The 57,671-nt window shown below is 33.0% G+C and carries 55 protein-coding genes and 1 riboswitch (1 of these 56 running past the window's edge); of the genes, 38 read left to right on the forward strand and 17 right to left on the reverse strand.

What is annotated here, in order from left to right; translation table 11 throughout:
• The first annotated feature begins 161 nt into the window (after window positions 1-161).
• A complete protein-coding gene (locus AC1EUY_RS05905) occupies window positions 162-635 on the forward strand; it encodes a regulatory protein RecX (protein ID WP_480194586.1) in 474 nt (157 codons plus the stop codon).
• Here AC1EUY_RS05905 and AC1EUY_RS05910 read toward each other — a convergent pair.
• The 4 genes from AC1EUY_RS05910 to AC1EUY_RS05925 all read right to left on the reverse strand — a co-directional run bounded on the left by AC1EUY_RS05910 (window position 624) and on the right by AC1EUY_RS05925 (window position 6,061).
• Window positions 624-1,124 (reverse strand): DUF6646 family protein, encoded by a 501-nt coding sequence (locus AC1EUY_RS05910; RefSeq protein ID WP_480194587.1) that lies wholly within the window; start codon window positions 1,122-1,124, stop codon window positions 624-626. The two genes, AC1EUY_RS05905 and AC1EUY_RS05910, sit on opposite strands and share 12 nt — an antisense overlap.
• Window positions 1,125-1,174: 50 nt before the next feature.
• Window positions 1,175-2,032, reverse strand: coding sequence for a cupin-like domain-containing protein (locus AC1EUY_RS05915; protein ID WP_480194588.1), 858 nt, complete (start codon window positions 2,030-2,032; stop codon window positions 1,175-1,177).
• A 73-nt stretch (window positions 2,033-2,105) separates the two neighbouring features.
• A complete protein-coding gene (locus AC1EUY_RS05920) occupies window positions 2,106-5,498 on the reverse strand; it encodes a T9SS type A sorting domain-containing protein (protein ID WP_480194589.1) in 3,393 nt (1,130 codons plus the stop codon).
• A gap of 44 nt (window positions 5,499-5,542) precedes the next feature.
• Window positions 5,543-6,061, reverse strand: a complete 519-nt coding sequence (locus tag AC1EUY_RS05925; RefSeq protein WP_480194590.1) for a hypothetical protein — start codon at window positions 6,059-6,061, stop codon at window positions 5,543-5,545.
• A 95-nt stretch (window positions 6,062-6,156) separates the two neighbouring features.
• Between AC1EUY_RS05925 and AC1EUY_RS05930 the strand changes: the two genes are divergently transcribed.
• Entirely contained in the window at window positions 6,157-7,092 is a 936-nt protein-coding gene (locus tag AC1EUY_RS05930) for an NAD-dependent epimerase/dehydratase family protein (protein ID WP_480194591.1), read from the forward strand.
• 52 nt (window positions 7,093-7,144) lie between these two features.
• Window positions 7,145-7,741 carry a thioredoxin family protein gene (locus tag AC1EUY_RS05935; protein WP_480194592.1) on the forward strand — a complete coding sequence of 199 codons (597 nt, stop codon included), beginning with the start codon at window positions 7,145-7,147 and terminating at the stop codon, window positions 7,739-7,741.
• Here the strand turns inward: AC1EUY_RS05935 and truB are convergent.
• Genes truB through mce form a run of 5 tightly spaced genes read right to left on the reverse strand, consistent with a single transcriptional unit; the run spans window position 7,718 to window position 10,841 of the window.
• On the reverse strand, window positions 7,718-8,419 hold the full coding sequence (truB, locus tag AC1EUY_RS05940) for a tRNA pseudouridine(55) synthase TruB (protein WP_480194593.1): 702 nt from the start codon (window positions 8,417-8,419) through the stop codon (window positions 7,718-7,720). The two genes, AC1EUY_RS05935 and truB, sit on opposite strands and share 24 nt — an antisense overlap.
• A 22-nt stretch (window positions 8,420-8,441) precedes the next feature.
• Window positions 8,442-9,236, reverse strand: a complete 795-nt coding sequence (locus tag AC1EUY_RS05945) for an undecaprenyl-diphosphate phosphatase (protein WP_480194594.1) — start codon at window positions 9,234-9,236, stop codon at window positions 8,442-8,444.
• Window positions 9,236-9,496 (reverse strand): DUF3098 domain-containing protein, encoded by a 261-nt coding sequence (locus tag AC1EUY_RS05950; RefSeq protein WP_480194595.1) that lies wholly within the window; start codon window positions 9,494-9,496, stop codon window positions 9,236-9,238. The genes AC1EUY_RS05945 and AC1EUY_RS05950 overlap by 1 nt, the downstream gene beginning before the upstream one ends.
• 1 nt (window position 9,497) lies before the next feature.
• The gene (locus AC1EUY_RS05955; protein WP_480194596.1) at window positions 9,498-10,376 is read right to left on the reverse strand and encodes a cell division protein FtsX; all 879 of its coding nucleotides are present in this window, start codon (window positions 10,374-10,376) and stop codon (window positions 9,498-9,500) included.
• A gap of 39 nt (window positions 10,377-10,415) precedes the next feature.
• Window positions 10,416-10,841, reverse strand: coding sequence for a methylmalonyl-CoA epimerase (gene mce, locus AC1EUY_RS05960; RefSeq protein ID WP_480194597.1), 426 nt, complete (start codon window positions 10,839-10,841; stop codon window positions 10,416-10,418).
• Window positions 10,842-10,940: 99 nt separating this feature from the next.
• On the opposite strand from mce, the gene rbfA reads away from it, so the two are divergent.
• The 3 genes from rbfA to AC1EUY_RS05975 all read left to right on the forward strand — a co-directional run bounded on the left by rbfA (window position 10,941) and on the right by AC1EUY_RS05975 (window position 15,006).
• On the forward strand, window positions 10,941-11,333 hold the full coding sequence (gene rbfA / locus AC1EUY_RS05965) for a 30S ribosome-binding factor RbfA (protein WP_480194598.1): 393 nt from the start codon (window positions 10,941-10,943) through the stop codon (window positions 11,331-11,333).
• On the forward strand, window positions 11,334-12,533 hold the full coding sequence (locus tag AC1EUY_RS05970) for an ABC transporter permease (protein ID WP_480194599.1): 1,200 nt from the start codon (window positions 11,334-11,336) through the stop codon (window positions 12,531-12,533).
• A 94-nt stretch (window positions 12,534-12,627) separates the two neighbouring features.
• A complete protein-coding gene (locus tag AC1EUY_RS05975) occupies window positions 12,628-15,006 on the forward strand; it encodes a GAF domain-containing protein (protein WP_480194600.1) in 2,379 nt (792 codons plus the stop codon).
• Between the two features lie 266 nt (window positions 15,007-15,272).
• Here the strand turns inward: AC1EUY_RS05975 and AC1EUY_RS05980 are convergent, their stop codons facing one another.
• Window positions 15,273-16,472: a Pycsar system effector family protein gene (locus tag AC1EUY_RS05980; protein WP_480194601.1), complete on the reverse strand. Its 1,200-nt coding sequence runs from the start codon at window positions 16,470-16,472 to the stop codon at window positions 15,273-15,275.
• A 105-nt stretch (window positions 16,473-16,577) separates the two neighbouring features.
• Between AC1EUY_RS05980 and AC1EUY_RS05985 the strand changes: the two genes are divergently transcribed.
• The 20 genes from AC1EUY_RS05985 to AC1EUY_RS06080 all read left to right on the forward strand — a co-directional run bounded on the left by AC1EUY_RS05985 (window position 16,578) and on the right by AC1EUY_RS06080 (window position 35,098).
• Window positions 16,578-17,189 (forward strand): hypothetical protein, encoded by a 612-nt coding sequence (locus AC1EUY_RS05985; protein ID WP_480194602.1) that lies wholly within the window; start codon window positions 16,578-16,580, stop codon window positions 17,187-17,189.
• Between the two features lie 62 nt (window positions 17,190-17,251).
• The gene (locus AC1EUY_RS05990) at window positions 17,252-17,740 is read left to right on the forward strand and encodes a (2Fe-2S)-binding protein (protein ID WP_480194603.1); all 489 of its coding nucleotides are present in this window, start codon (window positions 17,252-17,254) and stop codon (window positions 17,738-17,740) included.
• Window positions 17,741-17,743: 3 nt separating this feature from the next.
• The gene (locus AC1EUY_RS05995; RefSeq protein WP_480194604.1) at window positions 17,744-19,915 is read left to right on the forward strand and encodes a xanthine dehydrogenase family protein molybdopterin-binding subunit; all 2,172 of its coding nucleotides are present in this window, start codon (window positions 17,744-17,746) and stop codon (window positions 19,913-19,915) included.
• Between the two features lie 69 nt (window positions 19,916-19,984).
• Window positions 19,985-20,992, forward strand: coding sequence for an XdhC family protein (locus AC1EUY_RS06000; RefSeq protein ID WP_480194605.1), 1,008 nt, complete (start codon window positions 19,985-19,987; stop codon window positions 20,990-20,992).
• Window positions 20,993-21,079: 87 nt separating this feature from the next.
• Entirely contained in the window at window positions 21,080-21,652 is a 573-nt protein-coding gene (locus AC1EUY_RS06005) for a nucleotidyltransferase family protein (RefSeq protein ID WP_480194606.1), read from the forward strand.
• Window positions 21,652-22,593, forward strand: a complete 942-nt coding sequence (locus AC1EUY_RS06010; RefSeq protein ID WP_480194607.1) for an aldo/keto reductase — start codon at window positions 21,652-21,654, stop codon at window positions 22,591-22,593. The genes AC1EUY_RS06005 and AC1EUY_RS06010 overlap by 1 nt, the downstream gene beginning before the upstream one ends.
• A 559-nt stretch (window positions 22,594-23,152) precedes the next feature.
• Window positions 23,153-23,614: a peptide-methionine (R)-S-oxide reductase MsrB gene (gene msrB / locus AC1EUY_RS06015; protein WP_480194608.1), complete on the forward strand. Its 462-nt coding sequence runs from the start codon at window positions 23,153-23,155 to the stop codon at window positions 23,612-23,614.
• Complete coding sequence (gene msrA / locus AC1EUY_RS06020; RefSeq protein WP_480194609.1) at window positions 23,604-24,158, forward strand: peptide-methionine (S)-S-oxide reductase MsrA; 555 nt, start codon at window positions 23,604-23,606, stop codon at window positions 24,156-24,158. The genes msrB and msrA overlap by 11 nt, the downstream gene beginning before the upstream one ends.
• A gap of 83 nt (window positions 24,159-24,241) precedes the next feature.
• A complete protein-coding gene (locus AC1EUY_RS06025; protein WP_480194610.1) occupies window positions 24,242-24,721 on the forward strand; it encodes a peroxiredoxin family protein in 480 nt (159 codons plus the stop codon).
• Window positions 24,721-24,858 carry a hypothetical protein gene (locus AC1EUY_RS06030; protein ID WP_480194611.1) on the forward strand — a complete coding sequence of 46 codons (138 nt, stop codon included), beginning with the start codon at window positions 24,721-24,723 and terminating at the stop codon, window positions 24,856-24,858. Before AC1EUY_RS06025 ends, AC1EUY_RS06030 begins: the two co-directional genes overlap by 1 nt.
• Before the next feature lie 25 nt (window positions 24,859-24,883).
• Complete coding sequence (locus AC1EUY_RS06035; protein WP_480194612.1) at window positions 24,884-25,126, forward strand: peptide methionine sulfoxide reductase; 243 nt, start codon at window positions 24,884-24,886, stop codon at window positions 25,124-25,126.
• Between the two features lie 10 nt (window positions 25,127-25,136).
• Window positions 25,137-25,532 (forward strand): hypothetical protein, encoded by a 396-nt coding sequence (locus AC1EUY_RS06040; protein ID WP_480194613.1) that lies wholly within the window; start codon window positions 25,137-25,139, stop codon window positions 25,530-25,532.
• 4 nt (window positions 25,533-25,536) lie between these two features.
• Window positions 25,537-26,055: a peptide-methionine (S)-S-oxide reductase gene (locus AC1EUY_RS06045; protein ID WP_480194614.1), complete on the forward strand. Its 519-nt coding sequence runs from the start codon at window positions 25,537-25,539 to the stop codon at window positions 26,053-26,055.
• Window positions 26,042-26,296 carry a hypothetical protein gene (locus AC1EUY_RS06050; protein ID WP_480194615.1) on the forward strand — a complete coding sequence of 85 codons (255 nt, stop codon included), beginning with the start codon at window positions 26,042-26,044 and terminating at the stop codon, window positions 26,294-26,296. The genes AC1EUY_RS06045 and AC1EUY_RS06050 overlap by 14 nt, the downstream gene beginning before the upstream one ends.
• 80 nt (window positions 26,297-26,376) lie before the next feature.
• Window positions 26,377-30,054, forward strand: a complete 3,678-nt coding sequence (locus tag AC1EUY_RS06055; protein WP_480194616.1) for a metallophosphoesterase — start codon at window positions 26,377-26,379, stop codon at window positions 30,052-30,054.
• A 19-nt stretch (window positions 30,055-30,073) separates the two neighbouring features.
• Window positions 30,074-30,670: a DUF2652 domain-containing protein gene (locus AC1EUY_RS06060; RefSeq protein WP_480194617.1), complete on the forward strand. Its 597-nt coding sequence runs from the start codon at window positions 30,074-30,076 to the stop codon at window positions 30,668-30,670.
• A 662-nt stretch (window positions 30,671-31,332) separates the two neighbouring features.
• Window positions 31,333-32,337 (forward strand): fatty acid desaturase family protein, encoded by a 1,005-nt coding sequence (locus AC1EUY_RS06065; protein WP_480194618.1) that lies wholly within the window; start codon window positions 31,333-31,335, stop codon window positions 32,335-32,337.
• A gap of 120 nt (window positions 32,338-32,457) precedes the next feature.
• A complete protein-coding gene (locus AC1EUY_RS06070; RefSeq protein WP_480194619.1) occupies window positions 32,458-32,700 on the forward strand; it encodes a cold-shock protein in 243 nt (80 codons plus the stop codon).
• Between the two features lie 287 nt (window positions 32,701-32,987).
• The gene (locus AC1EUY_RS06075; RefSeq protein ID WP_480194620.1) at window positions 32,988-34,235 is read left to right on the forward strand and encodes a cation:proton antiporter; all 1,248 of its coding nucleotides are present in this window, start codon (window positions 32,988-32,990) and stop codon (window positions 34,233-34,235) included.
• On the forward strand, window positions 34,235-35,098 hold the full coding sequence (locus tag AC1EUY_RS06080; RefSeq protein ID WP_480194621.1) for an acyl-CoA thioesterase: 864 nt from the start codon (window positions 34,235-34,237) through the stop codon (window positions 35,096-35,098). Before AC1EUY_RS06075 ends, AC1EUY_RS06080 begins: the two co-directional genes overlap by 1 nt.
• A 100-nt stretch (window positions 35,099-35,198) precedes the next feature.
• On the opposite strand, the gene AC1EUY_RS06085 is transcribed toward AC1EUY_RS06080, so the two are convergent.
• Both AC1EUY_RS06085 and dusB read right to left on the reverse strand, forming a co-directional pair.
• On the reverse strand, window positions 35,199-36,071 hold the full coding sequence (locus AC1EUY_RS06085; protein WP_480194622.1) for a hypothetical protein: 873 nt from the start codon (window positions 36,069-36,071) through the stop codon (window positions 35,199-35,201).
• A gap of 1 nt (window position 36,072) precedes the next feature.
• Window positions 36,073-37,065 carry a tRNA dihydrouridine synthase DusB gene (gene dusB / locus AC1EUY_RS06090; protein ID WP_480194623.1) on the reverse strand — a complete coding sequence of 331 codons (993 nt, stop codon included), beginning with the start codon at window positions 37,063-37,065 and terminating at the stop codon, window positions 36,073-36,075.
• A gap of 76 nt (window positions 37,066-37,141) precedes the next feature.
• On the opposite strand from dusB, the gene AC1EUY_RS06095 reads away from it, so the two are divergent.
• The gene (locus AC1EUY_RS06095) at window positions 37,142-38,059 is read left to right on the forward strand and encodes a cation diffusion facilitator family transporter (RefSeq protein WP_480194624.1); all 918 of its coding nucleotides are present in this window, start codon (window positions 37,142-37,144) and stop codon (window positions 38,057-38,059) included.
• A gap of 222 nt (window positions 38,060-38,281) precedes the next feature.
• Here the strand turns inward: AC1EUY_RS06095 and AC1EUY_RS06100 are convergent, their stop codons facing one another.
• From AC1EUY_RS06100 to AC1EUY_RS06115, 4 genes are all read right to left on the reverse strand, one after another.
• Complete coding sequence (locus tag AC1EUY_RS06100) at window positions 38,282-39,022, reverse strand: methyltransferase family protein (protein WP_480194625.1); 741 nt, start codon at window positions 39,020-39,022, stop codon at window positions 38,282-38,284.
• A 100-nt stretch (window positions 39,023-39,122) separates the two neighbouring features.
• A complete protein-coding gene (locus AC1EUY_RS06105; RefSeq protein ID WP_480194626.1) occupies window positions 39,123-39,992 on the reverse strand; it encodes a helix-turn-helix domain-containing protein in 870 nt (289 codons plus the stop codon).
• Between the two features lie 192 nt (window positions 39,993-40,184).
• A complete protein-coding gene (locus AC1EUY_RS06110) occupies window positions 40,185-40,427 on the reverse strand; it encodes a DUF4345 domain-containing protein (protein WP_480194627.1) in 243 nt (80 codons plus the stop codon).
• Window positions 40,428-40,591: 164 nt separating this feature from the next.
• Window positions 40,592-41,818, reverse strand: coding sequence for a M28 family peptidase (locus AC1EUY_RS06115; RefSeq protein ID WP_480194628.1), 1,227 nt, complete (start codon window positions 41,816-41,818; stop codon window positions 40,592-40,594).
• Window positions 41,819-41,855: 37 nt separating this feature from the next.
• On the opposite strand from AC1EUY_RS06115, the gene AC1EUY_RS06120 reads away from it, so the two are divergent.
• On the forward strand, window positions 41,856-42,962 hold the full coding sequence (locus AC1EUY_RS06120) for a TolB family protein (RefSeq protein WP_480194629.1): 1,107 nt from the start codon (window positions 41,856-41,858) through the stop codon (window positions 42,960-42,962).
• 79 nt (window positions 42,963-43,041) lie between these two features.
• Window positions 43,042-44,595, forward strand: a complete 1,554-nt coding sequence (locus tag AC1EUY_RS06125) for a M20/M25/M40 family metallo-hydrolase (protein WP_480194630.1) — start codon at window positions 43,042-43,044, stop codon at window positions 44,593-44,595.
• A 54-nt stretch (window positions 44,596-44,649) separates the two neighbouring features.
• On the opposite strand, the gene metK is transcribed toward AC1EUY_RS06125, so the two are convergent.
• On the reverse strand, window positions 44,650-45,906 hold the full coding sequence (gene metK, locus AC1EUY_RS06130) for a methionine adenosyltransferase (protein WP_480194631.1): 1,257 nt from the start codon (window positions 45,904-45,906) through the stop codon (window positions 44,650-44,652).
• A gap of 244 nt (window positions 45,907-46,150) precedes the next feature.
• Window positions 46,151-46,260, forward strand: a riboswitch (SAM riboswitch).
• A gap of 122 nt (window positions 46,261-46,382) precedes the next feature.
• Here metK and AC1EUY_RS06135 point away from each other — a divergent pair.
• The 9 genes from AC1EUY_RS06135 to AC1EUY_RS06175 all read left to right on the forward strand — a co-directional run.
• Window positions 46,383-47,675 (forward strand): O-acetylhomoserine aminocarboxypropyltransferase/cysteine synthase family protein, encoded by a 1,293-nt coding sequence (locus AC1EUY_RS06135; RefSeq protein WP_480194632.1) that lies wholly within the window; start codon window positions 46,383-46,385, stop codon window positions 47,673-47,675.
• Between the two features lie 11 nt (window positions 47,676-47,686).
• Entirely contained in the window at window positions 47,687-51,085 is a 3,399-nt protein-coding gene (gene thrA / locus AC1EUY_RS06140) for a bifunctional aspartate kinase/homoserine dehydrogenase I (RefSeq protein WP_480194633.1), read from the forward strand.
• 2 nt (window positions 51,086-51,087) lie between these two features.
• Window positions 51,088-52,257 (forward strand): O-succinylhomoserine sulfhydrylase, encoded by a 1,170-nt coding sequence (locus AC1EUY_RS06145; RefSeq protein ID WP_480194634.1) that lies wholly within the window; start codon window positions 51,088-51,090, stop codon window positions 52,255-52,257.
• A 15-nt stretch (window positions 52,258-52,272) separates the two neighbouring features.
• Window positions 52,273-52,683 (forward strand): RrF2 family transcriptional regulator, encoded by a 411-nt coding sequence (locus tag AC1EUY_RS06150; protein WP_480194635.1) that lies wholly within the window; start codon window positions 52,273-52,275, stop codon window positions 52,681-52,683.
• A 95-nt stretch (window positions 52,684-52,778) separates the two neighbouring features.
• Window positions 52,779-53,036, forward strand: a complete 258-nt coding sequence (locus AC1EUY_RS06155) for a DUF2061 domain-containing protein (RefSeq protein WP_480194636.1) — start codon at window positions 52,779-52,781, stop codon at window positions 53,034-53,036.
• Window positions 53,033-53,641, forward strand: a complete 609-nt coding sequence (locus tag AC1EUY_RS06160; RefSeq protein WP_480194637.1) for a phosphoadenosine phosphosulfate reductase domain-containing protein — start codon at window positions 53,033-53,035, stop codon at window positions 53,639-53,641. The genes AC1EUY_RS06155 and AC1EUY_RS06160 overlap by 4 nt, the downstream gene beginning before the upstream one ends.
• A gap of 13 nt (window positions 53,642-53,654) precedes the next feature.
• A complete protein-coding gene (cysD, locus tag AC1EUY_RS06165) occupies window positions 53,655-54,557 on the forward strand; it encodes a sulfate adenylyltransferase subunit CysD (RefSeq protein WP_480194638.1) in 903 nt (300 codons plus the stop codon).
• 23 nt (window positions 54,558-54,580) lie between these two features.
• On the forward strand, window positions 54,581-55,828 hold the full coding sequence (locus tag AC1EUY_RS06170; protein WP_480194639.1) for a sulfate adenylyltransferase subunit 1: 1,248 nt from the start codon (window positions 54,581-54,583) through the stop codon (window positions 55,826-55,828).
• Window positions 55,829-55,904: 76 nt separating this feature from the next.
• Window positions 55,905-57,671 carry the 5' portion of a HEPN domain-containing protein gene (locus AC1EUY_RS06175; protein WP_480194640.1) on the forward strand. 321 nt of this gene lie beyond the right edge of the window, so 1,767 of the gene's 2,088 nt are visible here — the first part of the coding sequence; it begins with the start codon at window positions 55,905-55,907; the stop codon falls past the right edge of the window.

Here is a 57,671-nt window from a genome sequence, read left to right on the forward strand (position 1 = left end):
ATAGGATTTCGGTTTTTGACCCTGAGGTCAAAATGAAACCGGCGAAATACCCCTGTGGCTTGCCCTGGGGATAGTTGGTTTCAAGAAATTCTTTATTTAACGATTTTACTAGGTGAATTTTTGTTAAAAACATAGTTTTACATGGTAAAATTGATGATGAATTGAAAAAACATACTTCCTATACTGTAGAAGAAGCAAAAAGAAAACTTGAGCGCTATTGTATCTATCAAGAGCGATGTCATCAAGAAATTGAAAAAAAGTTATATGATTTGAAAATGACTCAGATAGCTAAAGAGACTATTATGCTACATTTAATTGAACATGATTTTTTAAATGAAGAGCGTTTCTCTAAAAGTTTTGCTAGGGGAAAGTTTACCATTAAAAAATGGGGTAAGCAACGTATTGTGAGCGAATTGAAAATTCGAAATATATCAGATTATACTATAAAATCTGCTCTAAAAGAAATTTCTGATGAAGATTATTTTATTACTTTCGAGAAGCTAGCTACTAAAAGATTCTCAGCGATTAAAGAGAAAGATAAATACAAAAAGCGCAAAAAACTTGCAGATTATTTATTGTATCGCGGTTGGGAAAGTGATCTTGTATATAAAAAAATATTAGAATTAATACCCTAAATTAAAGGAAGCACCCACATTGAAATAGGCGCGATTGTGAATTTTCTCTGCGGGCGTTAAATCACCAGTGTCATATTTTGCAATAGGAAATCCAAATTCTGAATACAAACCAAAACCTTCACTAAAAAAGTAACGAATACCTGCATGGCCTCCAAAGTTTTTTAATCCTAAAGATAGACCAGGATAAAAATCAAAATTTTCATCAATATTTAACACACTACTCAAATTAGCATTAAAACGAGCACGAAGATCTATGCGATCGCCAAAATCTGCATCTAATTCTTCTTTTACGCTTAAAGCATAGCTGGTAGAAATACCAATAGAGAAATTTTCTCCTAGACCATAGTCATAAGAAAAATTAATACCAGTGGCGTTATCTTGTAAATTAGCACCTACTTGAAATTTACTGTCTGCTTTGCCAATAAAAGCTTGAGCATTTGTAATAATTGAAAAACCAATTAAAAAAATAAAAATGATAAACTTTTTCATTAGAAAATAATTTGGCGGCAAATATAAGACTTATTAATAATTCAAACTGTTTAAATTTTATTAGTTCTTAATATGGCTTGCTCGTTTTTCCAATCGATCCATTTTTGACCTTTTATACGACGCATTAAGGTGTCGAAACTACGCATTATAAAAACATTATAGATTGCTTTAGATAGATTCTTAGGATTTCTTGCAATTGCTCGTAAACTCATTGAAAATCCAGGAGTAAGATAGCGCATATAATGCCAGTAACCTTCAGGCATGTATAAGGTATAACCATGCTCTAAATTTGCGACATAACCTTTTGCATTCTTTAGGGCTGGCCATTTATTAAAATCAGGATTTGCAAAATCTATATCTTCTCTGGTTATTAATGAATGAGGTACTTTGTATAAATGCTTATTTTGCTGTTGATCAAATAAAATACATTGTTTTTTTCCATGAAAATGGAAATGAAAAATATTGGCAAGATCGATATCATAATGCATAAAGGTATAAGAATCTGTTCCGCCAAAAAACAGCATGGGTAGTCCTTTCATTAGACGTAAACCAAAATCTGGATATGAATAATCATTTTGAAGTTGTGGTACTTCTTTTAAAATATTCCATAGAAAAATCCTAAATTTTGTGGGTTCTTTTTTGAGTAACTCTATATACGCACTCATTTTCATTTTGGCATGAGGTTCATTAAAACCATCTTTATAATCTACAGGTCTATCATCATATAATGGAACAGTTTTATTGCCTGCAATTTCAGCCATATAATCTAGATTCCATTTAGTATATGCTGGCCAGTTTTTGATAAAAGATTTGATCACCAAAGGTTTTTGAGGTTTAAAATAATTTTTTAGAAAATCTTCTTTGGTAATAGTTTCAACCGTGTCTATTTGGGTTAAATTCAATGACATGCAAATACAATTAATAAGCTAACAAATATAATTATTTTTTAAATGAACTTATTTCGTGCAGCGTCTAGAAAGATTATTGAATTATAACCTTTTTAGTTAGAACTTTGTTCTCAGCATTAATTCTCACAAAATAAAATCCTTTAGAAGTTGTAGATAAATCTAATTTATAACTATTAGAAGTAATATTTTTTATTTGTTTAATAAGTTTGCCTGTTATATCAAAAACTTGCAATTGCATTGCTGAACCAAAATAATTGGTTCGAGAAATAGTAAAAATTCCTTCTGAAGGATTTGGATAAATAGTAAAACTTGTTGGTTCTAGTTCTTCTACTGAAAGTACAGCAGAAGCATCAATTTCAAAGTCATCAATAACAACACCCTCTCCATTAAGTGATGCATCAGAAGCAAAAACAAAACGAAACATTACACTAGGCTGATTTGTTAACTCAGTTAGATCATAGCTATATTCTTTTAAAACGGTATCCTTACCCGTCCATTGTTTACCAATAGTGAGCGGTCTATTAGCATTTTGAAAACTACTATTATACCAATTAGGATCATTTGCTGTACCTAACACTTCCCATGTTTGTCCATTATTTGCAGAGTACTGCATATACAACACATCCCATTCATTTTCTATATCAAAAGCCATTTTAAATTTTAAAACAGGATCTTCTAAATTTGCTAAATTATAACAAGGTGAAATTAAATATGATGTAGTTCTATCAGTATAATTACCATCAATATTGGTTACGTAGCCAGATTGTACAATCTCATTAAAATCTGTAGTTGTAGGTTGCCCAATTTCCCAAAGATCATTAGAAGTTGCCCAAATGTCATTATTTACATCACCAAATGTATTAACATACTGAGTTTCGCCTACTCTATTTACTGTGACCGTTATTTGGTTTGTATTGTTAAAATTATTTTCATCATCAATTAATTGAACCGCAGCATTTATGATGTGATTCCCTTCAGATAAAGATGTAAATGATGTTAATTCTATCTCTTTGGTTTCATTAGAATTTATAGTGCCTGTCCAATTAATTGTTTGATTAGCTTCATTATCAATACTATAAGTTAGTATAAGATTGGTAATTGTATTTTGACCATTATTCGTTACCAATACCGATGGTTGAATATTGCCACAACTAAAATTACTTTTAGAATCTATTTTTATAAGATCTAAATCTTTTTGAGGAAAACTTGCAGTTGGAATTGATGATTGCCATACACTTCTTCCAAAAGTAGCTGCTGTAATGATATTGTCATACGGATTAATCTCAATATCTGAGATCGCTACATTAGGTAAGTTTGTTGAAAATACTTCCCAAGCATTTGTGTCGTCATTACGATGATATACACCTAATGCAGTACCCACATAAATTGAATTATTTGTTGAAAAAGGATGGTGTCTAACTACAAATTTTGATTCATTTGGTAATCCCGAAGTAATATTAGAAAATGTTAAACCACCATCGGTAGATTTGAAAACACCGCCACCAGTGTGGCCACTACTTGGTCCAAGAATATTATTTACACCAGTAGTTGTTATCCAAATAATAGTACTATTACTGTTATGTACTTCTATGGCGCTTATATTAACTCCAGACAAGCCTGTTAGGGCTTGAGATCTTGATGTAAATGTTTTGCCTCTATCATTACTAATGTAAAGATTCATTCCGCGAGAAGCGTATATATTATCATTATTATTTGGGTCTATTTCTAGTGTTTCTAAATCACCTCCAAAATTAAAATCAGATATTTGTTTCCAAGTGTTTTCAGTTAATTGATAAATTTGGTCATACCCAGCATATAAGTCGCTCGATTTAGTAGCTACAAGTGGTGTCACCCAATTACCAAGAGTAGGGCCAGAAGTAATAAAACTACTGTTAATACCTCCGTTACTTGTCATGGTAAGATTTTCACCAAACTGTGAAAAACCATAGAATATGTTTTCATTATTTGGGTCTGAAGCTGTGTCCATGCCATCACCGCCATGGTAGTTATTCCACGTATCATTTATTAATGAAAATCCACCATTATCTTGTAAACCACCAGCTAATTTATCAGAGGTTTGTTTAGCAACGGCGATACGATAAAACTGACTTATACCCATAGTTTCAGTGAGGTCAGTAAATGAGTTTCCTAAATTATCTGATATGTAAATCCCACCATCGGTACCTGCATACAATTTATCATTATAAAAACGTAGAAAATGAATATCTGCATGTGTATATTTACTATTTAAATTTCTCCAATCATTTATTTTTGTAAAATTTTGACCTCCATCTGTTGACTTCCAGATATTTAAAACGCCTACAAATAGGGTATTTTCATCAGTTGGAGAAATAGAAAGTGCTAAGTCAAACCAAGCTTGATTGCTTTCAAAAATATTTGTAGTCTCAGCGGTTTTTGTAAAGCTAGATCCGCTATTATTAGATATGTACATGCCTTCGAAAGCCCAATTCTGGCTCGAAGATTTTCCAGCTACTACATATACTTTATTTTCGTTTGCTGGAGTGACTTCAACTCGTAGCGTTCCTAGTGAACTCACACTGGGTAAACCACTAGATATGGTTTGAAAACTACTACCACCATTTATTGAACGATAAAAACGATTACTCGAAACCGCGTAAATTGTATTAGGATTGTTGGGTTTGAGTTTAAAATCTTTAATATGACCCGATAGTTTCTGACTCCAAGAACTACCCGCATTAGTAGATACAAAAAGACCATTACTAGTGGCTACCCAAATTTTATTTGAATTGGTAGGATCAATTACAATTTCATTACTTGATGAAGGATTTCCTAAAATAGCACCTGTACTTTGCCATGTTTGTCCGCCATCTATTGATTTTAAAACTCCAATTGCATAAGAGTCTCCTCCGTCATCGTCACCAGTAGATATATAGATAGTATTTGTGTTATTTTTATCTATTGCAATACCAGAAACTCCAATTTGTGGTAAATCATCTGTAAGAGGTATCCAATTCATGCCAGCATTTGTTGATTTCCAAAGTCCACCAGCTGGGGCACCAGCATATACAATATTTTCATTTGTGGGATCTACAGCAATAGTATTGATTCTACCTTGACCATTTTTACTTGTTTGTTTAAAAGGACCAATAGGTATCCAGTTACTTATTATTTTTGATGATTTTGCAAGTTTATTTTTTTGTTGCCAAGCGTTCCATAAATGTTTAGCAGGAGCAATAGCACCATCTTTTTGTAGATAATGACTCCAACGATATTCCCAACGTTTAAAAGGTTTTAAACCGCTACCTTTTTTACTTGTGTTCTTGTTAGAAAAATATACCTCACCTTTTTTTACCAAAGATTGAAATGTCGAAATTTTAGATGCTTTTTTAGCAGAAGAATTATGCTCCTTAGTCAAGAGCGGTAGCTCTTGAGCGCTAGCAATGAAAATAGTTAAAAATGTAAGTATTAATAATATACTTTTCATGGTCAGTATTAAACGCAAAAATAAACAAACTATTTCATGGAGAGTTAGTTGTTAAATTCTTTTAATTCTTTTTCAAGAAGCTCTTTTTGAATTATATTATTGAGTTTTCCATTTAATGCCGAAAACGCTAAAATAGTATTTGATATTTCATCTTTTAATAATTCGTTTTTTACATTAGTGGTAGAATTTAACTCACTTAAGTTTAATGTATTGTTATATAAGACGTTCAATCTAATTTTAACATCGGGTGATTTGAATTTCTCAACACGTATTGAATCTTTTAGTTGTTGTGCCGCTTCAGCTAAATTTTGTGCATTACTTAAAGCCTTTTGAGGTGTAATATTATAATATTCACTCATTAATGATTCGAGTTCTTTGTACTCTTGCCAATTATCAACAAGTTTTCTGACTTCAGGTGATAAAACTTCTGCGATACTATTGGTAATTTTATTTGAGTTGCCAATTTGCTGTTCAATATTTTGTTCATCATTATTTTGTTCCTTTTGAGGATTTGAACAATTTAAGAGTATGATACAACCTAAAAAAAGATAACTATAACGCATAATAATTAATTAAAACAAAAGTACTATTTATTGTAAACTTATAACTATACTCAACTTTAGTTTTAATTATATTTGTGTGACTAATTAACTTACTAATGTGTAAAAAAATATTGGTGATAGGTGCTTGTGGCCAGATAGGCTCTGAACTTACCATGAAACTTCGAGAAATTTATGGTAATGAGAATGTCATTGCTTCAGATATTATAACTGGCAAAGCAGACATTATGTGGTCTGGTACTTTCGAAATTTTAGATGCCACCGACAAAAAAGAAGTTAGAGATACTATTGAACAGTATAAGATAGAAGAGGTGTATTTAATGGCAGCAATGCTCTCTGGAACTGCAGAAAAATATCCTGATAAAGCTTGGAAACTCAATATGGATTCACTTTTTCATGTTCTAGATCTTGCGAAAGAAGGACTGATTAAAAAAATATTTTGGCCAAGCTCAATTGCAGTTTTTGGACCGACAACCCCTCGAGGAAATACACCACAACATACTGTCACAGAGCCCACAACAGTGTATGGTATTAGTAAGTTTGCTGGAGAGAATTGGTGTAATTATTATAAGCAAAAGTTTGGAGTAGATGTACGAAGTATTCGGTACCCAGGAATTATTAGTTATAAAACATTGCCTGGTGGTGGAACTACAGATTATGCTGTAGAAATTTTTCATAAAGCGCTTTCAGAAGGAAACTATACCTGCTTTTTAAATAGTACATCTCGCTTACCAATGATGTATATGGATGATGCTATAAAAGCGACGATAGATGTAATGCAAGCTGATAAGCAAAATTCCTATAAAGCTTATAATATCGCTGCTGTTAATTTTACTCCAGAAGAAATTGCTAGAGAAATAAAAAAACACTTACCTGATTTTGAAATAAGTTATAAACCAGACTTTAGGCAGGCTATTGCTGATAGTTGGCCACATTCTATAGATGATTCTGATGCAAAAAAAGATTGGAATTGGCAACATACATTCGATTTAGAATTAATGACTAGAGATATGCTCGAAAACTTAAAAAAGTAAACTGTAAGTTTTCCTCTTTTTGCTGTCTAATTTTTAGTAAATACTAGTAAATATGAATGCTATAATTAATGAAAGTTTAGAAAACGCAATGACCTATCAAGAATATAGAGATTTAGTTGCAAAACTACTCAATGATGGTAAAGCAACAGGCAATATTCAAACAGAAGCGTACTTAAATTACAGTAAGTTAGGTAATGCCAGAATGCGCCGCTTAGATAAAACATTTAAGCTTTCAGAGTCAGCACTTAAAAGCATTGAAGCATTTGATAAAAAGCAGACGTGGATTGTTATTACAGAAGGATGGTGTGGTGATGCAGGCCATGCATTACCTGTAATTAATAAAATAGCTGAAGCTTCAAAAAATATAGATGTAAAGATCGTATTGAGAGATGATAATGATGCGTTAATGAATCAGTTCTTAACAAACGGAAGTAAGTCGATACCTAAATTAATTGCTTTAGATAGAGACACTAATGAAGTAATAAATACGTGGGGACCTAGACCTTCTACAGCTACTAAAATGGTAAACCAATATAAAGAAGCTAATGGCGCTTTAGATGCCGAATTTAAAGAAGAACTACAAGTTTGGTATAATAAAAATAAAGGCGAAAATATAGTAGAAGACCTATTGCAAATTATGGCGAGTTAGTTCTTCTAAAAAATCATTAATTGTACTGGCTTTTGTTACTTTAAATTCACCAATTTTTGTTCTTCTAAGTTTAGATAGATAGGCACCAGAATTTAGTGCGACTCCAAAATCATAAGCTAATGAACGAATGTAAGTACCTTTGCTACATACAACTCTAAAAGTTATTTTTGGTAGGTTTATAGTTGTAATTTCGAATTCACTAATCGTTACTTTTCTTGACTTGATCTCTGCTTCTTTACCTTGTCTCGCAAGTTCATAAAGACGTTTACCATCCTTTTTTATAGCTGAAAATATAGGTGGCTTTTGATCTATTTCACCAATAAATTCTTTTGCCGTTAGATGTATTAATTTTTCAGTAATATGATCAATAGAAAATTGTTCATTAATTTCGGTTTCAAGGTCATATGATGGTGTTGTGGCCCCTAAAGTGAATTCACCGGTGTATTCTTTTATCTGTGCTTGATATTGTTCTATTTTTTTTGTGAATTTACCAGTGCAAAGAATCAATAAGCCAGTAGCCAAAGGGTCTAACGTTCCAGCATGACCAACCTTAATTTTCTTTAAATTAAATTGCTTTCGAATCGCCCAACGTAATTTGTTAACTACTTGAAATGAGGTCCATTCTAGCGGTTTGTCAATTAAGATAAGTTGTCCGTTTTTAAAATCTTCGGCAGTCACCTGTGGCGTGTAATTTCAATATCTAATTTGTAAATGAATATATAATGGCAATCAATCCAATGATAGCACAATACATCGCAAAATACGAGAGTTTACTTTTCCTTACTAAAGCAATCATCCAATTACAAGCAAAAAGACCTGCCACGAATGCGGCAATAAAACCTACACCCATAACACCAATTTGAGAAGAATCAAAATTAATATCTCCACCAAGTAAGTCTTTTGCAACTTTTCCGAAAATTAAAGGGACAACCATTAGAAAAGAAAAGCGGGCTGCTTTTGTTCTGTCAATACCTAATAATACAGAGGTAGAGATGGTTGCACCAGAACGTGAAATGCCTGGTAACATGGCTATTGCTTGTGATATACCTACTATAAAAGCATTAGTATAAGATACGTTCTTATTAGTATTCTTTGCCTTATCTGCCAACAGTAGCAGCAAAGCTGTTACTAAAAGCATAAAACCAACAAGCATAATTCTACCTCCAAAAAAAGCTTCTAATTGTTGTTCAAACAATAGACCAATTAGCACGGCAGGAATCATAGAAATAATAATTTTTAAAGAAAATTGTGATTCTTCGTTCCATGTAAATTGAAATAATCCACGTAAGATTTCAATAACTTCTTTTCTAAATACAACTAAAGTGCTTAGAGCTGTAGCAAAATGTAAAACTACTGTGAATGTAAGACTTTCTTCTGGCAGTGAGTCGTCACCAAACAAGGCTTTTGCTAATTCTAGATGACCACTAGATGATACAGGTAAAAATTCAGTTAATCCTTGAATCAATCCTAAGATTAGTGCTTCTAAATAACTCATTAATGCTCTTCTTTCTTCGGATTGGCTAAAATAGCGTAGATTTCAACAATAAAGCCTATAATAACAAGCGTGGGCGCTAAGCGAATACGTCTAAAATTGTAAATTTTCTCATTAAAAATAGTTGGGTCTTCACTCCCGCCACCGGCCATTAGTATAAAACCTACGGCAATAATTAAAATACCTATGAGCATAATGATATAATTACGCTTTCCGAAAAGGAATTCACCTTTTGATTTTTGTTGTTTTTTTTCTTTCGCCATTTTAATAATACAATTCGTCAGTCTTTAAGTTTAAAAAGCGTTGTGTAGCAAAAAAAGCACTAATCCAGGTTATAAAAAGTCCTGCTAAAAACACAATACCAAATATAATTCCTAGATTTTGCAGATCATTTAACAAGTGTAACTCTGGAAAATAATTATTTATATAATATACAGCCACAGCTAAGCCAGCAAGTGCTACTAATGCGCCCAAAACTCCTAGTTTTATACTGTTCAAAATAAAAGGTTTTCTAATAAACCGTTTCGTTGCACCTACCATTTGCATGGTCTTAATAGTGAAGCGTTTTGCATAGATAGATAACCGTATAGAATTATTAATGAGTAGCATAGCTATAAGGGCAAACAGCGTACTAAAAAAAAGCACCCAAATACTTATCGTTTTTACATTTTCGGTAAGTAAATTTATAAGTGGCTTATCGTAAGAAACTTCAGCGACAGCATCATTACTTGTTAATTCTTTTTCGATTTCTTCCATTTTTTCTGGAGTTACATGTTCGGCTTTAATAAAAAGATCTAACGAATTTTTTAATGGATTATAACCAAGAAACTCCATAAAATCCTCACCATTTTCTTTTTTAGCAATCTCAGCTGCTTGTTCTTTAGAGACATACGTTAGCGTTTTGGTGTATTCTTTTTGCTTAAGTGTTTTTTCAAAACCTTCACGCTCTCCTTTGCTAACATCATCGTTTAAAAAAACCGTAATAGATGCCTGCTCTTTAAAATAGTCAGAAACTTTTTTAGTATTTAAAACCAAAAGACCTAATATGCCTATTAGAAATAATACAAAAGCAATGCTCATAATTGCTGAAAAATATGAAGATCGTAATCTGCTTTTTTGATATTTTTCGAATGATTTACTCATATAATTTTTAGCTGATACCTTGGCGCAATATACAAACTTTTACTGCTTTTGTTTTTCTTCTTTTACAAGAATATCTTGGCATAATTCAATTAATACCCCGTTGGTGCTTTTAGGATGTAAAAAAACAACTAATTTATTATCGGCTCCCTTTTTCGGAGTTTTATTCAAGACGATAAAACCTTCAGATTTTAGACGTTTAACTTCTTTTTCTATATTATCAACAGCAAAGGCAATATGGTGAATACCTTCTCCTTTTTTTTCAATGAATTTTGCAATGGGGCTGTTTGGTTTCGTAGCTTCTAGTAATTCTATTTTATTAGGTCCAGATTTAAAAAAAGATGTTCGTACTCCTTCGCTTGCGACTTCTTCTATTTTATAATGTTTCTTGCCAAATAACTTACCAAACAACTCATTAGATTTATTTAAATCTTTAACAGCGATCCCTATATGTTCAATTTTTTTCATTTATCTTGGAGTACAATTACTTTTTCCGCTTTAAGCGGATGCATTATTATTCTCCAAAAATATATAATTTATTAATGGATTTACACGTATTTTTACGGCATGGAAACGAATAGACAAAAAAAGATAGCAGGGGTTTTACAAAAAGATCTCGTAGATGTTCTACAAAGCGCTGCTCGTGACGGAATGAAAGGTGTGTTGATTTCGGTAACTAAAGTTCATGTAACTTCAGATTTATCTCAGGCAAAAATATACTTAAGTGTTTTTCCGAATGATAAGCGTGATACATTATTGCAAGGAATAAAATCAAATGCCAATCTTATTCGTCATGAATTGGCTCAGCGAACACGCAATCAGTTAAGAAGAGTACCAGAATTAATGTTTTTCATTGACGATTCGTTAGATTATATAGAAAATATTGATAATTCCCTTAAGGGAAAGGATAGTGATCCGATAAGAAATCCCGAGATTTTAGATAAACGTAAGAAGATCTAATTGAATTTTCCCTTTTACATAGCTAAACGATATTTATTTGCGAGAACTAGTAATAATGCGATAAATATTATTACAGATATTGCTACCATTGGTGTAATTGTTGGTACCATGGCTTTGTTTATTGTATTATCAGTTTTTTCAGGATTAAAGAATTTTAGTTTAGAATTTATTCGTGTTTCTGACCCTGATTTAAAAATATCTTCTGTAAAAGGAAAATCTTTTTTCTTTAATGATACTATTAACGATATTCTTAAAGATGAGAAGATAGCTTCGTACACAAAAGTAATTGAAGAAAAATCTTTTTTTAGCTATCGTGAAAAACAAAAAATAGCGTATATAAAAGGGGTTGAAGCAAATTACCTCACTGTCAATAATATAGATACTGCTGTTTATTTTGGTGAATGGTTAGATACTGAACTTATTAATGCAGCTGTAATTGGTAATGGTATGTCGTCATCATTATCATTAGGAACCTACGATTTAGTTGAACCTTTAAGAGCTTATACATTTAAACCTGGTAAAGGATATATAACAAATCCTAAGAATGCATTAAATCAGGTGAACTTACAACCAATAGGTGTTTTTAGATTGAATGATGAGATAGATGATAAGTATGTGTTTGCAAATTTAAGATATGTGCAAAGCCTATTGAATTACAAGCCGAATCAGATTTCGGCTATAGAATTACGTCTCACAGCAAATGCAAATAAAAAAGAAGTAATAAATAAACTTACATCCAAATTAGGAGCTGCTTACAAAGTGCAAACGAGGGAGCAGTTAAATGCGGTATTTCATAGAATGATTAATACCGAAAACTTGGTGTCTTATTTAGTGTTTACATTAATTCTAATCATTGCTTTGTTTAATGTGATTGGTGCGATAGTAATGATGATTTTAGATAAACGAGAAAATATTAAAACCTTATTCAACTTAGGTGCTAGTATTCAAGAAATTCGTAAAGTCTTTGTCTTGCAAGGATTTCTTCTTTCTATATTTGGTTTAGTGGTAGGTTTGATTTTAGGTATTAGTATCGTTTTAGCACAGAAATATTTTTCTTTATGGATGATTACTCCCAATCTTGCGTATCCTGTAGCATTTAAATTAACGAATGTTATTGTTGTAATACTTACGATTACTTTATTAGGGTTTTTGGCAGCTAAAATTGCAAGTGCTCGTATTTCAAGTAAACTTATTCAATAATAATCTAAGATACGTCACAAAATCAGTCAGGAAAGATCTGATAGTACGACATATATGTAATAATCACTAACTTTGTTAGTTAAATTGGGTAGAAATGAAGATAATAGCATCAGGTATAACGAAAGATTTAGAGCTTCCATTACAATTATACATAAGTTTTCGACAAGTATTTGAATATTATAATAAATATGCTGAAGATGAGCAACATCCATATTATGATTCTTCTAAACAGATAAGAGCCTATTTATCGCAATTTCCTGAACTTATAGAAGGTTTTAAAGATCATTCTTTATTGAAAAAATATGAAAATGAAGTAGATCTAATGCTAGAAGGGTTGTTTCCTGAAATCTTAACATTAAATGAAATTAAAGCGGCCAGTGTGCCATTTTCTTTTACTTCATTTAAATTTACCAAGCGATTTGAAACTATTCTTGAAAATGCGGGTGAAGATTATGATTTTAAGATTAGAAATTACGAAGAAGATCAAATGTACATCATAGCTTGTACCATGATTTTGAACTTTTTTTACCATAAACCAATTGACCTAAAGAGACCTTTCTTTTTTGATATTCCTGATAAAAAAGCAGGTGTAATGAAGCACTATAGAGTTGCTTTTAATGGTGATTTTATGAATATTACTAAAACCGATAACGCACCAGAAATTACAGAAGATGATATCAAACTCTTACTCGATAATTATGATAATATAGAGGTTTGGAAAGAGAAATTTCCTCCAAATAGTTATATTTTTAAAGGTTTTGGTTTGATGAATTTATTTGACGTTACACCAGATGAAACACTATCATCAATCAAAGAAACTTTACTAAGAACAGATAATAATATAGTAGGCGATTTACAGCAAAACTTAAGAGAGTTTTATAATATCAAAGATTTGATGCTGGGCTATTCTATTTTTGATGCTATTAATAATGAGATTTGTGAAACTAAAACAAAAAAATCTGAAAGTTTAATTTTGCATGAAGGAGTAAAGATTTCTTGTAGTCAAAATTATTTCTGTGAAGGCATTATGAAAATAGTTTTCAAAAATCATGAAATTATGACAATTTCTAATGTCGAGCATTATGGAAAATTGAATGACGAAAATCCTTTTTATAAAACGTTAAAATCGCAAGGAATTGGTAGTATTATTTTAGTGCCAATTAAAGCAACGTCTAATGACGATCTTGCTTTATTAGAAATTGCTTCGCCTAGACCTTATGAGTTGAATTCTGTGAATCAACAAAAGTTACGAGATATTATTCCTGTTTTTAAAACTGCGGTTGAAAGAGCATCTGAAGAACGTCAAAATGTATTAGAAGCTACTATACAAGAACATTACACTTCAATACATCCAACTGTTAAGTGGCGTTTTTATGATGCTGCCGAAAAGTATCAAGATGATTTATATACAGGTGTTGAGTCCCCGCAAATTGATGATATTGTATTTCATGATGTCTGTCCATTATACGGGCAAAGCGATATTAAAGGCTCTTCAATTGCTAGAAATTTGGCAATTCAAGAAGATTTAACAACTCAGTTAACGATGGCTGTTAATATATTAGATACTGCCAAGCAAAAAACTGAATTACCAATCTATGATGAATTAAGTTTCAGAATTAGTGAATATTTAGAACACACTAAGACAGGGTTAAAAGCTGGTGATGAAGTAAGTATATTAGATTTCTTAAAAAGAGAAATTTATCCTGTATTTAGTCATCTTAAATTAGATAACGACTTAGCTTCACATGTGCAAAAATATTTAGATAGGTTAGATCCTGATTTACATGTTATATATGAAAAGCGAAAAGCGTATGAAAAGAGTGTAATGTATCTTAATAATAAGCTTTCTAATTATATAGATAAAAAACAAGAGGAAGCACAAAATATGTTTCCACATTATTTTGAACGTTATAAAACGGATGGTGTCGAGTATAATATGTATATCGGCCAGTCTTTGGTTAAGAACAAAAAATACGATCCTATTTACTTATATAACTTGCGTCTATGGCAGTTGCAAAATATGTATGAAATGGAACAGGTAGCTCATTTAGCAAGGAACGAAATGGAGCATGACCTACAAGTTGCTTCACTAATTTTAGTACATAGTAATCCATTAGCTATTAAATTTAGAATGGATGAAAAACAATTTGATGTAGATGGTGCCTATAACATTCGTTATGAAATCATTAAAAAACGAATTGATAAAACACATATTAAAGGTACAGATGAAAGATTGACTGTTCCTGGAAAGATCGCTATTGTATATTCGCAAGGAAAAGATGCTAGAGAATATACGAAATACATAAAATATCTTCAAGCAAAAGGTTATTTTGGTAAACTCGAATATTTAGAATTAGAAGATTTACAAGGAGTTTCTGGATTGCGAGCTTTACGTGTAGAAGTATTGTATAAGAAAGATTTTTGTGAAAAGTCTTCGATAACCATAGATGAGTTAATGGAAGAGCTTAAATAATTATAACTGTAATAAAGTTTAAAGATAAAATCCCAAAATTTAATCGAAAAGAATTCCCCGCATGCTTGCATCGGGGTACCCGTTGAAATTATCATTCCCGTGAAAACGGGAATCTAAATAATAGGATTTCGGTTTTTGACCCTCAGGTCAAAATGAAACCAGTGAAATACCCCTGTGGCTTGCCCTAGGGATAGTTGGTTTCAAGAAATTCTTTATTTTTGGGATTTTATATTATACCTAATCCAATTCAAAAGGAGGTTAACTGTTTAGACTGGTTGACTCTGTATATAAAAGGCTATAGCAAAAGAGATTACACTAATCACAATGCCAATCATAAATACAGTATAGGTATTTCGTAAGAGATTGTATTTTCTATTTAAGACCAGCCCTAAAAAGTAAAGATCTTTAGTCAGTGAACTATATAGGTAATCGCGATCTTTCATCATTTCTTCCATAGCCCATTCAAAATCGTTCAGCTTCATTTGATGAAAATTACCAAAGAATAGTAAGTTCACTTTTTTATTATTTACATCTTCTTTAGTAAACTCACCTTTAGTAACATTTGGACGTGTGGCTAAGATTGACATTACCATAGAAATTACAGTAAATAAGGTAAAAATAACCGTAGGTATAATTAAGTATTGATTTGAAGGGTTGTCTAGCTTAGAAATTAAATTCGATAACACAAGTGAAATAATAATAGCATTTACTGATAATAAAATATTCGCTTTTGTATCGGCTATGTCGCTTAAAGTAATATGATTTCTCAATGCCACACGAAACATAGTTTCTATACCTCGTTCAGGCAGATCCATCTTTTTCTTTTTCAAACTTAACTCTGCTTTCTTTTGTTTTAATTTAGCGGTGTTTTCTTTTATTTTATTTTGACTTTGTAAAAGCTTAGCTAAATTTTTTCCTTTACGTTTTTCCCATTTCTTTGCTGCCTCGGCCGAATAAAATGTATGACTTGTTAAGAAAGAGATGTTTTGTTGTACCCATTCAGATTTTGATATTTTTCTATCCAGTGTTAGCTCCCATTCTTTTCTTAGGAGCGATGCATACTCGTCATAATTTTTACTCGATACATGAGCACAATCGGCATCTCTTATGAGATTTTCTAACTTCGTTTTTGGCTCATATTCCATTTTAGTAGCTAATATTATCGATGAAATAGCCTGTATCGTTTTTTTAGGAATATTTTGAGATTTAAGAAAATCACTAGCTATTTGAACGCTTTCTTCTTCATGTCCTTCGATGGTTTTTGTAAATCCTATATCATGAAACCATGCAGCTAAAAGTAGTTGCTGTTTTTCAGCATCGGTTAATTCACTCTCTTCAATTAACTCATTCGTTTTATCTACAACGCGTTGCGTATGCGCTAGGTTATGATAAACAAAGTTCTCGTCTAAATTGTCATTCAAATATGAAATAACAAATTTTTGTGCACTTGCCAGTAAGGTTTCCATATAGCTTTATTTAATTCGATAAAGATAGAAATTAAGAATTATTTAAATTTTGATTGTCTTAACTTAAAAATGTAACTTTATACTCAAACGGTTATAAAATGATAAATGAAGAAATTAATCTTTCTATTACTAGGCTTTAGTTGTGCCATTACTCTCGGACTTACGCTTGAAGATGAATTATTTTTTGAAAGCGATTACAAAGCATTAGATACTGATAAGATGCTCTCTAAAAATAATACCACTTTTAATACAATAATGGAAGTTTTAACGCATCAACGTTGCATGAATTGTCACCCAAATGATAACATACCTAAGCAAGGCGAAGATCGTCATCCACATTATTTTGGGATGAAAAGAGGTAAAGATGATCATGGTTTTGAAGCTACAAAATGTAATACATGCCATCAACCTGAGAATAACAGCTATTCTGGTGTGCCTGGTGCACCGCATTGGGGATTAGCTCCAGCAACAATGGGTTGGCAAGGATTATCAAAACAAGAAATAGCGCAATCTTTGTTAGATAGAACCAAAAATGGCAATAGAAATTATGAAGATCTAATTAAGCATATGACTGAGGATGCACTCGTATTATGGGCTTGGGAGCCAGGAGTAGATGCCGAAGGTACTACTAGAGAGGTACCTCCAGTATCAAAAGAAGAATTTGCTGAAGCTGTAAAACAATGGTTTAATGACGGAGCAGTAATTCCAGAAAATTAATGAATTAAATGTCACCTTAAGCGTAGTCGAAAGGTCTTGATATCAATAATAAAATAATATATATGAAAATATCCTTTCACATAAATAATGAGCCTCAAACCATAAATATTGAGGATCAGAATACGCCATTGCTTTGGGTAGTTCGTGATATTCTAAATCTTAAAGGAACCAAATTTGGCTGTGGTAAGGCTGCCTGCGGTGCCTGTACGTTACATGTAGATGGTCAAGCTGTACGTTCTTGCTCGTTTCCGGTTCATTTAGCAGAAGGGAAAAAAGTGACAACTATAGAGGGTTTGGGTACTCCAGAAAATCCGCATCCTGTGCAACAGGCATGGATGGAGGAAATTGTACCACAATGCGGCTACTGTCAACCTGGGTTTATGATGGCGACAGCTGCATTATTAGAAGAGATTCCCAATCCAACAGATAAAGATATTGATAAAAATATCATCAATGTATGTCGTTGTGCGACCTATTACAGAATGCGTAAAGCCATTCACAGAGCTGCAGAATTGAACAGTGAATCAGCAATTAATTCTGTAAACTCTTAAGTTATGAGTGAAGAGAAAAAAACAAAAAAGAAAATATCACGTCGCAAATTTTTGGTACGTGGTGGTTTGGGAACACTTGGGGTTATAGCGGTTGGTACCTACATATTTAGAGGGAGTATTCGTAGAGGTATGGCAGGATTTGCAAATACAGCAGAGCCTCCTTACATGGGAAATACAAAAACGCCAATAATATGGTTTGATATCAATAAAGATAATACGGTTACCTTGTATAGTCCTAAAGTTGAAATGGGACAAGGAACTTTTACAGGATTAGCACAAATGGCAGCTGATGAACTAGAAGTTTCTATGAAGCAAATAAACGTGTTAAACGCATCAACTATTTCTGGTAATATAGATGGTTTTGCTACGGGCGGTAGTACCTCTATTTCAAGTTTATGGAATCCTTTACGTGAATTAGCTGCGACCATGCGTGCAATGCTAAAAAATAAGGCCGCTGAAAAGTTAGGCGTGGCTGTAGCCGATTTGAGTGTTCAGGACGGAGTGATTTCTGGAGGCGGTAAAACTATGATGTATGCTGAAGTTGTTGAAGGAGTTACAGAATGGGATGTGCCTGATACTCCTGAATTGAAAGATATTAAATCGTATAAATTTGTTGGGAAACCAGTACCTAGAGTTGATTTAAAAGCCAAAGTTTTTGGAGACCCTATTTTTGGTATGGATGTTTCGATGCCAGATATGTTGTATGGTTCAGTTTTACGACCTACACATATTGGGGCGAAATTTGTGGACGCTGACGTTTCTGAAGCCTCAACAATGCTAGGTGTTATAAAGGTAGTTAAAGAAAAGGACTTTGTGGGCGTAGTAGCTAAAACCTTTCAACAGGCTGAGAATGCTAAAAATGCTATAAAAGCGAACTGGAACAACGAAAAAAATTGGAATACAGCAGAGATAGAATCCATGATAAAAGTAGGTGAAGGGAAACCTATCGAGATTCAAAATGAAGGAAGCGCTAAGAAAATATTAGAAGATGCTACTGTGATTACGGCTGAATATAAAAGTCCTATTGGCGCACATGCGCAAATCGAACCTAATGGAGCAGTAGCCTTTGTTGAAGGTGATAAGGTAACGATAAGTATGTCAACCCAAGTTGTGAAAATTACCAGAGATGAGATAGCAGAACGGGTGGGGATTTCAAAAGACAAAGTGAATTTGATTCCTACCTTTTTAGGTGGTGGTTTTGGCAGACGTTTGCACACACCAAACGGAATACAAGCTGCAGTGCTATCAAAAGCAGTTGGGAAACCCGTGAAATGTTTTTTAACCAGAAAGGAAGAATTTCAACATGATACCTTTCGCCCACCTACACACCATGTTTTAAAAGCTTTATTAAAAGAGGACGGAATGATTGAGGCGTTGGAGCATAATGTGTCAAGTGGTGATGTAGCTTTCGGTTCACCTATGGTTCCTGGCTTTGCACCTTTTGTAATGGGAGCTGATTTAGGTGCTTGGCGTGGCGGTATGATTAACTACTCAGCAATCCCCAATTATAGAGCTGTGTCTTGGCGTGTAAAATTACCTTTTGCAACTAGTTGGTGGCGAAGTTTAGGGTTGCTAGCCAATACTTTTGCTATTGAAAGTTTTATGGATGAATTGGCGGTGAAATCAAAAAAAGATCCGGTACAATTCAGATTAGATCAAATTGGCGAAGATGAACGCGGAAGAAGATTAAAAGACGTGATTAAAGCTGCTGCTGAAAAAGCGGAATATTTAGATAAAGTACAAAATGGTAGAGCTATGGGGTTTGCCTGTTCAGTTGATGCGAATACACCCTGTGCACAAGTGGCTGAAGTTTCTATAGAGAATAATGAAATACAAGTGCATAAAGTAACCTGCGCAATGGATCCAGGTATTGTAGTAAATCCCGATCAAGTACGTGCGCAATGTGAAGGAGCCATTATTATGGGAATGAGTGCTTCTATGTATGAACAAATGGAGGTGAAAGATGGGCAATTAAGACCTATAATTTACGGCCCATATAAAATGGCATTAATGAAACATGCACCGAAAGAGATTGATGTAATTTTATTACAAGGAATTGATGTTCCGGGAGCTGTAGGCGAACCACCATTAGGACCTATTGGAGCGGCAGTAGCGAATGCAGTATTTAGATTAACAGGAAAAAGGCTGCGTAATATGCCCTTACAACTATCATAAGTTTACGTTAATACGATACACTTAGGTAAAGTTTTCTATGATTTTACCTAATTTTATTTTTTAGAAGGTATGACATACGAGTTTAAAGAAATAATAGATCAAGCATTAATTAATCAGCAAAAAGGATTAAAATCTGTATTGGCTACTGTAGTGCATTTAGAAGGATCTTCGTATAGAAAACCGGGTGTACGAATGTTGATTGATGAACAAGGAGGTATGACGGGAGCTGTGAGTGGTGGTTGCGTGGAAAAAGAAGTATTTAAAAGAGCAAAATCGGTTTTTCAAGATAGAAAACCAAAGGTAATGGCGTATGATGGTCGTTATCGCTTAGGTTGTGAAGGTACCTTATATATTTTGATAGAACCTATCCTTATTTCAGAAGATTTTCTAAAAGTGTTTCGTAAGCAGTTAGAAGTTAGAAAGTCATTTAAAATTCAATCCTATTTTGAGAAAGAAGATGAAATTTTTGGTGATTTTGGGTCAATAGTTGAATTTGAAGATGGTAATTCATTTTCAATTAGCAATCAGATTGATCAGAATTTTCAGGTGTTTTCGCAGGAGTTACAACCCTTATTTCGATTGTTGATTATAGGTGGCGAACACGACGCTGTTAAATTGTGTAAAATGGCTTCTTTACTGGGCTGGCAGGTAGATGTGATTACATCTATGAATGATTCGAAACAAATAGGCGACTTTCCAGGTGCACATTCGGTAACTGGGCAATCGCCAGAAACCATCGTTTTTGATGGTCTTACAGAAAAGATGGCTATTGTAATTATGAATCATAGTTATGTGCAAGATTTACGGTATATGGTAAAATTAAATGAACATAAAGTTAAGTATATAGGTATTTTGGGTGCTGCAAAACGAAGAGAACGACTGTTTAATGAGTTATTTGATTTTATTCCAGATGTATCTGAAGAGTTTTTAGAAAGGATTTACACTCCTGCCGGACTCAATATTGGTGCAGAAACTCCAGAAGAAATAGCATTGTCAATTTTAGCAGAGATTCAAATGGTAATCAAAGAGAAACAACCTTTTTCGTTACGAAAAATTACGGGTAAAATTAATGTCTAACTTTAACGTCACTGTGAATGAAATGAAGCAATCTTTCTCTCAGATTAACAGATTACTTCGCTTTGCTCGTAATGGCATTTATATATAATGTCAAAAACCGTCATCCTCATTCTCGCAGCTGGAACCTCCTCTCGTATGGGAAAAGCAAAGCAATTACTCCCTTATAAAAATAGTACATTGTTGGGTTGGGCTATTGAGCAAGCCCAAGCATCAAAAATAGATGAGGTTGTTTGTGTATTGGGTGCAAATGCTGAAACGATACATGAGTCAATAAAAAAATATACTATAAAAACAATTTATAATCCCAATTACCAAGAAGGTTTGGGATCAAGTATTGCATCAGGAATAAAAGAATTACAAAACAAGATAGCAGTATTAATTATGTTAGCTGATCAACCGAATATCACTACAAAATATTTAAATAAATTTTTAGAAAAGCATACGATGCATCCTTCTAAGATAATTGCTTCAATTTATGGAGATGCTGTGGGTGTACCAGCGCTATTTCCGAAAAAATATTATGTAGAATTATTAAAATTAAAAGAAGATAAAGGAGCTAAAGAATTCTTAAATCTAGAAATTTCTAATGTTATTAAAGTACAAGGAGTAGATCTAATTGATATAGACTCTCTAGAAGATTATGAAAAAATTAAGCAATAATGTATGTAGCTTTAGGAACAGCAGCATTAGGCAGACCACTCTATATAAATATCAGGCAAGTACAGTATGAATTTGATATGGAAAGTTTTAAGAAAAACGCTAAATCTGTCTTGAATGAAGCATATAAATTAGGAATTCGCCATTTTGATACGGCGCCAGGTTATGGGTTGGCAGAAGAATTATTAATTGATTGGTTACAAACTAAAAATGACAACTCAATAACGGTCTCTACTAAATGGGGATATACGTATGTTGCTAATTTTAATCCAAAGGCAAAAATTCATGAAATTAAAGAACATAGTTTATCAAAACTGAATGAACAATGGCAAATTTCAAAAAGGTTATTACCTTATGTATCAATTTATCAAATACATTCTGCAACCTTAGAAACTGGTGTATTGCAAAATAAAGCTGTTTTAGAACAATTAGCTTTTTTAAAGGATGCGTATGCCATAAAAATAGGGATAACAACTACAGGTGCTAATCAGGTGGAGGTGATTAAAAAAGCATTAGATGTTGAGGTAGATGGCAATCAACTATTTGATAGTTTTCAGTGCACCTATAATATATTAGATCAAAGTGTAAGTGAGGTTTTAAAAGAGTTAAAAAATCAACAAAAAGTGCTTTTGGTAAAAGAGGCTTTGGCAAATGGTAGGTTGTTTCCTAATTCAAAATTTAAACAATATCAGCCATTATATAAAGAATTGAACTTTTTAGCAAGTAAGCATAATGTAGGTGTTGATGCTATCGTGTTGCACTATTGTTATACAAAATTGAATGCTAATTGGGTGCTGAGCGGAGCGGCAAATAGTGATCATTTACGCCAAAATCTTAAAGCAAATAAAGTTGAATTGAACCAACAAGAATTGGCTAGTCTAGACACTTTTAAGATTGATTCGACAGTATATTGGAAAGAGCGTAAACAATTACAATGGAATTAATTGAGGGCGAATTTTCTTTAGTGGTGATAGTGGTTATGCGTCTCACTTTAAAGAAGTAAGTGAGAAGTATGGTATTTTTATTTTGTTATGCTAGAGTGCGGTCAATACAACAAGATGTGACCAGATGTACATATGTTTCTCGATGAAACAGCCCAAGCTGTGATTGATGTGCAAACAAAAGCAATTATGCTAATACATTGGGGAAGATTTAAACTAGTATTGCATTCTTGAACAGACTCTATTGAACATGTGAGTAAAAAAGCTCTAGAATTAGATATACCTTTAGTGATACCTAAAATTTGGGAGCTTATTCTTAATAGATAGTTTGTCAAATAATAACAAATGGTGGTTGAATTAGATTGGTTTTGCAGTTAGATTTGTAAGTTTTTAAATTCAATTTCGACTAAATTCACGTTCAAAAGCATATTTATTAACTAGAAAAGAAACCAACTTGCTTAAACTAAATGTGTAATTAATCAATTATATTTAGTTTAACAACAAAAGTTCTTTCTAACCTATAAAAATCATTATTAATTATTAGAAAGAGAGGAACAAATGTATGCTAACTTGGAAAGAAGTAATCAACTTTTCCTTAAAGGGAAATCCAACTCCAAACAGACGAGTTGAAAAAACAGAAAAAGAGTGGAAAGCTCAATTAACTCCCGAGCAATTTAGAATTACAAGACAGAAAGGTACAGAACGACCATATAGTGGAGTTTTATGTAGCATTTATGATGCAGGCAAGTACAACTGTGTATGTTGTGATACACCTTTGTTTGATTCTACTATTAAATTTAGTTCGGGTTCAGGTTGGCCAAGCTTTACGCAACCCATTAAAGAAAATGCCATTAAGTATGAAAGAGATACTTCACATGGTATGGTAAGAGTAGAGGTTATGTGTAATACATGTGATGCGCATTTAGGGCATGTATTTCCAGATGGGCCAGAGCCAAGTGGATTACGTTATTGTATTAATTCAGAATCAATGAAACTAGAAAAGGAGGTTCAAAATGAAAAATAATAAATTAGAATTAGCTACTGTTGGAGGTGGGTGCTTTTGGTGTATAGAAGCTATTTTCCAGCAAATTAAAGGTGTTGAGAAAGTAGTTTCAGGTTATACCGGTGGTAGTGCGCCAGGAAGACCAACTTACCGTGAAGTTTGTTCAGGCTTAACAGGTCATGCTGAAGTTGTACAAATCTATTTTGACGCTACTATCATTTCTTATGAGGAGCTATTGGTGATTTTTATGACAAGTCACGATCCTACAACATTGAATAAACAGGGAGCCGATGCTGGCACTCAATATCGATCTGTAATTTATTATCATAATGACGAACAAAAGCAAATTTCTCAAGAGGTTATAAAACAACTAAAAACGTATTTTGAGAAGCCTATTGTTACAGAAATTAGTGAATTAGGTGAGTTTTTTGAAGCAGAAGAATACCATCAAGACTATTATAATAATAACAGTAGTCAAGGTTATTGTAATTTTGTAATTACCCCAAAATTAGCAAAGCTTCGTAAACAACATGCTGATAAATTAAAAGATGTTATTGTAAACTAATAGCATCGATACATAATTTTTTGCCAGTAGTTGTTCAAAATTATCTTTTTGAACAACTACTGTTTTTAATTTTTAATTAAAAAATGAGAGAAGTAAAAGATATAAAAGCTAAAGAATTTAATGTAAAACATTGGGTAGATGCCAATGGAAATAAGATTAAAGAAGTAAAACTTTCTGATTTTAAAGACCAATTTAAAGTATTGTATTGCTTTCAAAGTTGGTGTCCAGGTTGTCACAGTAGAGGATTGCCAGCATTGCAAAAAATGGTAGATGCTTTAGAGAATAATAATAAGGTAGTTTTTTTAGCAATTCAAACAGTTTTTGAAGGGTTTGAAGTAAATACCTATAACAAAATGCTTGAGACGCAGAAACAATATGAACTAAAAATACCATTTGGGCATGATGCAGGTGATGATGATAAGTCAACATCTAATATCATGAAGAATTATCAAACTGGAGGAACACCGTGGTTTATTTTTATAGATCAACATGATAACGTAGTATTTGCCGATTTTCATTTAAATGAAGCAGTAGCTATAGAATTCTTAAAGACAATAAAATAATGAATAAGATTCCAGAGATAAAATTATATGGTGCGAGCAGATGTACTAAAACAAACTGTTATAAGGAGCTTTTAGATAAAACCGAATTGTTGTATCAATTTTTAGATATAGAATGGAAAACACTAAAATTAGATTGAAATAATTAACAAAATTATTAAAAAGATGATTCTAAAACGTATTCAAAATATTCCAAAAGGGTATTCAGAAGTACTATATAACAACAAAAAATATGGTGTGACTAAAGCTGAATTCAATAATGGGAATAGTTATAAAATTTATGCTAAAGAATTGGGAGGTAATGATTTTATAAGTTTAAATTATTATATAACTACCAATAAAGAACTGTTGAAGCCCTGTGAAATGCCAGAAAAAAAGGTGACTCATTTTTTAAATAACTATCATTAAAAATATAATTATGAATTGGTACTTACCTATAACAATAATACCTGGTTTAGGGATGTTAATTTTATCAACCACATCTCAAATGATGACCTTAAGCTCTGAGATTGGGAATTTACTTTCTAACAAATGCTCGGATTTTCATCATAGGCTTTCTGAGCGTAAAATTAAACAATTAGGTTTGTTAACAAGGGCAAGTGCTTTACTGTATTTAGCAACAGGCAGTTATGTATTGTCAGGAATTTTAGGTGTAATTTTTGAAAATATATCAATTTTTGATTTACCAAGTATTACATTGTATGTTGGGACAGTTTTGGTATTTGTAGCATTAACATTACTCATTGTTTATGCCTTTAAGGCAGTAAGTATTAGAAAGATGCAATTTGATAATAACCTTAAGTTAGAAGATTAAAAGCATGATTGAAAAAATCGCATTGGGAGGCGGTTGCCATTGGTGTACCGAAGCTGTGTTTCAATCTTTAAAAGGAGTAATAAAAGTAGCACAAGGTTTTGTGAGTTCTACTAAAGAAAATCAATCTTTTTCTGAGGCAGTCATTGTTTATTATAATGAAGAGAAAATACCTGTAAGAGTTTTAATTGAAATTCATTTACGAACGCATAAAAGTACTAGCGAACATTCAATGCGAAAGAAATATCGCTCGGCTATTTATTTTTTTGATAAGAAACAAGAGCACGAGGTAATTAACATTATTGCTCAATTACAAAATCAGTTCGATAAAAAAATAATAACAAAAGTTTTAGAATTTAAATCGTTTAAATCATCAAATGATCAATTTTTAAATTACTATTACAGCAATCCAGAAAAACCCTTTTGCGAGACATATATAAACCCTAAATTACAGCTCTTAATACAACAATTTACAGAATATACAGAAAAACGAAAACTAAAGTTATATAACTATGAGCCTAATTGAAAACGTAAAATTTTATTTTCAAAAAAGATTAAATAATGAGCCTGTTAATAAAGCTCTAGAAGGTTTTTGCCCTAAATATTGGGGTAAACTAGAATGGAAGGGTGAATTTTACAAGAAAATTAAGACCAGCAATATTACTCCTGAGCGTAATACCTATAATGGTTTCGTGCATGAAGTAACCGAAAAACTAGATAAGATAACTTTAAAAGAAGGTATTCTTATATGTGAAACCTGTATATGAATTATAAGGAATGATTCATGCCATTAAGCATAAAGACTAAAAATTCATTAACTTTAACTAACTAATCAAATTCTTGTACAATGGTGTCTAAAAACTATTCACTTGCATTGTTAACCTTATTTTTTCTAGGTTCATGTGCCACATATCAACCTCAATATAAAACATCATCGTCAGTAAACCCTTATCCAAAAGATAAAGAACTAGAGCATTCATTTTATTTAATTGGTGATGCTGGTTATGCTATCAAAGATACCGCACAGGCAGTATTGAATAAATTTGAGAGAGAACTATCAAAAGCTTCTGAAAATAGTACGGCTATCTTTTTAGGTGATAATATATATCCTAGAGGGTTTACTAATAAGACAGCATTAAAAAGAAAGCTTGCAGAAGCCCGCATTCAAGAACAAACGGCGGTTGTAAAGAATTTTAAAGGAAAAACTATATTTATTCCGGGAAACCATGATTGGTACTCTGGTGTAAAAGGATTGAAACGTCAAGAAAAATACGTAGAAGATGCGTTAGGAAAAAATACTTTTTTACCTGAAGATGGTTGCCCTATTAAAGACATTGATATTGGTAACGATATAAAGTTGATTTTAGTTGATAGTCATTGGTATGTGACTAATTGGAATACGAAACCAACTATAAATGACGATTGTGAGATCAAAACCAGAGCAGCATTTTTAGATGAGTTTAGTAGTGAAATAAAAAAAGCCAGAGGTAAAACTACTATTGTGGCAATACATCATCCTATGTTCACAAACGGACCACATGGTGGACAATTTTCATTTAAAAGCCATTTTAAACCCATACCAATACTTGGAACCTTTAAGAATATCTATAGAAAAACGAATGGTTTTACCAATGTTGATATTCAGAATAAACATTATAACGAATTAAAACAACGATTGGTTACTCTTGCCCAAGCTAATAAACGTGTCGTTTTTGTTTCAGGGCATGAACATAGCTTGCAGTATTTAGTTACCGATAATTTAAAACAAATAGTGAGTGGTTCTGGTTCAAAGGTCTCTGCCACGCGCAATGTGGGCTCAGGTGTATTTTCGTATGGAACGCCAGGTTATGCCAGATTAGATGTTTTTAAAGATGGTTCTTCGCATGCACAATTTTATTCAATTGTAGATAAAAAAACAGTTTTTGAAACGAATGTCTTTCCAGAATTTAAGAAAACAAATACTGATATTTACCCAGAAAAATTTCCAGATTCAATAGCAGCGTCTGTTTATACCGATGAGGAGACCCAAGCTTCCAAAGCAAAAAGATGGCTTTGGGGAGAGCGTTATCGAAAATATTACAGTACTAAGGTAAAGGCTCAAACGGTAGCTCTTGACACTTTATTTGGCGGATTAAAACCAGTGCGAAAAGGTGGGGGTAATCAATCGAAGTCATTACGGTTAGAAGACAAAAACGGAGCTCAATACGTAATGCGTGCATTGCGTAAAGAAGCATTGCGTTACCTACAGGCTGTTTTATTTAAAGACAAATATATAGAAGGACAGTATGATGACACTGTAATTCAAGAATTATTACTCGACGTTTTTACAGGTGCACATCCTTATGCACCATTTGTTGTAGGTGACTTGGCAGATGCGGTTGGTATTTATCACACAAATCCTAAGTTATATTATGTACCCAAACAACAAGCCTTGGCTGAATATAATGATGAATTTGGAGGAGAGCTGTATATGATCGAAGAGCATACTTCAGAAGGTCATAGTGATAAAGCCAGTTTTGGTTATCAAAATACCTTAGAAGATACCGATGATTTTATGAAAAATATTCATAAAGACGAAGATATTATATTAGATGAAGCATCCTATATTCGAGCGCGTTTGTTTGATATGTTGATTGGTGACTGGGACCGTCATTACGATCAATGGCGATGGATTGAGTTTGAAGAAAATGGTAAGAAAGTATATCGTCCTATGCCGCGAGATCGCGATCAGGCATTTTCTATCATGGGAGACGGTTTTCTATTAAAAACAGCAATTAAATTGCTTCCGGCCGCACGATTACTTCGTAGTTATGATGATGATCTAAAAGATGTAAAAGGGGTAAATGTTGAGCCTTATCCTTTAGATATGGAGTTTATACAACGTTCTGGCAAAGAAGTTTGGGATGCACAGGTCAAAATTATTCAAGAAGGTATTACCGATGAGGTCATTGATAAAGCTTTTTTAAATATGCCAAAAGAGGTAAGAGATGAAACGGTTGAAGATATAAAAAGAAAGTTAAGAGCACGTAGAAGAAATCTTCAAAAAATTTCAGATCGATACTTTAAACTTACCAATCAATTGGCAGTAATAAAAGGAACAAATAAAGATGATTGGTTTGATATAGAGCGTTTACCAAATGGAGTAACGCGAATTACAGGATATCGTATTAAAGATGGTAAAAAAGCAGATATTTTTATTGACAAAACTTACAATAAAACAGAAACCAAAGAAATTTGGGTGTATGCTCTTGACGACGACGATGTCTTTCATGTATATGGTAAAGGAAATAAAGAGATAAAACTATTATTACTAGGCGGACAGAATAATGATACTTACGATATAAAAAATGGAAATGCTTTACGATATTATGATTACAAATCAAAGCCCAACACGTTTAAAAGTCATAAAGGAAATAGACACCTTACAGATAATTATTTTACCAATGTTTATAATTATAAGAAACTAAAAACAAGTATCTCTCAAATATTACCAGCCATTGGTTTTAATCCCGATGATGGAATGCGTTTGGGAGTCTCATTTACGAAAACTAATTATAACTTTGAACGCAACCCATTTAGTTCGCAGCATCGCTTTGGGGCTTTCTATTATTTTGCTACTTCTGGATATGATCTTTTTTATAAAGGAGAATGGGCGAATGTATTTTTTCAGAATGTGAATTTCGGATTAGACCTTCATTTTAATAGCCCTAATTATGCTACCAATTTCTTTGGTTTTGGTAACGAAACCATTAACCCAAATGCTGAAGATGACAATATGTTCGATTTAGATTATAATCGGGTTAAAATTAGAACTTTTAGAGTAATGCCAAGCATGGTTTGGCGTGGGCACTCAGGGTCAGTATTTTCACTAGGAGCCTTATACGAATCGAACGAAGTAGAGCGAACGGAAGGTCGTTTTATTGCTACTTTACCAGCAGATAATGCAGTATTTGACCAGCAAGATTTTTGGGGAATTGATACTAAATATGAGTTTGCTAATAAAAATGATTCGGCCTTTCCAACTTTAGGTTTTCAAACTGCATTAAATATAGGTTACAAGAATAATTTGACAACTTCTAAAGGCTACGGTTATATTGTGCCTGAGTTAGGTTTTGATTATAAATTAAGTCCATCGGGTAAAATAGTTCTGGCTACTAACTTTAATGCTCACATAAATTTAGGTGATGAATTTGAGTTCTATCAAGCAGCAACACTTGGTGCTAATAATGGGCTAAGAGGATACAGAAATCAGCGTTTTTCGGGCAAGACTGCCTTTGCTCATTCAACTGATATTCGATGGAATTTTAAAAAAATGAAGACCCAATTTGTTCCAATATCTTTAGGTATTTACGGAGGGTTTGACTATGGCCGTGTATGGAACGATAATGACACTTCCGAAAAATGGAATAATTCTCTAGGAGGTGGTATATTTGTGAGTATGGCCGAGATGTTGACAGGGAATATATCACTTTTTAACAGTGATGACGGACTTCGCTTTGCTTTTCGGATAGGTTTTGGTTTTTAACATATAACATAATTTAGAGATGCCTTCAGACACAACATTGATCTGTATACCAGACATAAGCGGCTTTACAAAGTTTATGAGTGATACCAATATAGAATTGAGCTCGAAAGTGATTCCTGCCTTATTGAACAAAATCATATATGCAAATGAAATAGGGCTAAAAGTCTCTGAGATAGAAGGAGATGCGGTATTGTTTTTTAAAAGAGGTAAGCTCCCTCCATTTAAAGACCTGATAAATCAATGCAGATCATTTTTTGTTGAGTTCTATAAACATCTTGATAAGATCTGTGTAACTCATAAAGAGCACGACGATATAGCAAATGTTCCAAAACTAGGTTTAAAAATTATTCTTCATTGCGGAGACGAGGTTGAATCAGTTCAAATAGGAAATCGTATAAAATTAATGGGTGAAGATGTTATTGTAGCCCATCGGTTGTTAAAGAATGAGATAGAAGATGATGAATATCTCTTAATTTCACAGGATTTGTTAGATCATTATAAAGACGCCGTTATTGAACGTCATTTTGGCTGGGGTCAACTGCAGGACGATGAAGAGCGATACAAACACCTAGGTGAAATAAACTATAGCTATGTGAAAATGAATAAGATTGTATGATCTAGATCCGTATTTCAATTGACATTGTTACGCGACTAAAAATATTCGTAATATGATTAAAGTTCTTTCTATTGATGTCTATTAAATTAATGCATTTCGGTGCCTTTACAGACTTACTAATAGAAAGCTCAAAATTTTGGTATCCAAATAATCGGATGAAATTTTATAATATGCTTATATTACATTATTGACTATCGAATGTGGTGAAATTGTATCTGCCATCACTATTAAGCAAAAAGCTGCTATTTTAGTTGATTTTGCAGTTTACTTTTATTTGATGAACAATACTTTATCTGTTTTTTAAAGAAACTCATATTATTTTACTCTATATTTGTAGCATTAGTTATTTAGACGGCTATTCTTTTTTAATCTCTCACCATTTTAATTAATTCTTTGCTTTCTTCATTATTTTAATCATCGCAATACTATTTTGATGTTTAAAATTGACAATACTTCTAGACACTATCAAATTAAGTTGATGATTGCTATGCAATTCTTAATCAACATACTATGCTATTGTTGAAGGAATAATACTAAAAAAGAATAGTATCGATAATCCAAAATTTTCAAGAACAGTAAATTCTGACTTTTCAAAGACCTTAAGAAACAGGGTAAACACGTATTTTAAAGCCAATAATAAAAGCAGAAAGGCGAATAGACTTATGTTTATTAAGACAGGTGTCATGATCGTCTTGTTTTTTACACCTTTAGTAGTATTAGCTACTGGTACAGTTACCTCTGTATGGATGCTTTTTTTACTATATATAATAAGCGGATTCGGAATGTCTGGAATTGGAATGTGTGTTATGCATGACGCCATACATGGATCTTATTCAAAAAATAAAAACGTCAACAAGCTGTTAGGCTATACATTCAATCTTATTGGAGCCAATGCAACCATTTGGAAAATACAGCATAATGTCTTACATCATACCTATACAAACATTGATCAAGCAGACGATGATTTAAACGCTCCCTTTTTTCTAAGGTTTTCACCACATGCCAAACACTATTGGGTACACCAATATCAGCATATTTATATTTGGTTTTTTTACGGATTATCTACGATATCTTGGATAACAACCAAAGATTTTGTTCGCCTAAACCGCTATAAAAATATGGGCTTCTTAGCTAAAAAAAATGAATATACTAAGGTGCTTGTGAGTATGGTAGCTTGGAAATTATTCTATTATACCTATGCGCTAATACTACCAATAATTATGGTACCGCAATCATGGTGGCTGGTTTTATTAGCATTTTTAAGCATGCATTTTATTACAGGAATTTTGGTAAGTGTTGTTTTTCAAATAGCGCATATTATGCCAGCTAATGAATTTCCAATTCCTAATAAAGAAGGTGCGATGAAAGAAGATTGGTATAGCCATCAATTTGCAACCACTACTAATTTTTCCCCAAAAAGTAAGCTTTTATTTTGGCTAATAGGAGGATTAAATTATCAAGTAGAACATCATGTACTACCAGACGTATGCCATGTACATTATAAGAATTTAACCAAAATCGTATCTAACACAGCGAAAGAATTTGGCATGCCATATCATGTTAAAGAAAGTTTTACATATGCGATAAAAGATCATATAAAAATGTTACGCTGGTTAGGTAAAAAACAAACTGTTAATACAATAAGAAAGGTAGCAACAGAATTTTAATCGCAGGGCGATAGCCCAATTGGGTTTAATTCTCTGGTGCTTGCGTCGAAATAGAAAGAGAACTCCCATTTAATACCTCACACCCTTGGGTAGAGGTTATTTATTAACAAAATAGAAATTATGATAAAACGAATAATACATAGAATAGTAAATATTAATAAAGTAAACACAATGAAAGAAGGTACAGTAAAATTTTTCAATAATGCCAAAGGATTTGGTTTTATTACAGTAAAAGACTCTGAAGAGGAAATTTTTGTTCATACATCAAATCTTATCGATCAAATACAAGAAAATGATCAAGTAACATTCGATGTTGAAAGAGGAGACAAAGGTTTAAGCGCTATCAAAGTAAGTTTAGCCTAAAATGTAACTAAAAGAAATGGCTATAAGATGCTAAACATCATTTTAAACTCATATCACAAAGTAGTCGATTAGACTATTATTAAAATCATAGTATAGACTTGTATAATATTTGAAGACACAAACTTTTATAGTTTGTGTCTTTTTATACATTCATTTAGATGTAAAGCGATTGTAATAAATACTATTATTGCTGAACAAGTTTTATTCCAGAATTTTTGAGAGAAAGTTGCGAAGGAGGTTGGGCATATTTTTTAAACAGATTACATTTGTATCTTAACAAAGACTAGATGGATTATTACTTAATATTCACAGCACTTGTAACGCTTTCTGCCATTTTCGGATACATCAATGTACGTTTTCTAAAGCTACCAAATGCAATTGGCTTAATGTTTATTACCATTATTTATACACTAGTTGTTTTCGCATTAAGCTATTTTGATGATACTCTTTTGCAAGCAGAAATTACTTTTATAAAACAAATCGATTTTAAAGAACTCCTTCTTGACCATATGTTGAGTTTTTTACTCTTTGCAGGAGCAATGCATACGAACTTTCAACAATTAAAAGTACAACGCTGGCCTATCTTATCATTTGCGACCATAGGTGTTTTAACTTCTACTTTTTTGGTAGGAGGTGGTATGTATTATGTTTTGCAATTACTAGGCTTAAACGTCGCCTTTATCTATTGTTTGCTTTTCGGAGCATTGATTTCACCAACCGATCCTATTGCCGTTTTAGGAATCTTAAAAAAAGCTGGGGTACCTAAGAAATTAGAGACGAAAATAGTAGGAGAATCATTGTTCAATGATGGCGTTGGGGTAGTAGTGTTTTTAACCATTTATCAAATTGCTGCGGGTAGTGGTGAGGCTACCTTTGGCAGTATTGCTCAGCTTTTTGGTATTGAAGTAATTGGTGGCGTTATTTTAGGCTTATTACTAGGATGGATCACTTTTAGAATGCTACAATCTATTGACGATTTTGATATTGAGGTCATCATTACTTTGGCAATGGTTATGGGTGGAACAATCATCGCGCAAAAATTCCACGTTTCGGCACCGTTAGCTATGGTAACCGCAGGACTCGTTGTAGGTAATGATACGATACGAGACTCTGCAATGTCTGAAACAACAGAATTGTATGTTGATAAATTTTGGGAATTGATAGATATCTTATTGAACGCAATTTTGTTCGTTTTAATAGGTATGGAAATGTTAGTACTGGTCTATGATGGAAAATTTATTACAGCAGGCTTATTAGCTATTCCAATAGTATTGGCTTGTCGTTATATATCGTTATTGTTGCCAGTTACTATTTTTAAAAAGAAGTTAGACTTTGTTCCCAAAACAAATCTAATAATGACCTGGGGTGGCTTAAGAGGAGGAATTTCTATTGCTTTGGCTTTAGGTTTGTCACAAGAGATGCATCGAGATCTTTTTTTAGTAATTACCTATATCGTAGTTGTATTTTCAATTTTAGTACAAGGGTTGTCAATAGAAACTTTAGTGAATCGATTGCGTAAAAAATATAATTTTTAATGAATACCACACAAGATTTACTACATCATCTAGATGTAAAATTAATAGTTGAACATACCTTTCAAGGTGAAAGTATTTTTGTAGGAAGCCCAAATGTATTTGGAGGTCAAGTTTTAGCGCAAGCCATTAGTGCAGCCTATAAAACTATTAGCAATAATCGCATATTAAATTCTATGCATGGCTATTTTTTAGAGCCTGGTAATTTAGAACTTCCTATACAGTATGAAGTAGGCACTATACGAGATGGAGGTTCTTTTTCGACACGACGCGTTACTGCAAGGCAAAACGGATTGACCATTTTTATACTTGCTTGTTCGTTTCACCAAAAAGAAAGCGGACATGAGCATCATTTTGAAATGAAAAACGAGGTAAGACCACCCGAAGAATTGATGAGCTGGTCTGATATGTCAATAAAATTCGGAGATTTTTTACCTAAAAGCATAAAGTCCTTTTTAGATATTCCACGTCCAGTTGAATTTAAACCAGTTAAGAATCTAAATCCGGTTGGAGAGAAAGATATGCCTCCATTCACAGATGTTTGGTTTAAACTAAAAGGAGATACGTCTAATTTAGATTTGGCTGCAAAACAACAAATACTAACCTATATTTCAGATTATAATATTCTATCGGTTATGTTTTTTCCGCATGCTAGTAAAGCACATTGGGGAAATACACGAACGGCGAGTTTAGATCATGCTATGTGGTATTTTCGTGATTTCGATTTTAATGATTGGATGCTTTTTTCTCTTGACTCTCCAAGTACACATAACGCCCGTGGATTTTGTAGAGGTATTATTTTTACTCGCGATGGAAAGCTCGTAGCCTCGGTTGCGCAAGAAGGTCTCATGCGACCGAAAAACTAGTGTTATTGCGAACGTAGTGAAGCAATCTATCTTTGGTAACTGGCTTTAAAAGATTGCTACAACTTTTTCAAAAGTCTCGCAATGATGATTACTTCCAACTTCAATCTTCTAATTTCTTATCTTTATGTAAAGAAAATTCATACAAATTGCCACCAGAGCCATGTGCATATTCATCGGTAATATAGAGTGTACTATTATCTTTAAAACAAACACCTTCTTTTTGCGAGAGATCAGCTTCATAAGGTAATTCTGTAGCCTTGCCGCTAAAGAAATTATCATCTTTAAAATCAGTAAACAACCAAGCAGATTTATGATTGGTTAAAACTATTTTTTTACCATCGTTTGAAATATCTGCAGCAGTGATCCAACACTCCATGTCTTCACAAGATTCAAAGGAGTCGATGTAAGTGGCGATATGATTCCCTTTTTTGGCGGGTACTTTATAGAGATTGGTTCTACCAAACCTATTTTTTACACGGCTTTTAGTAAAAACGTATAGGTTATTCTTATAAAAGAAAAACGACTCGCTATCAAAATGGCGTTGTTTTTTTTTGGGTGGGAATTTTTTTTGATTTGGGTAGGTAAAATTAATACGCTCAACATCAACTAATTTATCAGTATTAAGATCAGTAGCTTTGACTTTTAAGATCGTTAGGTTTTTGCGTTTGTTTGCATTATTTCCAAAATCACCGATATACAAATTCCCTTCGAGATCTGAAGTTAAATCTTCCCAGTCATGATTTTTAGCATTAATTTTAACCACTTTTTTAATCTTTCCTTTTGTGTTGACACCATATAGTTCAGGTTTATTGCCACTATCGTTGAGCATCCAAATGAGATCAGAATTTGCCGTAGTTTCAATGCCAGAAACCTCCTCTAATAATGTAGGTAAATCGGCTAGTACTTTTAGCTGGCCAAAGTTGATACAACTTGAAAGTAAAAATGGAATTATAATAATATATATACCTCGCATCCTAAACAAATTGATAATGAACAAATTTTTCAAGTACTTCGTCAAAAACAGCATAAATATCTTGAGGGTTATCTAGTGTTACCATTTTTAAGCGATACTCTTTAAAATGCGGAATTCCTTTAAAGTAATTGGTGTAATGACGTCTTGTTTCTACCACACCGAGACGTTCTCCTTTCCAACCAATAGACATTTCTAAATGGCGACGTGCTACTTTTACACGTTCTGCCAAGGTAGGTTTGGGTAAGTGTTCATCCGTTTCAAAAAAATGTTTCACTTCCCTAAAAAACCAAGGATATCCTATAGTAGCTCGACCAATCATGGCACCATCTAGCCCATAATCATCTCGCATTTCTTTGGCGCGCTCTGGAGAAGAAATATCTCCGTTACCAAAAACAGGAATATGCATTCGTGGATTATTCTTTACAGCGGCAATAGGTTTCCAATCAGCATTGCCTTTGTACATTTGTGCACGTGTACGACCATGAATGGCAATGGCTTTACAACCCACATCCTGTAATCGTTCTGCAACTTCTACAATTTTTATTGAGTCATGATCCCAACCTAAACGGGTTTTAACTGTTACAGGTAAGTTGGTGCGCTTTACCATTTCGGCAGTGAGTTTTTCCATCAAACAGATATCTTTTAAAATACCTGCTCCGGCCCCTTTTGAAACCACTTTCTTTACTGGGCATCCAAAATTAATATCGATAATATCTGGATTCGATTTCTCAACAATATCAATGGTTTGTAACATAGCATCGAGATTCGCACCAAAAATTTGAATACCTACAGGGCGTTCTTTCTCATAAATATCGAGTTTCATCGTACTTTTTGCAGCATTACGAATGAGTCCTTCGCTAGAAATAAATTCGGTATATACCACATCGGCACCTTGTTCTTTGCATAAAGCTCGAAAAGGTGGGTCTGAAACGTCTTCCATAGGTGCTAGTAATAGCGGGAAGTCAGGTAGTTCTATGTTACCAATTTTTACCACGGTACAAATTTACTTTTTTATTATCATTCCTGCGAAGGCAGGAATCTTTTTTATATTTACCTAATAGTTAAAAAATATGTCAGAACACGATCATGAAGGTCATAGTCATGGTATTTCAGATCTTTCTAAGATCAACAGAGCGTTTTATATTGGTATTTTCTTAAATGCTGTTTTTACCGCAATTGAATTTATATATGGCTACATTCATAATTCACTAGCACTTATTGCCGACGCAACACATAATTTAAGCGATGTGGCAAGTTTGATTATTTCATTGATAGGTTTAAAACTTACCAAGAAAGCCGCGACTAAATTATATACTTATGGTTATAAAAAAGCCTCTATTTTGGCTTCTTTAATTAATGCTGTATTGTTAGTAGTTGTAGTATTTAATATTACTAAAGAGGCCATAGAACGTTTTGATGCTCCTCCAGAAGTTTCAGGGAAAATAATCATTATTGTTGCTTTAATTGGTGTTGTAATTAATACTATTTCGGCGTTTTTATTTTATAAAGGGCAAAAGGACGACATTAATATTAAAGGTGCTTTTTTGCACTTAATGGTAGATGCTTTGGTGTCTGTGGGTGTTGTGGTTTCGGGTATTATGATTCATTATACAGGTTGGAATCAAATTGATCTTATTGTAAGTATTATCATTGCAATTGTGATTTTAGTAACTACATGGGGCTTGTTAAAAGAAAGTATTAAGCTTACGCTAGATGGAGTTCCTAAAGATATTGATATCGAAAAGATTCAAAAAATCATGCTAAAAAATGAAGCTGTTCAAAAAGTGCATCATACGCATATTTGGGCTTTGAGTACAAATACAAATGCGATGACCGCGCATGTAATTTTAGATAAAGATTATACGTTAGATGAAATCTCAAAATTGAAAAAGGATATTAAGCATGCGCTTGAACATGAAAATGTACAACATGTTACCTTAGAATTTGAAACAGAACACGACCATTGTAAAGAAAAAGATTGTGATTGATTTTTATAGTACGCTTACGGTTTGTCTATGGCAAGAAAGGTAGGCAAGGAAACTTTTCGTTTCCGTCTGTATTATAAGCAGGAGTTTTTGTTTTGTATTTTTCTTTTTGATATCAAATGCCAAATCCAAAAGATTTGGCGGGCTTGACAAACACACTTAAGCATTTAAATTTAACACTTTATGCCCTATTTGCTATAGGTATTGTTGGCAATAGTTTTTTAATCAATCAGTTTTTCTTTTTGTAAAAGGTATCATCATAGGTGTTTTCTTCATATATGCTAAATATTTAGATGTAAAAATTTCCTTTAAATCTTTTTCTTCATATAGAGCTCCAATGAAGAAATACAAAGTCAAAAGAACAGCGAATACTAAATGTGTTGTTGACATCACTGGTGTAAACCATAGTCCCATAATGCCACCTAAGTACAACGGGTGCCTTGTATATTTATAAAACGAAACCACTTTAAATTCTAATTCAGTATATGGTTTATTTAATAGTTCTAAATAGGTTTGTCGCAGACCAAATAAATCAAAATGATTGATTAGAAAAGTACTTACAAACAAAATTACCCAACCTAAAAAAAATAAAACGTACATAGTATAAAATAGAATACTTCCTTCTTGAATTGTCCATATGTTACCACCAATTGGTTCCCAGTTCCATATAAGAACAAAGAGCAAAATACCCGCTTGTAGTACATAAGTACTTCTTTCTACGGGTCTCGGAAGAACTTTAGTAATCCAATTTTTAAATGATTTCCTAGCCATTACGCTATGCGGTACAGCAAAAAGTAATACAAGTGCAAGATTTTTTAAAAGCGCATAATAAAATGGAACTTCAGGATTTCTGTCGATTGATATTTCTGGAACTAAATGACTTATCGATAAAATCCAAAATAATAGAGAAGCAAAACCAATACAATAACAGATAATTGAGTAGACGAACATGAATAGCTTTTTCATAATATTTAGTTGAATTAATAATGACTCAAAATTCAATTAAATAAGTGACTACAAGTTTACTGAGCAGTCCTAAAAATATTCTCTAAAGCTCAAAAGTAACCTATGAACTAGCATTTAGTTTTCTAAACTTATTTGGGGGGAACTTGTATTTTTCTTTAAAGACTCGAATAAAATGAGATGTATTCTTAAATCCGCTATCATAACAAATTTCATTAATGTTCAATTGGGTATTGATGAGTAGCATCTTACTGTAGGTAAGTCTTCTATTAATGAGCCACTTTGATGGTGAGGTTTCAAAAGACTTTCTGAAATCTCTCTTAAAACTTGAAAGACTTCGCCCCGATAGTTTTGCAAAAGCTTCGATTGGAAGATCATATTGAAAGTTAGCATTCATAATATTTTCAATACTAACCTTCTTTTGATTTGAGATCTCGAGCAATAAATTTTTAAATGCGCTATTGTTTTTATTAAGGGTGATATTGTAAATCAATTCTTTGAATTTTAGCTCCACAAGTTCAGCTGGAATAACTTCATTCATTGTCAGATATTGAAAAATACTCTGTATTAAAATCTGAAACGAATTGTTGGTCTTAATTTTTAATATGCCATCTCCTGTAACTTCGTCTTGAGAAGCTCTTGATGTTAAATGATTTTGCAAAGTAAATTTTCTGATGAACTCATCATTCATAAAAAAGAGCATAACACAATAGTCTTCTTCAAGATATTGCTTTGTAGCATACACCCCTTTTTTAACAAATAGTGTATCACCTGCAGTAAGACTATAGGTTTGTTTAGGAGTTATCCAATCTTTACGACCACTAATAACGTATGTGATTAAGTGAGATTTAGTCCATAGTTGAAATTTTTCAACATTTAATGGACATTTATATTCTACCAAAAGAAAGTCATTTCCAATATGCTTATTAAATTTGGGATGCTTTTTGAAAAAATCATATACATCTATAGTCATAATCTCTCGAAAATATTCTAGTTCAATATATGTATATAAACTGTTGAATTCAATATCATATTTTTCTATTTCAATTATATTTATAGCAGTGTTAGACTAAATTGAAATTATTACAATGTTAAGCTATGCGGAGTTGTAATTCCGTTTAACAAGTGATAAGCGAAGTTCGAAGAAAATTCATTAAGAAGCAAACTAAATTATATTAGAAAGGTTTTTGTTTTTTAAAACCCAAACTCCATAAAAACCTAGCAAGAGTTCAGCAAAGGTTCCAAAAAGATAACCAAAATTTGGTGTGCCATCTAAAACTAAACTTATAAGCCTCCCAAAATCAAGTCCGAACATAAAAATAATGTTAGAAATGATCGTTGCCTTCCAATATGTAGCTTTGAAAATTCCAAGAATCCATAAAACGGAAATTCCAAGATATAACCCCATAATGGCTTTAAAGAAATTGTGTTCATCTATGGTATTGGGGTGAAATCCAAATTTTAAATCAGGATCAAAACCGTATAAAAAGCAATAGGAATTACAATAACAACAGAAATGATTAAATGAATTTTAGTAATAAAATCATTTTTAGTTTTTATCATATGATTTTACTAGAAAGTAACTTCTACTTCTACTTCATTATTGTCTCTATCAACAACAACCTTCGCAGTATTTCCTTTTTCAAAAGTGGATAGTGCTTTCATATAATCCATCATGTTTTTTATTTCACTATCACCTATTTGAATTACGATATCACCTTTTTGTAATCCTGCTTTTTGGGCGGGTTTGTCTTCACTTATTCCGTCAATACGCATACCAACGCCGTCAAATAAATAATCGGGTATAACACCTAGACCAACTTTAAAACGTGGCGTAGATTCACTTTCATTTTTTGTTTTTCTAAAGGCTAATTTGCCATTATCATCCAGATCAGCGATGATCGTATAAATGTAGTTGGCAATAGTTTCCATACCTTTATAATTCAGTTTATCTGAATCATCAGATGGTTTATGGTAATCTTCATGTTGCCCAGTAAAAAAATGCAATACAGGTATATCTGCATTGTAAAAACTGGTGTGATCACTAGGCCCAACTCCCGATTCTTTTTGTATCAGTTTAAAATTGTCATTATTGGCTTTTAAAGTTTGCTTTAAAATTGGTGAAGTTCCAGTACCATACACAGCCAAGGTACTATCCGCTTTTAACCTACCTACCATATCCATGTTAATCATATAATTTACTTTTTTAAGATCTATGGTTGGGTTCTTTACAAAATAATTCGATCCCAAAAGCCCCATTTCTTCACCTGAAAAAGCAATAAATAAATAATTATTATTTGTATTGCCTTTTAGTAATTTTTTTGCAAGGTTTAGCATGACAGCAATGCCACTTGCATTATCATCTGCGCCATTATGAATAGCCGCAATGGAGTCTCGGTATAAAGAACCATCACCACCTAATCCTAAATGATCATAATGCGCTCCGATGATAATCGTCTTCTCTGCCTTATTATCGACATAGCCAAGCACGTTCCTACCTATAATAGAGCCATCTTCTTTGGTGTCAAATTTTATAGCTTCATGTGGGTGCGTTTTCGGTTTAAAACTAAAATCTTGATAAAACCCATCAGTACCTTTCACCACTATACCTAGTTCATTTAAGCGATTGGCAATATATTCAGCAGCTTTCTTTTCTCCTTCCGTTCCTGTGGCTCTTCCTTCTAAACTGTCATCTGCTAAAAAAGAAACATCTTCTTGCATTGAAATATCTTTTATTGTTTTTTCTTTTTTACAGGAAGCGATAAAAATAAAAAGAATAAAAGGAATGATTCTGTACATGAGTTCTTGTATTTTTGTGCAAATTTAGTCAAATAACATGAGGCAATTCTATATTTTTCTATTGGTATTAGTAGTAGTAAGTTGTAAAAAGGATAAGGTTGAAAAAACTGATGTAAAACAAGATTCAACGAAAGTTGTCATACAAAAAGATAGCTTACTCTATCCTGAAGAAGTACATTTTAAATCGATTCGTCAAGTAACATTTGGTGGTGATAATGCAGAGGCGTATTGGAGTTTTGATGATAAACAGATGATATTTCAGAGCAATAATAAAAATTGGGGTGTTAACTGTGATCAGATGTTTTTAATGAATGTAGATGAAACCTTTAAAAATAGTATTCCGCCAATGATCAGCACTGGAAAAGGACGTACAACCTGTGCGTATTTTTTACCCGATAATACACATTTTGTCTATGGATCAACACATTTAGCGCAAGATAAATGTCCTGATGCTCCATTACGAAAAAATGGCAAATATGTGTGGCCAATTTATGATAGCTACGACATTTTTGTAGCCGATTTAGAAGGAAATATCACTGCACAATTAACCAATGAAAAAGGCTATGATGCAGAAGCTACAGTATCACCAAAGGGTGATAAAATAGTGTTTACATCAACAAGAAGTGGCGATTTAGAATTATATACTATGAACATAGATGGTTCTGATGTAAAGCAAATCACCAATGAGTTGGGTTATGATGGAGGTGCTTTTTTTTCACCTGATGGTACAAAGTTAATTTTCCGTTCTTCTAGACCAAAAACAGAAGAAGAAATAAAAGCGTATAAAGATTTATTAACACAAGGCTTGGTAGAGCCAACAGAGATGGAATTATACATCTGTAATGCCGATGGTTCTGATATGAAACAGCTAACTGATTTAGGAAATGCGAACTGGAGTCCGTTTTTTCACCCTTCAGGTGAGAAAATATTATTTTCATCAAACTTTGAAGCTGAGCGCGGATTTCCTTTCAATCTGTATATGATAGATATCGATGGTAAAAACCTCAAGCGTATTACGCATGGAGAGACATTTGACGCCTTTCCTGTATTTTCTAACGATGGTAAATACTTAGCATTTTCTTCGAATCGCAATAATGGAGGCGGTAGAGATACTAATTTGTTTATTGCCGAGTGGCAAGACTAATGGTCTAATTAAAAATTGTAATTTAGAAGCTGTATCTATAGATGCAGCTTTTTTATGTACCAAACTTAAAATTATTACAATGAAAACAATGTCAAGATTGTTGCTTTTATTTTTAATAGCAGTCGGAATACATGCTTTTTCACAAGAAAAAGATACTACTGTAGAAAACATTATAAAGGAAGCAAATGAAAACTCACAGCTAGAGCGTTTGGGTCACGAATTATTAGATGTTATAGGGCCTAGGTTAGTAGGAACACCTGAAATGAAGCAAGCGCATGATTGGGCGGTAGAAACGTATAAAAAATGGGATGTCAGTGCCAGAAATGAAAAATGGGGAGAATGGCGAGGATGGCAGCGCGGTATTACACATATAGATATGGTACACCCTCGAAAAAGAACCTTAACAGGAATGCAATTAGCTTGGAATCCTAGTACTAGTAGTAAGGGTGTTACAGCCGAATTAATAACCTTACCTATGGTTAAAGATTCTTTAGAGTTTGCCAAATGGTTACCTAGCGTAAAAGGAAAGTTTGTAATGATTTCAATGAATCAACCAACGGGAAGACCCGATTATAATTGGGAAGAGTTTGCTACAGAAAAGTCATTTAAAAAAATGAAGGATGCTCGTGATGTACAAACAAAAGCATGGCGAGAGAATATGCGAAATACAGGTTATGGTAGAAGAACATTAAATGCAGCATTAGAAGAAGCAGGTGCCGTAGGTATTGTTTCATCAAATTGGTCTAGAGGTTTTGGTGTAAGTAAAATATTTAGCGCTCGTACTAAGAAAATTCCAGCAGTAGATCTTGAGTTAGAAGATTATAGTATGTTGTATAGAATGGTGGAGTATGGAGATAAACCTAAAATTAAGATTGTTGCAGAATCTAAAGAGTTAGGAGTAGTGCCTACATTTAATACCATTGCAGAAATTAAAGGTTCCGAAAAACCCGATGAGTATGTAATATTATCGGCACATTTCGATTCTTGGGATGGCGGAACAGGAGCTACAGATAATGGAACAGGAACTTTGGTGATGATGGAAGCTATGCGAATCTTAAAAAAAGTGTATCCTAATCCAAAGAGAACCATCTTGGTAGGACTTTGGGGAAGTGAAGAGCAAGGGTTAAATGGTTCAAGAGCTTTTGTAGAAGATCATCCTGAAATTGTAAAAAATGTACAAGCATTATTTAATCAGGATAATGGAACGGGTAGAGTTGTAAACCTGTCAGGGCAAGGATTTTTACATGCCTATGATTATTTAGGAAGATGGTTAGAGGCAGTGCCTAAAGAAATTCGAGATGAAATAAAAACCACTTTTCCAGGCACGCCAGGCGGTGGAGGTTCTGATTATGCTTCTTTTGTAGCCGCAGGTGCGCCGGCATTTTCATTGAGTTCGTTAAGTTGGTCTTATTGGAACTATACATGGCATACCAATAGAGATACGTATGATAAAATTGTTTTTGATGATGTACGAAACAATGCAATACTCACAGCAATCTTAGCGTATAAAGCATCTGAAGACCCAGAAAGAACGTCTGCAGAAAAAAGTAAATTACATATAAACCCTAGAACAGGTAAGCAAAGAGAGTGGCCTACACAACGATCTCCTAATAGACGAGGAGGATTAGACTAAAAAACAAAAAGCTTCGCAATTTTGCGAAGCTTTTTTATTAAAAAATAATGTCTTCTAAGATAATGAAAATGAATCTTTTACTTTATCTAAATAGTCCAGTTTTTCCCATGTAAATAGTTCCACATCTAAAGTCTTAGTAGTTCCGTCTGGTTGCGTAAATGTTTTAGACACGGTTTCGTTTTTGCGCCCCATATGTCCATAAGCGGCTGTTTCGCTATACATTGGCTGGCGTAATTTTAAACGCTCTTCAATAGCATGAGGGCGCATGTCAAAGATTTCAGATACTTTTTTAGCAATTTCTCCATCAGATAGATCAACTTTAGAAGTTCCATAGGTGTCAACGAAAATACCCATAGGTTCTACCACGCCAATGGCATAAGATACTTGTACCAATATTTCGTCAGCAACACCAGCTGCGACTAAATTCTTGGCAATATGACGGGTAGCATATGCCGCACTTCGATCTACCTTGCTCGGATCTTTACCCGAAAAAGCACCACCGCCATGGGCACCTTTACCACCATACGTGTCCACAATTATTTTTCTTCCAGTTAAACCAGTATCACCATGAGGGCCACCAATTACAAATTTCCCCGTTGGATTAATATGATATTTGATGTCATCGTTAAACAAGGCTCGAATTTCTGGAGAAAGTTGTTGCTTTACTCTTGGAATTAAAATCGCTACAATATCTTTTCTAATTTTTGCCAACATAGTATCATCAGAAGCAAAATCATCATGTTGCGTTGATACTACAATAGCATCAATTCGCTGAGGGACATTATCGTCTGAATATTCTATAGTTACTTGACTTTTAGCATCAGGACGTAAATATGCGATAAGCTCATTTTCTCTTCGTAAAACAGCCAATTCTTTCAAAATTAGATGAGAAAGATCTAATGCTAAAGGCATATAGTTTACTGTTTCATTCGTGGCATAGCCAAACATCATTCCTTGATCACCTGCACCTTGTTCTTCTTTAGATGCTCTATCAACACCTCTATTAATATCATCCGATTGTTCATGAATTGCAGAAAGTACCCCACAAGAATTCCCATCAAACATATATTCACCTTTAGTATAACCAATTTTATTGATCACATCTCTAGCAATTTTTTGAACATCTAAATAAGTTTTAGACTTTACCTCTCCGGCCAATACTACTTGCCCCGTTGTAACCAAAGTTTCACATGCAACTTTAGATTCAGGGTCAAAAGCTAAAAAGTTATCAATGAGCGCATCAGAAATCTGATCTGCAACTTTATCAGGATGGCCTTCTGAAACAGACTCAGAAGTAAATAAATAAGACATATATTATGCTTTTATAATTTTAAAAAACTGATTGATTGGTCGCTAAAAGGAGTAGATTATTACTGCTTTAGCATTTTTTATGTGAGGTTGCAATCAGTTCAAATTTTTCCTCGAAATCGGCTACAAATGTACAGATTAAATTTATATGATTAAAAGATAAAAATAAAATAACATCAAAAAAATTAGGATATTAAATATTTATGACTGAATATTTGCACTCACAAAGTTCAATTACTTACTTGAAATGTTATCAAGAAAGGTGGAGGGATTAGACCCTTTGAAACCTTAGCAACCCTTTGTCAACCAAAGAAGGTGCTAAATTCTACTCCGAATTAATTTCGGGATAGATAACAAAATGAAAATTACACATGTAGTTTTTGTAAAAATTCTTTTTAACATTTTTCTATTAAGTACGCTTATAAAAGCGCATTTTGACTTTTGGTTTAATTATGTATTAACTCAAAAAAATTAGAAAAATGAGTACACAAAAATTCGCAACCAATGCGTTGCACGCAGGACACGATGTAAAGCAAACATCTGGGACAAGAGCGGTTCCCATTTATCAAACGACTTCGTATGTTTTTAATGATGCTGAACATGCAGCAAATCTCTTTTCACTAAAGGAACTAGGGTTTATCTATACCAGATTAAACAATCCTACCAACCAAATCTTACAAGATCGTTTAGCTACATTAGAAGGAGGTATTGGTGCTGTTGTTTTTGCCTCAGGTACAGCTGCTATTTCAACAGGTTTATTAACCTTGTTGAAAGCTGGCGACCATATTGTAGCTTCGAGTAGTTTATACGGAGGTACTTATAATTTATTAAATGTTACGTTGCCCAGACTGGGTATTACAACAACATTTGTAGATGCTTCTAATCCTGAAAATTTTGCCGATGCCGTGCAAGAGAATACGAGAGCTTTCTTTGTTGAATCTTTAGGAAACCCTAAATTAGATGTATTAGATTTAGAAGAAATCTCTAAGCATGCTAAATCGGCTAGAGTTCCTTTTATTGTTGATAATACGGTGGCAACTCCTGCTTTGTTAAATCCGATAGAGCATGGTGCAAATATTGTGATCCATTCTTTAACAAAGTACATAGGTGGTCAAGGAAATTCATTAGGAGGCGTAATTGTAGATGCTGGTACTTTTGATTGGTCTAGTGGTAAATTTCCTGAATTTACCGAACCATCAGCAGGTTATCACGGATTAATTTATCATGAAGCTCTAGGGGCTGCTTCTTATACTTTTAAATTAATTATTGAAGGATTACGTGATTTTGGCGGAGCGCTAAGCCCTACCAATGCATTTAATATTATTCAAGGGTTAGAAACATTAGAAGTAAGAATTAAAAGGCATAGTGAAAATGCGTTAGAATTGGCAAAATGGTTACAACAACAAGATGAAGTGACCTGGGTAAACTATCCAGGATTAGAAAGTAGTAAATACAAATCATTATCAGATAAATATTTACCTAAAGGGCAAAGTGGTATAGTTACATTTGGAGCAAAAGGAGGTTATGAAGCTGCTAAAAAGATTGCTGATGAAACACAATTATTTTCTTTACTGGCGAATATCGGAGATACAAAATCATTAATTATCCATCCTGCCAGTACAACACATCAACAATTGTCTGAAGCACAACAAAATGATGCTGGAGTTTCTCAAGATTTGATTCGTTTGTCGGTAGGATTAGAAAATATTGAAGATTTAAAAGCTGATCTAAAGGCAGTATTTTCTAAAATTTCTAGTGAAGTGATCGCTTAAATAAGTCAAGTTTGAAACGCAATTTATTCCATATTAATATTGATTATATCACTGAGAGCAATGTTCAATTCGAAAATCTCCAATTAAGTCATCAGCTTTTTGGAAAAGAACTAGGCACAGCTCCAGTGGTATTAATTAATCATGCCTTAACAGGAAATAGTAACGTGACTGGTGAAGGTGGATGGTGGAAAGATCTTATAGGAAAGGGCAAAGTAATAGATACAACGCAGTACACTATTTTATCTTTTAACATTCCAGGCAATGGTTATGATGGTTATGTAATAGACGATTACAAAAGCTTTGTTGCAAGAGATGTAGCAAAGATATTTTTATTAGGCTTAGAAAAATTAAAAATTTCTCAGTTGTTTGCGATAATCGGAGGTTCTTTGGGAGGTGGAATAGCTTGGGAAATGGCTGTATTACATCCTACTATAACAAAACATTTAATTCCGATTGCTACAGACTGGAAATCTACAGATTGGCTAATTGCTAATTGTCAAATTCAAGAGCAGTTTCTGTTAAATTCAAAAAACCCTGTACATGATGCTCGTATGCATGCGATGTTGTGCTATCGAACACCAGAATCATTTAAAGAAAGATTTCAAAGATCTCGTAATGAAGAGTTAGAAATTTTTAATGTAGAAAGTTGGCTCTTGCATCACGGTAAAAAATTGCAGGAACGCTTTCAATTGTCAGCGTATAAATTAATGAATCAATTGTTAAAGACGATTGATGTTACAAGGGGTGTTGAGAAAGGTGTGAAAATATTAGATGCCATAGAGGCAAACATACATATTATTGGTGTTGATTCTGATTTATTTTTTACGGCAGAAGAGAATAGAGAGACGCAAAAGCAGCTTGCTTTAGCCAATGATAATGTTACCTATAATGAAATTAATTCGGTACATGGGCATGATGCTTTTTTAATAGAATATGAACAACTAGAGAAAATTATTGAACCTATTTTCAATAAAAATGTAAAGAACAGAAGAATGAAGGTTTTAAAATTTGGAGGAAAATCATTGTCTAACGGCGGAATTAATAATGTGATCTCTATTATTGAGGATAAAATTAATGAAGGTGAATATATCACGGTAGTTGTGTCTGCAAGAGGTACTGCTACTGATGAATTAGAAACAATTTTAAATAGAGCTGCTAATAATCAGACATACTTAGAACAATTAGAGTCATTTAGAAGAGAGCAAACATTATTAACACCTTTACTCGATTTTTCTACCGAGTTTTCTCGCTTAGAAAAATTATTTGAAGGGGTGCGTTTGCTGGGAGATTTCAGTACAAAAATCAAAGATGAAGTATTAGCACAAGGAGAATTGTTATCTATAAAAACAATAAGTGAGTTATTACGCCAAAAAGGAATAAATGCAAAGGCAACAGATGCCAGAACCTTATTAAAGACAGATGAAAATTTTGGGAATGCGCAGCCTATTTTTGAGGTTTCAAAAGAGAATATTAAAAGGCATTTTAAAAAATTTAACAGCACAACTGTTAATATTGTTTCAGGGTTTATAGCATCTAATTTAAAGAATGAAACTACTACACTAGGTAGAAACGGCAGTAATTATACAGCTTCACTACTTGCCAATTATTTAGATGCAGAAGAACTACAGAATTACACCCATGTAGATGGTATTTATACTGCAAACCCTGATTTGGTTGCCGACGCAAAAAAGATTAAAGAATTGTCTTTTTCTGAAGCTAATGAATTAGCCAATTTTGGAGCAACTATTTTACACGCCAAAACCATTATTCCTTTATTAGAAAAGAATATTAATTTAAGAATTCTCAATACGTTTAATCCAAATGATGAAGGAACACTAATTACTTCTGAGCCAAAAAACAAGGGGATTAAATCAATTTCCCTACAAGATAATGTGGTATTGATAAATTTTGAAGGAAGAGGTTTATTAGGAAAAGTAGGAGTTGATGCCAGAATTTTCAGAGCATTAAGCGCTCAAAATATTAATGTAAGTATTATTTCTCAAGGTTCTTCAGAAAGAGGTATAGGGCTTGTAGTTAAAGAAGAAGAAGCAACAAAAGCTGTAGTAGCTTTAGAAAAAGAATTTGAGAATGATTTTTATACAAAAGACGTTAATAAAATTTCAATCATAGATAATGTAGCTGTGATCTCAATCATAGGATTGGATTTGAGTAAATTCCATTTATCCTACAATGCCTTGATAAAAAACCAAATAGTTCCTCTATTATTCAACAATACAATTACGGGTAAGAATGTAAGCTTGGTGGTAAAGAAAAAAGAATTGCATAAAGCATTAAATGTAATTCACGGACAAGTTTTTGGTATTGCTAAAAAAGTAAACATTACCATTTTCGGAAAAGGATTAGTAGGAGGTACGTTAATAAATCAGATTGTTGAAAATGCACAATCTATTTTAGAAAGGAGAAAAATTCAACTGAATATTTTTGCTATTGCTAACTCTAAAAAAGTAGTATTAACTAAAGAAGGAATAACTTCAAATTGGGAAAAGAGCCTTGAAAAAGATGGAAAAGAAAAAAATAATGTAAATGAAGTTATTGAATTTGCAAAGCTGCACCATTTAGAAAATTTAATAGCTATAGATAACACTGCTAGTTCAGATTTTGTTCAAAATTATATTCGGTTGATTGAAGCAGGTTTTGACCTCGTTTCATCCAATAAAATAGCGAATACCTTATCGCATACGTTTTATAAAGAATTACGCGAAAAACTAGCCAAAAATAAAAGAACGTATTTATATGAAACAAACGTGGGCGCAGGCTTACCTTTAATAGATACCATACGTTTATTACATGAGTCAGGTGAAAATATAACCAGAATTAGAGGAGTGTTTTCAGGCACTTTGAGCTATATTTTTAATCGCTTTTCAGCGGATGATATTCCATTTTCACAAGCATTGCAAGAAGCTATTGATAAAGGATACACAGAGCCAGACCCTAGAGAAGATTTAAATGGAAATGATGTCGCTAGAAAATTATTGATTTTGGCAAGAGAATTAGACTTAGAAAATGAATTTGAAGATATTACTATTGAAAATTTAATTCCAGAAGAATTAAGAAGTATTTCATCAGAATCGTTTCTTAAAAATTTAGATAAGATGAACAATTATTACAGAATTAGAAAAGAGTCTTTGAAAAAAGATCAGGTATTAAGATATATTGGTGATTTGTCTGGCGATTTATCTCAATCTAAAGGAAACTTAGAGGTAAAACTAGTGTCTGTATCTAAAGATTCTCCATTAGGTTCTTTAAAAGGATCAGATGCAATTTTTGAAATTTTCACAGAGTCATACGGAGAACAACCAATTGTTATTCAAGGAGCGGGAGCGGGATCAAAGGTAACCGCTAGAGGTGTGTTTGGTGATATATTACGATTAGCAAAAAATTATAGTTAAAGATGAGCAAATATTTTGAAACACAGGCAATAAAAACACAAACTGAGCGCACACAGTTTTCTGAGCATTCAACACCTCTATATTTAACTTCAAGTTTCGTGTTTGAAGATGCAGAAGATATGCGAGCTTCTTTTGCCGAAGAAAAAGAACGCAACCTATATAGTAGATTTTCAAATCCTAATACTACAGAATTTGTAAACAAAATTGTAGCTATGGAAGGTGCCGAAGCAGGTTATGCGTTTGCCACAGGAATGGCTGCTGTATTTTCAACTTTTGGAGCTTTATTAAATGCTGGTGATCATATTGTCTCATGTAGATCTGTTTTTGGTTCTACACATTCTTTATTTACGAAGTTTTTACCAAAATGGAATATTAATACGAGTTATTTTAAAGTTAATGAGATTGATAAGATTGAAAGTCAGATTCAGCCTAATACAAAAATACTATATGCAGAAACGCCTACAAATCCTGCAGTTGACATTTTAGATCTAGAATTATTGGGAGAAATTGCTAAAAAACACAATTTATTATTGATTATAGATAATTGTTTTGCAACTCCTTATCTTCAAAATCCTATACAGTTTGGTGCTGACTTGGTAATTCATTCGGCCACAAAATTAATAGATGGGCAAGGTAGAGTGTTAGGTGGTGCGGTAGTAGGTAATACAGAGCTTATTCGAGAAATCTATTTATTTTCGAGAAATACAGGACCTGCGATGTCTCCATTTAATGCATGGGTATTATCAAAAAGTTTAGAAACTTTAGCTATTAGAGTTGAAAAACATTGTGAAAACGCCTTGAAAGTAGCAGAATTTTTAGAAGAACATTCAAAGGTGAATTTTGTGAAGTATCCATTTTTAAAATCACATCCACAATATCAGATTGCAAAAAAGCAAATGAAACTAGGTGGAAATGTTGTGGCTTTTGAAATTAAAGGAGGTATTGAAGCAGGACGTACATTTCTAAATGCAATTAAAATGTGCTCTTTATCTGCTAACTTAGGAGATACAAGAACTATTGTTACACATCCTGCATCAACTACGCATAGTAAACTAAGTGAAGAAGATCGTTTAGAAGTTGGTATTACCGATGGTTTGGTAAGAATTTCTGTTGGATTAGAACATATAGAAGATATTATTAACGATTTAAAAAATGCATTGAACAAAATATAATGTTATTTTTGTTTAATGCTTTCGAAGAAAACAAAATATGGACTTAAGGCGTTGGCTTTTATTGCTCGTGAAGAACGAGGTACTCCCGTTCCCATTGGTGAAATTGCAGAAAGTGAAAATATATCGCATAAGTTTTTAGAAAGCATTTTGTTAACACTTCGTAAATCAGGTTTTTTGGGATCAAAAAAAGGAAAAGGTGGAGGTGTGTACCTTATTAAGAATCCTGAGGATATTCGAATGGTAGATGTCATACGAATTTTAGAAGGGCCTATTGCTTTAGTGCCCTGTGTGAGTCTCAATTTTTATGAAAAATGCGATGACTGTCCAGATGAGGAAAAGTGCTCTATAAATAAACTAATGATCCAAGTTCGAGATAATACGTTACAGGTTTTACGTAATAATACCTTGAAAGATCTAATAAAATAAATTAACAATTTTTTAGTTAAAAATGCTTGTACATATCATATAAATATATACATTTGCAATTAAATCCTAGTAATCCGATAGGATAATTATAATTTATGATAATAGATTCAATTATAACATCAAAAGAGAAAAGCGTTAAGAAGACTTATGCTTCAGAAGAGCAAGTAAAAAGGAGCCTATTAAAAACAATAAGTTGGAGAATAATAGGCACTTTAGACACCATCATTATTTCTTGGATAATAACAGGTACTTTGAGGTTGGCATTTTCTATTGGATTAATAGAGCTAGTTACTAAAATGGTACTGTACTTTTTTCATGAAAGAGCATGGAATAAAATAAAATGGGGAAAATGAATTTAGATAAAATAAATACAGAACTAAGAGATAAATCTCCTGAAGAAATAATTAATTGGGCTTTAGAGAAGGCAAATGCTCCAGTGATTACAACAAACTTTAGACCTTATGAAGTCGCAATTTTGCATGCCACTACTAAGGTAGCTCCTACTATAAAAGTTATTTGGTGTGATACGGGTTACAATACCCCACAAACCTATAAACATGCCGAAGAATTAATAGATAGATTAAGCTTAAATATAAAGTTATATGTACCTAAACAAACTGCCGCACATAGAGATGTAATTTTAGGAATTCCAGATATAAATAATCCCAAGCATAAAATTTTTACAGAGCAGGTAAAGCTAGAACCTTTTAGAAGAGCTATGAAAGAGCATAAACCAGATGTATGGTTCACAAATTTAAGAAAAGGGCAAACGGCGTTTAGAGATAGTATAGACATTGTGTCTAAAGGAGCAGATGGGGTGTTGAAAGTGAGTCCTTTCTATTATTATTCAGATATTGAACTAGATGCATATTTAGAAGAAAACAAGTTGCCAAATGAGTTCAAATATTTCGATCCAACAAAACAATTAGCAAATAGAGAGTGTGGTTTACATGCTTAAATGATAAAGAATTATGAGTAGTACAAGACATATAAATCCATTAGAAAACGAAGCGATCTATATTATTAGAGAAGTGGCAGCGCAATTTGAAAAGCCTGTCTTATTATTCTCTGGAGGTAAAGATTCTATAACCTTGGTTAGACTAGCGCAAAAGGCATTTTACCCTGCAAAGATCCCGTTTCCGTTATTACATATAGATACTGGGCATAATTTTCCAGAAACATTAAAATTTAGAGATCAGTTAGTTAAGCAATTGGGTTTAGAACTCATCGTAAGAAATGTTCAAGACTCGATAGACCAAGGTAAAGTAAAAGAGGAATCAGGTAAATACGCGAGTAGAAATACTTTACAAACAACGACCTTGTTAGACGCGATAGAAGAATTTAAGTTTGATGCTTGTATCGGAGGAGCTCGACGCGATGAAGAAAAAGCAAGAGCTAAAGAACGTATCTTTTCTGTGAGAGATGATTTCGGACAATGGGACGAGAAAAATCAACGTCCAGAATTATTCGATATGTTAAATGGGCAAATAGAGCATGGGCAGAATGTAAGAGTATTCCCTATTTCAAATTGGACCGAACTGGATGTATGGTCTTATATAGAAAGAGAACAGATTGAAATTCCACCAATTTATTTTGCTCATAAAAGAGAAACTTTTATTAGAGATGGTATGATATGGTCTAGTAATGATGAGGTAGTTTTTAGAGAAGAAGATGAGGTTGTAGAAGAACGATTAGTGCGCTTTAGAACCGTTGGGGATATGAGTTGTACTGCCGCAGTACTTTCTGAAGCCACAGACATAAGTACAGTGGTTGCAGAGATAAGAGCATCAACAATTTCTGAAAGAGGCGCAAGAATAGACGATAAGCGCTCTGAAGCAGCCATGGAAAAAAGAAAACAACAAGGATATTTTTAAATAAAGAAGAGTAATTAGAAAGTATGGAAGTTTTAAAAATAGCAACAGCGGGAAGTGTTGATGACGGTAAAAGTACCCTTATTGGGAGATTATTATATGATACCAAATCATTAACGAATGATAAGTTAGAAGCCATAGAAAAAACCAGTAAACAAAAAGGATATGATTATTTAGACTTTTCTTTGGCTACAGATGGTCTAGTGGCTGAAAGAGAACAAGGTATAACTATAGATGTAGCACATATATATTTTTCGACTAATACAAAGAGTTACATTATTGCTGATACACCAGGGCATATTGAATATACAAGAAATATGGTTACGGGGGCTTCTACATCTCAAGCAGCTATAATATTGATCGATGCCAGAAAAGGCGTTATAGAACAAACAAATAGACACTTTTTTATCAATAACTTGCTGAGAATAAAAGATGTTATTGTTGCGATTAATAAGATGGATTTGGTTGATTATTCTGAAGAGCGATATAACGAAATTAAATCAGATTTCGAAAAGTTAATTAGTAAGCGAGATTATCAAGATCAGCGAATTACATTTATTCCAGTGAGTGCCTTAAAAGGAGACAATATTGTAAATACGTCTGATAATATGCCGTGGTATCAAGGTAAAACAGTTCTTCATCATTTAGAATTGCTAGATAATAAAGATATTTATAATAGAGGAACACCGAGATTTCCAGTGCAGTATGTTGTGAGACCAAAAACCGATTATTTTCACGATTTTCGAGGATATGCAGGGAAAGTTTATGGAGGAGAACTTTCTATAGGAGATGAAATAGTCGTATTACCATCGCAGAAAAAATCTAGAATTAAAGAGATTTATTTTTATGATAAGAAATATGAAACAGCGGCAAGACGATCTTCTGTTACCATTACTCTAGAAGATGATATAAACGTAAGTAGAGGAGACATGATCGTAAAAGAAAATGATCTTCCCAAAATTGAAAAACAATTCACCGCAACCATTTCTTGGATGGACTCCAACGAGTTAAAACAAGGAAATAAATATATTGTTCAGCATGGTGTCAATAAAGTTTTGGCTAAAGTAGCTATAATACATCATAAAATAAATCCAGATTATTCAGGTCTAGATGATGGAATTGATGCGTTAACTATGAATGATATTGCTTCTGTAACGTTTAAACTGAATAAACCCATCTTTTATGATGCTTTTAAAAGCCATAGAACAAATGGTTCATTTATTCTAATAGACTCACTCTCAAATAATACCGTAGGAGCAGGTTTTATTAAGTAAAATAATTTTTTCATTAAATAAATGTAAAGTCTTAAATTTTAATCCTACTAATTCTATAGGAATAATATATTAAAATATGCAAAGTTTTAGAACAGAAATAGAAAATCCCGTAGTAGAAAAAGACATTATCGAATTAGAAAAAAAGATTCGATTGTTTAAAGAAGGGCAAATTGACGAAGAACGCTTTCGAAGCCTTCGTTTAGCACGTGGGGTGTATGGTCAAAGACAAGCGGGTGTTCAAATGATTCGCATAAAATTACCTTATGGTAAGGTCTTAAGCAAACAATTGAGAAGAATCGCTGATGTTTCTGATGAATATTCTAGAGGGCGTTTACATATTACTACCAGACAAGATATTCAAATTCATTATGTTGATCTAGACCGAACTCCAGAACTCTGGGCAGAGCTAGAAAAAGATGATGTTACCTTAAGGGAAGCCTGCGGTAACACAGTGCGTAATGTTACGGCATCAGAAACCGCTGGTATTGACATTAATGAACCTTTTGATGTTTCTCCATATGCCGATGCTTTGTTTAAATTCTTTTTACGAAATCCGATATGTCAAGAAATGGGTAGAAAGTTTAAGGTTTCGTTTTCAGCTACTAATGAAGATACAGGATTATCTTACATACACGATCTAGGGTTTATTGCTAAAATAAATGACGGTGTACGAGGATTTAAAGTTATGCTGGGTGGTGGTTTGGGTTCTCAACCACGCCATGCAGATGTATTGTACGAATTTTTGCCGTCTAATAAAATTATTCCTTTAATGGAAGGAGTGTTGCGTATTTTCGATCGTCATGGTGAACGTAAAAGCAGAGCAAAAGCAAGATTAAAATTTTTAATTAAAGATATAGGTTTAGAAGAATTTAAATCTTTAGTAGAAAATGAACAAAACGCAATCGCTCTAAAATCTGTACCGATTGATTTAAAAAGCTATCCAGTTTCTATACCTGTAAACGTTGAAGCTCCATTAGTTAAATTGAAAGATCAAGCTGCTTTTGAGAAATGGAAATCAACAAATATAATAGAGCAGAAACAAGAAGGCTATGTTGCAATTGGGGTAAAGGTTTTATTAGGCGATTTCTATACTGATAAAGCAAGATTATTAGCAGATGTAGTAGAAAAATATGCAGCAGGAGAGATTCGATTAACATTACGTCAAAATATTTTAATTCCATTTGTTAAAAAAGAATTACTCCCATTTTTCTATCAAGAACTTAAAAAGTTGGGATTTGCTGAAGTGGGTTATAATAAAGCTGTCGATATAACGGCTTGCCCAGGCACAGACACTTGTAATTTAGGAATTGCTAGTAGTACTGGTATAGCCGAAGAATTAGAACGTGTTATCAAAACTGAATATCCACATTACTTAAACAACCCTGATTTAGTTATAAAAATTAGTGGCTGTATGAATGCCTGTGGGCAACATAACATGGCAAATATTGGTTTTCAGGGAATGTCAATTCGCACTAAAGACAAGTTGGTAGCACCAGCACTGCAGGTATTGTTAGGGGGAGGAAATCTAGGAAACGGAAATGGTCATTTTGCTGATAAAGTAGTGAAAATACCAAGCAGGCGAGGACCAGAAGCGTTACGAAGAATCTTAAATGACTATGAGAAAAATACAAATAAAATATCATTTTTAGAGTACTATATCAATAAAGGTGAAAGGTATTTTTATGATATGCTTACCGACCTTTCAGATGTTGAGAATCTTACTGAAGACGACTTTATAGATTGGGGGAATAATGAAAAATATGTAAAGGCTATAGGTATAGGTGAATGTGCTGGAGTTTTAGTTGACCTTGTGGCGACCTTATTTTTAGAAAGTGAAGAGAAG

This window comes from Maritimimonas sp. 2210JD6-3 (assembly GCF_056591795.1).

Bases quoted from the DNA above. Each gene is read 5' to 3' on its own strand.
- AC1EUY_RS05910 (WP_480194587.1), bottom strand. From the start codon at position 1,124: ATGAAAAAGTTTATCATTTTTATTTTTTTAATTGGTTTTTCAATTATT.
- AC1EUY_RS05915 (WP_480194588.1), bottom strand. From the start codon at position 2,032: ATGTCATTGAATTTAACCCAAATAGACACGGTTGAAACTATTACCAAA.
- AC1EUY_RS05920 (WP_480194589.1), bottom strand. From the start codon at position 5,498: ATGAAAAGTATATTATTAATACTTACATTTTTAACTATTTTCATTGCT.
- AC1EUY_RS05925 (WP_480194590.1), bottom strand. From the start codon at position 6,061: ATGCGTTATAGTTATCTTTTTTTAGGTTGTATCATACTCTTAAATTGT.
- AC1EUY_RS05930 (WP_480194591.1), top strand. From the start codon at position 6,157: ATGTGTAAAAAAATATTGGTGATAGGTGCTTGTGGCCAGATAGGCTCT.
- AC1EUY_RS05935 (WP_480194592.1), top strand. From the start codon at position 7,145: ATGAATGCTATAATTAATGAAAGTTTAGAAAACGCAATGACCTATCAA.
- AC1EUY_RS05945 (WP_480194594.1), bottom strand. From the start codon at position 9,236: ATGAGTTATTTAGAAGCACTAATCTTAGGATTGATTCAAGGATTAACT.
- AC1EUY_RS05950 (WP_480194595.1), bottom strand. From the start codon at position 9,496: ATGGCGAAAGAAAAAAAACAACAAAAATCAAAAGGTGAATTCCTTTTC.
- AC1EUY_RS05955 (WP_480194596.1), bottom strand. From the start codon at position 10,376: ATGAGTAAATCATTCGAAAAATATCAAAAAAGCAGATTACGATCTTCA.
- mce (WP_480194597.1), bottom strand. From the start codon at position 10,841: ATGAAAAAAATTGAACATATAGGGATCGCTGTTAAAGATTTAAATAAA.
- rbfA (WP_480194598.1), top strand. From the start codon at position 10,941: ATGGAAACGAATAGACAAAAAAAGATAGCAGGGGTTTTACAAAAAGAT.
- AC1EUY_RS05975 (WP_480194600.1), top strand. From the start codon at position 12,628: ATGAAGATAATAGCATCAGGTATAACGAAAGATTTAGAGCTTCCATTA.
- AC1EUY_RS05980 (WP_480194601.1), bottom strand. From the start codon at position 16,472: ATGGAAACCTTACTGGCAAGTGCACAAAAATTTGTTATTTCATATTTG.
- AC1EUY_RS05985 (WP_480194602.1), top strand. From the start codon at position 16,578: ATGAAGAAATTAATCTTTCTATTACTAGGCTTTAGTTGTGCCATTACT.
- AC1EUY_RS05990 (WP_480194603.1), top strand. From the start codon at position 17,252: ATGAAAATATCCTTTCACATAAATAATGAGCCTCAAACCATAAATATT.
- AC1EUY_RS05995 (WP_480194604.1), top strand. From the start codon at position 17,744: ATGAGTGAAGAGAAAAAAACAAAAAAGAAAATATCACGTCGCAAATTT.
- AC1EUY_RS06000 (WP_480194605.1), top strand. From the start codon at position 19,985: ATGACATACGAGTTTAAAGAAATAATAGATCAAGCATTAATTAATCAG.
- AC1EUY_RS06005 (WP_480194606.1), top strand. From the start codon at position 21,080: ATGTCAAAAACCGTCATCCTCATTCTCGCAGCTGGAACCTCCTCTCGT.
- AC1EUY_RS06010 (WP_480194607.1), top strand. From the start codon at position 21,652: ATGTATGTAGCTTTAGGAACAGCAGCATTAGGCAGACCACTCTATATA.
- msrB (WP_480194608.1), top strand. From the start codon at position 23,153: ATGCTAACTTGGAAAGAAGTAATCAACTTTTCCTTAAAGGGAAATCCA.
- msrA (WP_480194609.1), top strand. From the start codon at position 23,604: ATGAAAAATAATAAATTAGAATTAGCTACTGTTGGAGGTGGGTGCTTT.
- AC1EUY_RS06025 (WP_480194610.1), top strand. From the start codon at position 24,242: ATGAGAGAAGTAAAAGATATAAAAGCTAAAGAATTTAATGTAAAACAT.
- AC1EUY_RS06030 (WP_480194611.1), top strand. From the start codon at position 24,721: ATGAATAAGATTCCAGAGATAAAATTATATGGTGCGAGCAGATGTACT.
- AC1EUY_RS06035 (WP_480194612.1), top strand. From the start codon at position 24,884: ATGATTCTAAAACGTATTCAAAATATTCCAAAAGGGTATTCAGAAGTA.
- AC1EUY_RS06040 (WP_480194613.1), top strand. From the start codon at position 25,137: ATGAATTGGTACTTACCTATAACAATAATACCTGGTTTAGGGATGTTA.
- AC1EUY_RS06045 (WP_480194614.1), top strand. From the start codon at position 25,537: ATGATTGAAAAAATCGCATTGGGAGGCGGTTGCCATTGGTGTACCGAA.
- AC1EUY_RS06050 (WP_480194615.1), top strand. From the start codon at position 26,042: ATGAGCCTAATTGAAAACGTAAAATTTTATTTTCAAAAAAGATTAAAT.
- AC1EUY_RS06055 (WP_480194616.1), top strand. From the start codon at position 26,377: ATGGTGTCTAAAAACTATTCACTTGCATTGTTAACCTTATTTTTTCTA.
- AC1EUY_RS06060 (WP_480194617.1), top strand. From the start codon at position 30,074: ATGCCTTCAGACACAACATTGATCTGTATACCAGACATAAGCGGCTTT.
- AC1EUY_RS06065 (WP_480194618.1), top strand. From the start codon at position 31,333: ATGTTTATTAAGACAGGTGTCATGATCGTCTTGTTTTTTACACCTTTA.
- AC1EUY_RS06070 (WP_480194619.1), top strand. From the start codon at position 32,458: ATGATAAAACGAATAATACATAGAATAGTAAATATTAATAAAGTAAAC.
- AC1EUY_RS06075 (WP_480194620.1), top strand. From the start codon at position 32,988: ATGGATTATTACTTAATATTCACAGCACTTGTAACGCTTTCTGCCATT.
- AC1EUY_RS06080 (WP_480194621.1), top strand. From the start codon at position 34,235: ATGAATACCACACAAGATTTACTACATCATCTAGATGTAAAATTAATA.
- AC1EUY_RS06085 (WP_480194622.1), bottom strand. From the start codon at position 36,071: ATGCGAGGTATATATATTATTATAATTCCATTTTTACTTTCAAGTTGT.
- AC1EUY_RS06095 (WP_480194624.1), top strand. From the start codon at position 37,142: ATGTCAGAACACGATCATGAAGGTCATAGTCATGGTATTTCAGATCTT.
- AC1EUY_RS06100 (WP_480194625.1), bottom strand. From the start codon at position 39,022: ATGAAAAAGCTATTCATGTTCGTCTACTCAATTATCTGTTATTGTATT.
- AC1EUY_RS06105 (WP_480194626.1), bottom strand. From the start codon at position 39,992: ATGACTATAGATGTATATGATTTTTTCAAAAAGCATCCCAAATTTAAT.
- AC1EUY_RS06110 (WP_480194627.1), bottom strand. From the start codon at position 40,427: ATGGGGTTATATCTTGGAATTTCCGTTTTATGGATTCTTGGAATTTTC.
- AC1EUY_RS06115 (WP_480194628.1), bottom strand. From the start codon at position 41,818: ATGTACAGAATCATTCCTTTTATTCTTTTTATTTTTATCGCTTCCTGT.
- AC1EUY_RS06120 (WP_480194629.1), top strand. From the start codon at position 41,856: ATGAGGCAATTCTATATTTTTCTATTGGTATTAGTAGTAGTAAGTTGT.
- AC1EUY_RS06125 (WP_480194630.1), top strand. From the start codon at position 43,042: ATGAAAACAATGTCAAGATTGTTGCTTTTATTTTTAATAGCAGTCGGA.
- metK (WP_480194631.1), bottom strand. From the start codon at position 45,906: ATGTCTTATTTATTTACTTCTGAGTCTGTTTCAGAAGGCCATCCTGAT.
- AC1EUY_RS06135 (WP_480194632.1), top strand. From the start codon at position 46,383: ATGAGTACACAAAAATTCGCAACCAATGCGTTGCACGCAGGACACGAT.
- AC1EUY_RS06145 (WP_480194634.1), top strand. From the start codon at position 51,088: ATGAGCAAATATTTTGAAACACAGGCAATAAAAACACAAACTGAGCGC.
- AC1EUY_RS06150 (WP_480194635.1), top strand. From the start codon at position 52,273: ATGCTTTCGAAGAAAACAAAATATGGACTTAAGGCGTTGGCTTTTATT.
- AC1EUY_RS06155 (WP_480194636.1), top strand. From the start codon at position 52,779: ATGATAATAGATTCAATTATAACATCAAAAGAGAAAAGCGTTAAGAAG.
- AC1EUY_RS06160 (WP_480194637.1), top strand. From the start codon at position 53,033: ATGAATTTAGATAAAATAAATACAGAACTAAGAGATAAATCTCCTGAA.
- cysD (WP_480194638.1), top strand. From the start codon at position 53,655: ATGAGTAGTACAAGACATATAAATCCATTAGAAAACGAAGCGATCTAT.
- AC1EUY_RS06170 (WP_480194639.1), top strand. From the start codon at position 54,581: ATGGAAGTTTTAAAAATAGCAACAGCGGGAAGTGTTGATGACGGTAAA.